This is a genomic window from Pseudomonas artemisiae, from assembly GCF_057128685.1.
In genome coordinates this window covers 1-55376 of record NZ_JBSKHS010000007.1, presented here as the reverse complement: position 1 = coordinate 55376, position 55376 = coordinate 1, and the positions used below count along the sequence as shown (strand labels likewise).

The following is a 55376-nucleotide window of genomic DNA, read 5'->3' as shown; positions in this document are numbered from 1 at the left end:
GCTTGCATAAGCGTGGTGGACACATCAGGGGGCTGTAGGTGCTCTGCGATATCCCCACGCACGGTGAGGGTCGGCACGCGATCACGGCGTCGAAGAATAGGGTCCTCCATGCGGACTTCCACTGCTCCGATCTGTGACAGCGGCACACGCTGGCCGTCGGCCCCCACCAGGGTGAAACCGCCGATCTTAGCCGGGTCCCGCCGGGTGTCACCGGCTGCCCGCGCTACCACCTGAACTGAACGAATATCCTCGCGCACCGCAGTGATCGGTACCCCTGAAAGCAAAAACTGTAACTGTTGGGCCACTGCGCTGGAGCTAAGGCCAAGGGCCTGAAGCCGGTCCTGGTCCAGCGAAAAATGCAGCGTCGGTACCCGTGGGCCCCAGTCGACATTAACGGTGCGCATCATCGGGCTGTTTTGCATAAGCGCCTCCACCTTGCCAGCGATATCACGCAGCACGTGGGGGTCTGGGCCCATCACGCGATAGGCCACGGGGTAGGGTGAGTAGGGGCCGAAGACCAGCTGGGTCACTCTTACCCTGGCTTCCGGCGCCAACCCCTGAGCAACGGCCTTGCGGATTTTGAGTTTCAAGGTGTCACGGGACGCTTCACTGTCTGCAAGCACAACGATCTTGGCGAACGAAGGATCAGGAAGCTCCGGAGCCATTGCCAGGTAGAACCGAGGCGAGCCCTGGCCGATATAGGCCGTGACGATTTTTGCGGCGGCCTCGTTATGAAGCCAGGCTTCGATCTTGGCCGTTGCCGCGCTCGTCTGCTCGATGGATGTGCCATAAGGCATCTGCACTTCGATCAACACTTCAGGGCGGTCAGAGGTTGGGAAAAACTGCTTTTTCACTACCCCCATACCTACCAGGGCCAGCGTGAACCCAAGGACTACAATGCCAGCGACGGCCCACTTCCAGCGGATGATCCGTGTCAGAAAGGCGCGAAAGCGATTGTAGTGGGGGGTGTCGTAGATGGCGGCGTGCCCGCCTTCAATGGATTTGATTTCCGGTAGCATTTTCACCCCAAGGTAGGGCGTAAATACCACTGCCACCACCCAAGAGGCTATCAGGGCAATACCGACGATCCAGAACATATTGCTGGTGTATTCGCCAGCAGTGGACTGCGCGAAGCCGTTCGGCATGAAGCCCACGGCCGTCACCAGCGTGCCGGCGAGCATCGGGGCGGCCGTATGGCTCCAGGCATAGGCCGAGGCCTTGATCCGGTCATAGCCTTCTTCCATTTTCACCACCATCATTTCGATGGCGATAATGGCGTCATCCACCAGCAACCCCAGCGCCAGGATCAGCGAGCCCAGGGTGATTCGGTCGAAGTGCTTGCCGGTGGCTTGCATCACGATAAACACAATCGCCAGTGTAAGCGGCACTGCCGCGGCGACCACCACCCCCACCCGCCAGCCCATGCTCAGGAAGCAGACCACCATTACTACCAGCAGGGCGACGAAGAACTTGATCATGAACTCGTCCACGGCAGCGCTGATGTTCACGGACTGGTCGGTGACCCGCGAAAGCGTCATGCCTAAGGGCATCCCTTGGTTGATCCTGGCAGTTTCGGTAGCCAGCGCTTGACCTAGATCGAGCCCGTTCCAGCCATCGCGCATCACTACGCCAAGGATCAACGCCGGTTCGCCCTGATTGCGCACCAGAAAGGTTGCCGGGTCCTCGTAGCCGCGCTCCACCGTTGCGATATCGGCAAGCTTGAGCGTGCGGCCATTGGAGATGATCGGGGTGTTGCGGATAGTCTCCAGCGTGTCAAAGGCCCCGTCGAGCCGCACCACTATCTGGGGGCCATTTGTTTCGATCGAGCCTGCGGGGGTCAGCAGGTTTTGGCCGTTGAGCCCCGAGAAGATCTCCTGCGGCGAAATACCAAGCGTGGCTAAGCGTTCGTGGGAAAACGATACGAAAATCCGCTCGGGTTGCTCCCCGACGATGTTGACCTTCTTTACACCAGGCACGTGCAGAAGACGTTGACGAAGCGTCTCGGCTTCGCGCACGAGCAGCCGCTGAGGCTCGCCCTTGGCTTTCAGGGCCAATAACGCAAAGGTGACATCTGAGAACTCGTCGTTGACCAGAGGGCCCGTTACGCCAGCAGGTAGGGTTTTCGCCGCATCTCCCAATTTTTTTCGGGCCTGGTAGAACGCTTCCTCTACTTGCGCCGGTGGTGTTTTGTCCTGCAACGACAGCATCGTGAAGGCCATGCCCGGTCGGGTGTAGGTTTCACTGCGGTCGTACCATTTCAACTCCTGTAGCCGCTTCTCCAGAGGCTCGGCGACCTGATCCTGCATTTCTTGCGCGGTTGCACCCGGCCAGGCCGTGATCACCGTCATTTGTTTCACCGTGAACGGTGGATCTTCCGCGCGGCCTAGCTTGAAGAACGAAAGCGTTCCAACGATAGCAATCAGAAAAACAAGAAACAGCGTGATAGACCGCTCGCGAACTGCCAGCGCCGAAAGGTTGAAACCCTTGGCACTCATGGCTGGCCTCCAGTCATGGTGTGTACCTCCTGCTGCGCGATAAGCACATGCTCGCCTTCATGCAGCAGGTGAGGGCCCAGTGCAACCAACAGCTCGCCCAGTTGGAGACCTTTCACGGTAGCCAGGTCGTCGCCCACGGCAACTACTTGGACGGCCCGCCAAGAGACGTTCGCGGGTGACCCCGAGATGATCCAAACGCCGGGGCCATTACCAGGGTCATGAATGGCCGTGATCGGCACGCTCAAGCCACTTTCATCATAAGGGCGTGACGCAATGGCCAGCGTGACCGTCGAGCCAAGCGGGGCGTTGGCAGGCTCGCCTTCCAGCACGTAGCGCGCTTCGAATGTCCGGGTGAGGGGCGCCGCTGCATCCGACAGTTGCCGCAATCGTGCTGTACCCGCCTTGCGGGTGTTGCCGAACACCGTGGCTTGAGCTGAACTACCCAATGTAGGCCGCAACGTTTCGGGTAATTGGACGGTGGCCTCACGAAGGCCTGCCTTCGCGAGTTTGACCACGGGCTGGCCTGCGCTCACGATTTGGCCGGGTTCGGCCAGGGTGTCCACGACAACACCGTCGGCATCAGCGCTTAAGAGGGTGTAGCCCGCCTCGTTCCTGGCTACGGCCGCCTGTGATTGGGCGGCAAGCACGTCTGCCTGGGCTGTAGTGGCCAGCGCCTTGATACGGTCATAAGCGGCCACGGAAATCGCACCGCTGGCAACCAGGTTGCGATTGCGAAGCTCATCATCCGCGGTCTGCGACGCACGCGCCTTGGCGGCTGCAACCGCTTGCTCTCGCGCTTTAGCCTGCAATCCCAGGTCTACAGGGTCCAGTCGCATCAGTCGCTGCCCGCGCCTTACCGTCTGGCCCGTATCTACAAAGCGTTCGATCACTTTCCCGCTTACCCGAAAGCCCAGGTCACTTTGTACCCGGGCGACAATCACGCCGGTAAATGAGCGATGAGTGCCCGGCGCTTTACCGGCTGTGGCCACCCGGACCAAGGGGGGCTGCATACGGGGGTCAGGGTTATTGGGCTGGCTGTCGCATGCCCCTAAAACCAGGGGTAGGAGGCAAACACCTAACGTAGAGGCGCGAAACAAAGGCATAGGATTCCTTACGCGGGTAAGGGGGAAGGAATCCGATTTTGCTTCTAGTGACCAAATCAGTCAATAGTCACACATCAAGGCGCTAGGCTTCTCAGGATGAGCGCAGGCAGTTGGTCCGCCGCCAGAGGGGCTGTTTCGAGGTTGTATTGCAACTGCAACGGGCTGATATAGGGCAGCATTACCAGGTAGATGGCATGGCTTGCTTCATCCAGCGGCGTTTTGCGTTCGAACTCACCGGTTTCTCGCCCTTCAAGCAAAATTTGCCTGATCAGGCTATGTAGGCGTTTGCTGTGCGCAGCCGCTGACGGCCAGTTGTCACGGCCTGCAACGGCCGCGATGTCATAGAGCTTGCGATCCTGAAAGAACAGCTCGCTGCCGGTGTCTACCAGTGCTCGGAACAAGCGCCTGAGTTTTTCGGAAGGGCTAGGTGCCTCGCTGATGGCGTGATCGACCACGGCCATGATCATTGCCAGGCGGTTTGAACAGATCATCTCGCCGATGGCCTGTTTCGAGTCAAAGAACTTGTAGATATACGCTTTGGAAAAACCAATCGCTTTAGCCAGGTCCGATACCGTGGTCTTTTCGTAGCCATAGTGCCCAAAGTGCTGCATGGCCGCTTCCACGATCTGGTCACGAACACTGTGGTCAGTGGGCCCGCGCGATGGGAATGTCTTGAGTTTACCGGTCATGAATTTAGCCTGGCTTGATGATCCTGAACTGATAGCAAGTGACCGTATCGTAATAGGGTAACCGGTGCTAGGCCCTAGAGGCCAGTTGTTCGATTTTGCACGAAGCGACGCGCAAATCGGCCTGGCTCGGGGGCAGAAGGCCGCAGCCCTTGCCCTCTATCGTCAATCAGCATTGCGGGCGGGCATGTGGTTTCCACCCCGTTCTAAAGCGTTGCCAGCGCCTAGACCTTTACTCACCCCAATTTAAACCGCGCAATCTGCTGCTGCAGCTGATCGCTCAAGCTCGCCATACCGGCGCTGGAACGGGCCGTTTCGCCGCTGGCCTGAGCGGTTTGCTCGGCGATGTCGCGCACACTGAGTACGCTGCGGTTGATCTCTTCCGCTACTGAGCTTTGTTCTTCGGCCGCGGTGGCGATTTGTAGGTTCATTTGTTGGATGCTGGATACCGCCGAGGTGATGCGCTTGAGCGCGGCACCGGCATCGTTGCCCAGTACCAAGGTGTTGGCGGTAAGGTCGCGGCTGCTGCTGGTGAGGGTAGTGACATTGTCCACGCCGTCTTTAAGCTTTTTGATCAGGCTTTCGATTTCGGTGGTCGATTGTTGAGTGCGTTTGGCCAGGCCGCGTACTTCGTCGGCTACCACGGCAAAGCCCCGGCCTGCTTCTCCGGCACGGGCGGCTTCGATGGCGGCATTGAGGGCCAACAGGTTGGTTTGTTCAGCCACGGACTTGATCACGTCCAGCACGCTGCCGATCTGGTCGCTCTCGTGCTGCAACTGTTGCACGGCTTCGGACGCCAGGGTCATTTGCAGGGCAAGGCGGTCCATTTCGGTAACGGCCTGGTTGACCTTGCGGTCGCCTTCTTGGGCTTCTTTATCCGCGGCCTCGGCGGCGGAGGAGGCCTGGGCCGCGTTGGCGGCAACGTCCTGCACAGTGGCGGCCATTTCGTTCATGGCCGTGGCCACCTGGTCGGTCTCGCTGCGCTGCTGAGCAATACCCGCCTTGCCAGCGTCAGTGATTTTCAGCAGTTGCCGGGATACGTCGTTGATCTGCACCGCGCCAGCCCCGATATGGCTGATCAGCCCACGCAGGCTCTTGACCATGGCCTGGGTGCTGCTTTGCAGTTGGCCCAGTTCGTCGGCACGGTCGGTGACCACGTCCTCGCTCAAGTCGCCTTCGGCGATCCTGTTGGAGGCCCTGACCACAGCGTTGAGGGGGGTGACGATCTGGCGGGTGATGACCCAGGCTGCCAGCACGGCAATGATCAACGCCACGCCCAGGCCAATCAGCATCTGTGCCTTGGCGCTGTGTTCGTCGTGGTTACGAATGGCCATCTGGCTTTCTTGAATACGGTGGCTGGCGTCGCGCATGGCGGTGCCTTGTTGAGACATATTCTTCGCGGCGGTTTGGCTGGCCACGATGCCTTGGGTAAAGGCGTTGAACGCGGCCCGGTATTGCCCGAGGAAGTTGTCAGCGGCAATAAGCGGGGCGCGTTGCTCCTCGGGTGTGTCGCCGATCAGGGTTTTAAGGTCGGCGGTAACGTTATCCAGGGCCTCGTTAGCGGCCGCGAGGGATTTTTCATTTTGCTCGAATATATACCCCCGGACCAAATAACGAATATGCAGCAGCTGCTGGTAGGTTTTACTCAGGCGCTGAACGAACTGAACTTGCTGGGCGCCAGGTTCGGCCGTGGCGTTTTTAAACAAGGCCTCTTGGAGTACGTCAAACGCCTTGAATGCGTTATTGCCATTGGTGACCAAGGTGGCGCGGGCGTTATCTCGGCTGGCTTGGGCGGCAATCAGTTCGTTGAGAGCGTTTTCATAAAGCTGGCCGGCGGTTTGGATCTGGGTCAGCTCTGCGCGCTGGCGTTCGGGCAGGGAGTCCAGGCCGCTGGCGATTTGCCGGTTAAGTTCGGCGATATAGGTTTGCAGCCGCTGGGCATCGGCTTTTTCGCCCTGGGCGATAAAGCGCTCGCGGGTGATCTGCGCTTCGAGCAATGAGGTTTCGATCTGGCTGACGGTTTGCAGGTTGTCGGCGCTTTTGATCATGCGGTTGGTGCTTTTTAGCCCAATGGCAGTGCTGATAACGGTAAGCACCAAAACGATACCAAAGCCTACGGCGAGCTTCTTGCTAACTGACAGATTGGCAAAAGTGCCTTGCATCACATTCATAGTGATTGTCCTTGTACTACAAAATTATTTTTGTGGTTCTAGGTTTGAATAACGGTAGCCAAACACGAGCCTCACAGATACGAGTAATTAGCGGCTGTGATAGCGGAAACTTTATACTGATGGCTCTGTGCCATATAGTTTGGCGACTGATGGAAGGGGTTTCAAGGCACTGGATAACCAGGCCGAGCCTGGCCGCGCGGTGGGCTACTGGCCCGTCAGGAAGGCAATACTAGGTAGGTGTTCTGCCACACCACGCCGGCATGGGGCGCCTCGGTCAACTGCACGTAGCGGCCACTGACTTCATCGATGGGAATGCAGTCGTCTACATCCATCAGCGCGTCCAAGTGCTTACCGGCCCATTGGACGTGCGCCAGGGCCCTGCTTTTAAGCTTGGCTTCAGCGGTGGTATGGGCGACCACCAGCCCATAGCCATGGGCTTCGCCGAAGCTGCGCGGGTCGTAACCCCCCAGGTTGATAAAATACAACCGAGGGTCGCTGGGCCGGGGGGCGAGGGGGCTTAGCGCTACCTTCCAGCCTTCAACCCCGTGGATTTCCATCCAGGCGTCGATATGCACGCCTTTGGGGCTGCCGAACCATTGTTGGCGCAATTGCGGATAGGCAGCCTCAAGGGTGTCGGCCACCACGAACGCCATATCGTGCACTTCAATCTTGGCCCGAGGGTGTTTACCGCCCAGCAATACCGCAAACAACATGGTCCCTCCCGCTACGTCATTCGTGGCGCTGGTCGATCATAGGGGAGTTTGGCATTCATGCCAGGCTTTTTGCCGCGCGGGCAGTGCTTTGCTAGCATTGCCTATTGCAACCAAAAGGAACACCTTCGAATGGTCGCCCGCCTGTTATTGCTATGTTTGCTCGCCGTGCCCTTGTCATCCGTACAGGCCGCCTCTAAAACCCACGCCAAGGCCAAGCCTGCCGAACCTCAAGGCAGCCTTAACCTTACCCCCCAAGCGCTTCAGGCGGGCGTGCAGCGGTTTATCAAGGAAGAAGCCGACTGTGGTTCGGTCACCTTCGAAAGCGTTCGAACGCAGAAAAAAGGCGCGGTGATCCGCCAGAAGCTAGAGCGTGAAGGGGCGAAGGTGGATATGACCCTGGATGTGGCAAAGTCGGGCAAGGTGTCCAACGCACGCTTTGCCGCCCCCACCAAAGACCCTGCCCACCTTACGGTCATGCTGTGTGGCACCTATGCGCTGATGCGCACGCTTCAGCCCAACCCAGGCAACCCGGCCGTCGCCAGGCAGGCGGCCCTGGATCTGTGGCAGCAGGCCCAGCAAAAGACCTACACCAAAACGTTGGGCAGCGCCAAGTTTAGGGCACAGATGGCGCCCTTCGAGGTGAATGCGTTCTGACCCACGGGCTTACAGCTGTTTGGCGAACTGCTCCACCGCGCTGACCACTTTACGCGCCCCGTTCTGGATCTCCACGATCACGGTGCCGGCCTGGGTGGCCAGTTCCAGGCCTTGCTCGGCTTGGGCACGGCTACCGCCGATATGGGTGACGGCGTCATCCACCAAGGCCTGGTTCTTTTGCACCACGGCCACGATCTCCTCCGTGGCGGCGCTGGTACGGCCGGCCAGTTGGCGCACTTCATCGGCTACCACGGCAAAGCCTCGGCCCTGCTCACCGGCACGGGCCGCCTCGATGGCCGCGTTCAAGGCCAGCAGGTTGGTTTGTTGAGCGATGCCGCCAATGGTTTGCACGATAGAGCTGATCAACAACGACTGTTCGCCCAGTGCTTCGATGCCCACGGCCGCCGAGGACATTTGCTGGGCGATGTTGTTCATGGTGGCCACGGTGTCGTGGACCACCTGTGCCCCTCGGTTGGCCGATACGTCGGTTTGTTGGGAGATCTCGTAGGCGGTACTCGCCGCCAGGCTGACTTCTTTCTCCCGCTCGATCTGATCGGTGACCACGGTGGCGAACTTGACGATTTTGTGCAATTTGCCCTGGGTATCGTGTACCGGGTTGTAGGTGGCCTCCAACCAAAGCTCACGGCCTTGGCTATCGACACGCTTGAAGCGGTCGGCCACAAAAATACCCTTGTTAAGGGTGTCCCAGAAGCCGCGATAGGCCGGCGAACTCACATAGGTGGGCTCGCAGAACATGCTGTGGTGCTTGCCAACGATCTGCGGTAGTGAATAGCCCACGGCCTTAAGGAAGTGCTCATTGGCGGTGAGGATTTTCCCGCTGGGATCGAATTCGATCACAGCGGTGGAGCGCAATAGGGCTTGTATCAGCGCTTCGTTCTCCTTGGACGTGTCCATGGCTTCGGTCACGTCCGAGCCATAGCAGGTCATCTGCAGAACCTGGCCATCCGCGCCCTTGGTGGGATTCCAGGCGCCGCGCAGCCATACCAGCCTGCCTTCGCCATTGATAAAACGGTAATCGTCCTGCGTGGTGGTGCCGGTATTCATAGCCTGCACGAAGTTTTTGAAGCAGGGCATGTCCTTGATGTACGCGGGCGTGAACTCCGTCAGCATGCGGCCAATCAGGCTGCGCTCGTCCATGTGCATAAAGCGCACGAACTTGGCATTGGCGCTGGTAATGCGCAGGTTGCAGTCCAGGGTGAGCACCAGCAGTTCGGCGGCGATGCCTGTTTCCAATGCGCGCAGCCTGTTCAATTCCTGTTGCAGGTCAAGCAGGTCCTGTTTAAGCCGTTTATTGAACATAGAGGAAGTACCGAAAGAATTGAATACGATGTGAGCGCTATCGGCGACAGAGGCCGAAACTTTGCCCGGTCGACGTTACGCTCGTCGGTAAATGGATCCTAGCCTTCATTTTGCCACTGCGCGAATGCTCAACAGCGGCATGCTGTACTGCCCGCTAAGGTGCGTGAAATGATCAATAAAATGATTGTTATGATCAAAATTCGGGCATAGGATAGAGCTTATGACCGAATCGATCACAAAGCTGCTCGTTACGCTCAGCCAACCTGTTTAGCCGCTGTATCGACCTATAAGAATAAGGAGAGCTTGCGTGGCTCAGATTCCAATCAAGCGCAGTATTGAACGCGTCCCTGGCGGCATGATGATCGTGCCCCTGCTGATCGGGTCGCTGGTGGCAACCTTCCTGCCGGACATGCCGAAGTTCTTTGGCTCCTTTACCAATGCCCTGTTCACCGGCTCGCTGCCTATCCTGGCGGTGTTCTACGTGTGCATGGGTGCCAGCATCGACATAAAGGCAACGCCCTATCTGCTGAAGAAGGGCGGGGCATTGTTCGCGACCAAGGTGGGTACCGCCATGCTGATCGGTTTGATCGCTGGGCATTTCCTTGGTGAGCAGCCCATCAGCTCGGGTATTTTCGCGGGGATTTCCACCCTGGCCCTGGTCGCCGCCATGAACGACACCAACGGCGGTTTGTACATGGCGCTGATGGGGCAATACGGGCGTTCCGAAGACGTGGGCGCCTATTCAGTGATGTCACTTGAGTCCGGGCCTTTCCTGACCATGGTCACGTTAGGGGTTGCGGGGCTTGCGGCCTTCCCTTGGCCGACCTTGGTCGGCGCGATTCTGCCGCTGTTGCTAGGTATGTTGCTGGGTAACCTGGACCGAGAGATGCGCGACTTTCTCGCCAAGGCGGTACCTGTGATGATCCCGTTCTTTGCGTTGGCCTTGGGCGCCAGCCTGGACTTACACAAAGTGTGGCAAGCCGGCCTGCTGGGTATTGGCCTAGGCATAGGCGTGGTGGTGTTTACCGGCATTCCTTTGTACCTGGCTGATCGGCTCTCCGGTGGCACTGGCGTGGCTGGGGTTGCCGCGGCGAACACTGCCGGTAACGCAGCCGCGGTGCCGGCCTTGGTCGCCGCGGCGAACCCGGTGTACACCGAGGCGGCCAATTCCGCCACGCTACTGGTGGCAGCGTGCGTGGTAGTCACTGCAGTGCTTTCGCCAATCGTGACCTCAATGGTAGCCAAGCGTTATCAGGCCCGCCATGGGGGCGACCGGCCGGTGGGTACGGCCGAACGGGAGGCAACCCGATGACCTTGTTGATCATTGCAGACGACTTGTCAGGCGCGGCGGATTGCGCCATTGCCTTCGCCAGCAACGGCTTGCATACCGTGGTGGCCCTCGACCCGGCCCACCGTACGGGCGATGCTCAGGTGGTGGCCATCGATATCGATACCCGGCGCTTGTCGCCCCATGAGGCTGGGGCCCGGGCGACGGCGGCTTGCCAGGCGCACTTGAAGGGTGGCCAGCGGCTGTACAAGAAAATCGACTCCACCCTACGCGGTAACTGGGCAGCGGAAGTAGCCGCCCTTCAGGCCCTGGCGGGCTTGGCTATCGTGGCACCGGCCTTTCCGGCCACGGGGCGTACAACCCTCAATGGTCAAGTGCTGGTCAACGGCCAGCTTCTTGAAAGTACTGACACATGGAAGCTAGAACACGCCGGCCGCAGTGCTGACCTGAGCGTAATGCTGGCTGACGCAGGCCTGCATAGCACACGGCTGTCGCTTGCCGCCTTACGGAGCGACCCCGCTGCCCTGGCTGAGCACATCGCTGAGATTGCTCGTGGCGAAACCCAGGCACTGATTGTCGATGCTCAAACCAGTGAGGACCTGCGCCGCCTGGCTCAGGTGACGGTGGGCATGAGCGATGCGTTTTTTTGGGTAGGTTCAGGTGGGTTGGCTCGCGAAATCGCCTTGCTGCCAGAACTGCTGACCACTGCAAGCCCACGCACCACCCTTGCGCGCAACCAACGGGCCCCGATCCTGGTTTTGGTAGGCAGCCTGTCAGCCGTGTCGGAGCGCCAGTGCGCCATGCTGCAAGACCGTGCCGGGCTACACGCCTTAACGGTAGCGCCGCAAGTGTTGCGCGACGGCGCACAGCATGCGGATTGGCGCCACTGGCAGCAGCGCATTGGCCATTGCCTGGAGCAAGGCGAAGACCTGCTGCTACGCATTGGCCGGGATGCAGCCTTTGACCCCGCCGAGGGTGCCTTGCTCTCTACCGCCCTGGCAGAACTGGTGCGCCCGCACTTCCAGCAGGTGGGCGGGCTGATCGCCACCGGTGGTGAAACCGCGCGTGCCATGCTGGGCGCGGTCGGGATCGGCAGCCTCAAGCTGGAATGTGAAATCGAGGCCGGGGTGGCCTTCGGTACCCCCGTGGCCAGCCGCGAGGGGCATCACCCTGGTGTTATTACCAAGGCCGGTGCCTTTGGCACCGACCACGCGCTTTATGCGTCATGGCTGTATCTAAGCGATGCCGCCGAACCTTCGGCACGCACCGAAGGTTCTGTCTCTTTTCCTGCGCAACAAGGTGAACAATCATGAGTAATTACCTTCCGGTTATCGGCATCACGATGGGCGACGCCGCCGGCGTGGGGCCGGAAGTCATCGTTAAAAGCCTGACCCACCAGGCGCTGTACCAACAGTGCCGGCCCTTGGTGATCGGCGATGCCCGGCGCCTGGAACAGGCCAACGCCATCGTCAAAGGCAGCGCCAAGGTGCGCCGCATCCAGGAAGCCAGCGAAGCCTTGTACGAACCCGGCACCATCGACTGCATCGACCTGAACCTCATCCCTGATGACTTGCCCTTCGGGCAGTTGTCGGCAGTGGCCGGTAACGCGGCCTATCGTTACATCGCACGCGCGGTGGAGCTGGCCCAGGCCAAGCAAATCGATGCGATCTGTACGGCACCGCTGAACAAAGAAGCCCTGCATGCCGGTGGCCATAAATTCCCGGGCCATACCGAGATGCTGGCGCATCTGACTAACGTCGAAGAAGTGTCGATGATGCTGGTAGCACCGCAGTTGCGGGTGATCCACGTGACCACCCATATGGGCATCATCGACGCCATTCGTAAGATCGAGCCTGGGCTGGTGCAGCGCACCATCGAACGCGGCAATGCCACCTTGATCAAGGCCGGTATCGAACGGCCGCGTATCGGCGTATGTGGGATCAACCCCCATGCGGGTGAAAACGGGCTGTTCGGCTATGGCGAGGAGGAAGAAAAAATCATCCCGGCAGTGAAGCTGTTGCAAGAGAAAGGCCTGGACGTAACCGGCCCGTTGCCCGCCGACACGCTGTTCTTCCGTGCTGGCCGTGGGGACTTCGACCTGGTCATCGCCATGTACCACGACCAGGGCCACGGCCCGGTGAAGGTGCTAGGGCTGGAATCGGGCGTCAACGTGACGGTGGGGCTGGACGTGATCCGTACCTCTGTGGACCACGGCACCGCGTTCGACATTGCCGGCAAAGGCATCGCTGATGAACGCAGCCTGCTCGAAGCGCTGCGTCAAGGCGCCGAGCTGGCTACTCGGCGTGAATAAGGCGTAAAAACAAAGGGCCGGTTAACGCCGGCCCTTGATGTTTATTGGGCGACCACAGTACCAGGGTAGGGCACTACAGCGGCGCTTACCGCTACACCCGGATCATGTGCCTGTACCTTGGCGGTGGCAGGGGCGCCATCATATTGCACCGGTTGCCAGATGCGATAGGCCTGGCCAGGTTCCAGATCCGGTACGTCCACGGTCTCACGGGCCACGACCTGATTACGTTTGGTCACTTCCATATCCAAGTAGCCTCCCTGCACGGTGTGATCACTGGTATTGACCACAGTACCAACAATGTTTGTGGTATGGCCGGTGTCTACTAATCGAACGTTGCGAACCTTCAATTCAGTGGCCAGGGCAGGGGTGGCTATCAGGCTTACCAATAACCATGCGATCACGCGTTGTTTCATGACGCTGTACTCCATTGGACGATATATGTCCCAATGATACCTACCTATAAGCACAGCAAAGTGGGGGTTTTGACGGTTTCTGAAAAAATTGTGAAAAACGTCGGAAATTCGTCAAAATCAGAATGACTGGAACCGGCGGGAAGCTGTCGACTTCTGTTCAAAGCAAGGAAGCCGCCCAGCCGTTAGGGGGGGGCAGAGGCGGCTCTGAAGCAATCAGAAATTTTTAGCAGCCCCTTCAGTACCGGGGTATTCGATGGCCTGAACGACCTTGTTCTTGGTGGCCAAGCGTTTTTTCTTCAACTGATTCACTTCGTCGTCTTCTGCGGCGCGGCTTTCAGCGTCGACCACTTGCCGGTCGATGTCTTCATACTGCTCGATTAGGCTTTGCAGGCGCTTGTCAGTCTTGAGCAGTTGGGTCACTTCGTCCTTGGTCTTGCCAAGGTCGGCATATAAATCGTGAGTTACAGGCATTGGTTCACCTCGCGGCGGGTGGATTGAACAAAGCATAGCCGTTTCCACACCTTCGACCCTTCGGCGGTCGGCTTTCGTTCCCTTGGTCGAACGTTCCCATGACCGCCGGTCGCCGACAGCGCCCTTGGCTTTGTCCCTGCCCTGGACCTATTTGCCGGATGCCGCACCTGAGCGCTGCCGGGCTGTAGTCATCCTCAAGCCTGGCGGTATACTGCCAGCATTGTTCGAGGAGAGGCCTGTGGCCATAGCGATAGAGTGGATTCGTGACGACCAGGCCTTGGCGGCCCATTGCGCCGCCTGGCAGGCATTGCCCTTCGTGGCGCTGGATACTGAATTCGTTCGGGTGGATACCTTCTATCCGAGGGTAGGGTTACTGCAGATCAGCGACGGTCATACCGCCGCATTGATCGACCCGTTGAGCATCACCGCTTGGGAGCCACTGGCAACGCTATTGGCCTCGCCTACCGTGGTGAAGGTGCTGCACGCCTGCAGCGAAGACCTGGAAGTGCTGTCCAGGCTAACCGGTCAGTTGCCAACGCCGCTGTTCGACACTCAATTGGCTGCCGCTTACCTGGGGCTGGGCTTCTCCATGGGCTATTCGCGGCTGGTTCAAGAGGTGTTGGGTATCGAATTGCCCAAAGGGGAAACCCGCTCCGACTGGCTGCAGCGCCCGCTGTCCGAGTTGCAGGTCAGCTATGCCGCCGAAGACGCCCTGCACCTGGCCGAAGTCTATCAGGCCCTGCGCCATCGCTTGAGCGACGAGCGCTTTGCCTGGGTGCTGGAGGACGGCCAGGAGCTGACCACTCAGTTCGATCGCGAAATCAACCCCCGTGAACTGTATCGAGACGCCCGCCTGGGTTGGAAGCTCAGCCCTGGGCAGTTGGCGGTGCTGCGCGAGTTGTACGCCTGGCGCGAGGAACAGGCTCGCTTGCGGGACGTACCCCGCAACCGGGTGGTCAAGGAGCAAACCCTGTGGCCGTTGGCGCGCTTCCAGCCAAGCAACCTTACCGCCTTGGCCAAGGTGGATGAAATGCACCCGCGCACCGTGCGCCAGGATGGCGAAACCTTGCTTGAGCTAATCCAACAGGCGGCGCAAACCCCCCAGGACCAATGGCCAGAGCGCTTGCCTGAACCACTGCCCATGGAGGCCGCCGGCGTGCTCAAGCAATTGCGCGCTGTGGGCCAGGCCTGGGCGCAGGAGCACGGCATCGCCCCTGAGCTGGTGTTGCGCAAGAAGGTCCTCGAAGCCTTGCTCCGCAGCGGCTACCCTAACGGGCCTTACAGCCTTCCTGACTCCCTACGTGGCTGGCGCCGCGAGCACCTGGGCCAGCGCTTGCTGGACAGCCTAGCAACCCCCGCAGGCGAACCTTCATGAAACGTATCTGTTCCATCTACCGCAGCCCCAAAAAGCCTGAAATGTACCTCTATGTGCTCAAAAGCGACGCGCTGAAGCGGGTTCCCGAAGGGTTGTTGGGCGCATTCGGCAAGCCCCAGCATGCTTTCGACCTGGTGCTTACACCGGAGCGCGAGCTTGCCCGCGAGGATATCCATAAAGTGCTGGATAACCTTGACGCCCAAGGCTACCACCTGCAAATGCCGCCGCCGGAAGCCGAGTACATCGAGCACCTGCCCGAAGAGCTGCTGCGGCGCAACGACCCGGTCTAGCGCCACCTGCCGTCTGTGCCGGCGATAGGGGAAGGTTTCACCAATCGCTGGCCATTGCCTATTAACCTGCGGCCCTTGCCTCACCGTTATTTTTAAGGTCCATTCATGCGCGTGCTTATCGCGGAGCAGGCTTTCGCTGCCTACGCCGCTTTGCTTGAAAGCAAGGCCCCTGCCTTGCAAGTGTGTACCAGCGATGACTCCGCCGAACTGTCTCGTCAGGCCGCCGACTGCGCTGTATGGTTGGGCCAGCCCGACCTGCTAGCCAGCCTGCTGCGCCAAGGGCATCGCCCACGCTGGGTGCAGTCCACCTGGGCTGGCATCACGCCGTTGCTTGGGATAGGCCTGCCGCGCGATTACCAACTCACCCGCGCTATCGGCATTTTTGGTCAAGTGATGGCCGAATACGTGCTGACGTACGTGCTTGGCCACGAGCGTAAGGTGATGACGCGCCTGGTAAGCCAGGTGGAGCGCCAGTGGGATACCCGCCCTTCAACCAGCGTGGCTGGGCGCAAGGCGCTGATCGTGGGGGTAGGGGACATTGGCGCCAGTGTCGCCCAGTGCCTGGCGGCGTTCGGCATAGAGCTATACGGCATTGCCACTGGCCCTCGTACCCAGGCGCCGTTCAAGGAAATCGCTGGCCTGGACGCGTTGCCGCGCCTGGTGACCCAGGCCGACTATGTGATTAACCTGCTACCAGACACGCACCCCACCCGCGACCTGTTCGACGCGCGACTGTTTGCGGCCTTCAATCCCGAAGCACTGTTTATCAACGTTGGCCGCGGTAGCGCCGTGGTGGACGCCCACTTGGTGCAGGCCTTGCGTGATGGTCACCTCGCCGGTGCGGTGATCGATGTGTGCCGGCAAGAGCCATTGCCTCGCCAGCATCCCTTTTGGACAGCCTGGGGCTTGCTGGTGACTGGCCACAGTGCCGCGCCCACCTCACCGCCCTTGATGGCTGAGCTGTTCCTGCGCAATCTAAAAGCGTTCGAAGCGGGGCAGCCATTGAAAGGGTTGGTGAACTTTGATCGAGGCTATTGAAGGCCTTAGCTGAAGTCGAAGTCCCCACCTTTCGCCAGCTCGCTTACCGGGCGGCGAGGGCTAGGGGTTTCCCGGGCCTGCAGGTACGCGGGCAGGGTGGCCTTGTCGCCCAGTTTGCCCACGGCCACCGCGGCGTGCAGTGCGTAGCTTTCAGGGATATTCAACGCTTGACGGGTTTTGGCTTGATCGAACCCGGCCATGCCATGGGTGTGCCAGCCACTGAGGCTCGCTTGCAGCGCGAAGTACGCCCAGGCAGCCCCGCTATCGAAGGTGTGCCATAAGGCCGGGCTTTCGGCTTCAGCGCCTGGCGCGAGGAACGTGGTTTTCGACAGAATGATCACTACCGCCGACGCGTGCTGAGCCCAAGCGCGGTTGAATTCGTTCAGCAGACTCAGGTAACGGGACCAGTCCGGGGTATCCCGGCGAGCGTAAAGGAAGCGCCAGGGCTGGGAGTTATAGGCAGAGGGCGCCCAGCGCGCTGCTTCAAAGAACCCAAGTAGGGTGTCTTCAGGAATTGGCTCAGGTGTGAATGCCCGAGGCGACCAGCGATTGAGAAAGTGTTCGGCAATGGCGTAATCGGCAACGCGAGGGGTATCGGTCATGGCTTGGCTTCCTAGTAAGAAGCCAGCACGCTACTGATCCGCCTTGGCGTTTACAAGCCCGCTGGCGCCGTCAGTCATTCAGGCTTGGAGTCCAGGGCCTGCGGTACTAGACTTGCGCCGCTTTGCGCCGATGCACTGTCGGCACGCTCTCGTCTCAGGAACGCCCATGGCCGCGAAAGTAGAACCCTTCTGGATGCGCAAGACCCTCGACCAGCTAAGCCCCCAAGAGTGGGAGTCCCTGTGCGACGGGTGTGGCCTGTGCTGCCTACAAAAGCTCGAAGATGAAGACGGCAGTGTGTATTACACCCGCATTGCCTGCCGTTTGCTGGACCGCGACAGCTGTAAATGCAGCGACTACCCCAACCGCCAGGCCAAAGTACCGGACTGTATCCAGCTCACGCCCGACCAAGCCGATGAATTCAAATGGTTGCCCCCTACCTGCGCCTATCGGCTAGTGAGCGAACGCCAAGATCTGCCGCTATGGCACCACTTGGTATGCGGCAACCCTCAGCAGGTGCACAAGCAGCGGGTGTCCCAGGCCGGGCGCATGCTCAGCGAAGACAGCGTAGCGCCTGATGACTGGGAAGAGCATTTGATTTTTCGAGCAGGGTGAGAGGCCTGGCGAAGCCGTAAAATCTCGTAGCAGCGGGCATGGGCCGCGACCGGCTTCAGCACAGTGGTAAGCCTCATCGCGGCCCAGGCCCGCTGCTACAGAGGATGTACGGCGCTAGACCTTAGGGCTATCCAACCCATCATTGCCAGTCACGGTCGCGGTAGTGGTAGCCGACTCAGCGCTGCTTTTGAGGCCTTTGAGCTGGTCACCCGCGCGCTCGATGTTGCCACGCAGGCCGTCCAACTCTTCCCGGCCCTTGGCCAACAGGCTCTTGGTTTTGCTGCGGCCGGTGAAGCCACGGGCCAGTGCCACGCCGCCCAAGGCGAGCTGGATCAAGCCGAACAGGCCGCCGCGACGAATGCCCTTGCCCACCAGCACCAACCCGCCGGCCAGCGAACCTGCGCGCTCCCAGCCGTGTACGTTGGTTTCGGTCGGAGACGAGGTGGGCAGGGCGTCGATAACTTGGCTGATTGGGTCTTTGTTCATGAACAGGGTCTCCTTGGGATGTAGTTAAATAGCTGACTCCCAAACGCGACGGCTGTTCCCCTTACTTGAAGCGTGGCCCGGAACGGGTGTTATTACCCTTGGCCAGGCGGTCGTACAACACCACGTTGACCGTGGCCGCCAGGTTCATGCAGCCCTGGGTCGGAATGTAGATGGTCTCCTCGCACCACTGGCGTAGGTCTTCATCCAGGTTGCCGTCTTCAGGGCCAAAGATATACAGCGCTCGGTCTGGGTGGGTGTAAGTGGGCAGCGGCCGGGCGTCCGGCACTAGCTCGACCGCCACCGGGACGCAGTCCAGGGGCAGGATGGCGCGCAGATCCTCTACCCCGATCAGCGGGATATCATAGTGCACGCGCTTGGTGTCGGTGACAAAGTCCCGCGCCCGCTCGTAACGGCGGCCGGTATAGAACACTGAGTTCACTCCATAGCAGCCAGCGGCGCGCATCACTGAGCCGACGTTCTCGGGGGATTTAGGGTTGTGCAGCCCAATGCAACTGTATCGTTTGTTCGCCACGGCCAGCCCCTGTTGGAAAAACGCGCGATTATCCAAGGGCACGGCGGTGGCGGCAAGCACGTAACGCTTGCCCATCGGCTCAAGCGGCGCTAGCGTGTGCGGGCCCCCCTGCACCGCGAGGCTGTGTTGTGCCGATAACCCGAGCCCTTGTGCTGTTGCTTACCGTTGTGATGGGCCATGCCCAGGCTGCCACCGAGCCCCCAGCCGCCGTCGACCCCGCGCCGCCGGTGCCTGCGGTCGCGCCCGCTACCCCGTCCGTGCAAGGCGCACCTGGCGCCGCCGCCTCCAACCCTACCGCCACGCTGCCTGAAGTAGAGCTGCCGCAACCGCCAGCGGTCAGCCCGGCGGCCGCGCAAAAAAGCAGTAGTGGTGGTGCCCCCTTGGAGGGGTAGGCGCCAGCGAAGCTGGCGAAGGGTTTTAAGACCTGTTCAAGTAACAATGGGCCGCCATGTGGGAGCCAGCGATAGCTGGCGAATGGTTTTCGAGGCCTGTTCGCGAGCTGGCGCTCGCTGCTACGAAAGGCGTTGCCCATCGGCCATGCGCAGCCGCTTGGACAGCGACACGGCCAGGGCCCGTATCACCTTGGCGGCCACCTTAGGGGCTTCAGTCATCATTTTTTCCAGCGAATCCCTGCCCAGGCTCAGCAGCTGGCAATCGGTCGCGGCCGTGCAGCTGGCCGAGCGGCGCTCGCCGTCCAGCACGGCCATTTCGCCGAACGCCCGGCCTTTGCGCAGCAAGGCGATTTCCACCGGGTTGCCGTCAGCGTCGAGCTTGGACACCGAGACGTTGCCGTAGTCGATAATGCACATAAAAGTGCCTGCATCACCTTCGTTGAAGATGCAGGTGCCTTGCGCCATGGACACGAGGCTGAAGTAGCCCGCGGCGATGGCGCAGTCGTCTGGATGCAGTTGATTGAACAAACCGCAATCCATCAACAGGCCGCGGATTTCGTTGTTCAGTGAAGCGGCATGGGCCATGGTCGGACTCTTCGCTGTGACTAATGGGCGGTTTACACCAGTTTCAATACCTTGAATACAAAGCTGTACTCAAGTGCTACATCTCGCAACCCCTGGTACCTGCCGCTCATCCCGCCGTGGCCGGCGCCCAATTCGGTCTTGAGCAGCATCAGCCCGTGGCCGGTATTCAGCTCTCGTAGCCGTGCCATCCATTTGGCCGCTTCCCAGTAGGCTACCCGGCTGTCGTTGTAACCGGCCACCGCCAGCACCGCGGGGTACGCCTGGGCGCTGACGTTCTCGTAGGGGGCGTAGGCCTTGATACGGGCGTAGACCTCAGGCTCCTCGGGGTTACCCCATTCATCGTACTCGGTCACCGTTAGCGGCAGGTCGGGGTCGAGCATGGTGTTGAGGGTGTCCACGAAGGGGACTTCAGCAATGGCGGCGGCGAACAGCTCAGGGCGCAGGTTCAGCACCGCGCCAATCAGCAACCCCCCGGCGCTGCCGCCACTAATCACCAGCCGGTCCGGCCGGGTCACGCCGGTTGTGATCAGGTGTTCGGCGCAGGCGATGAAATCGTTGAAGGTATTGGGCTTGTTGGCCTGCTTGCCGGCGTGGTACCACTGTTCCCCCAGTTCGCCGCCACCGCGCACGTGGGCGATGGCAAAGCCCACGCCACGGTCCAAGAGGCTCAGGCGCGCGTGGGAGAACCAAGGGTCCAGGCTCTCGCCATAGGCCCCGTACCCGTACAGGTACAGCGGCATGGGGGCGCCAATCGTGTCGCGGCGGCGCACCAGGCTGATCGGTACCTGAGTGCCATCGGCGGCAGTGGCCCATACACGCTCGCTCAAATAGGCGTCTGGGTCGAACACGCCTAGCACCGGCGTTTGCTTGAGCACCTGCTGCTCGCCGTCGGCAAGGCTTAACTGGCGTACTTCAGCCGGGCGGTTCAAGGCTTCGTAGCGCAACCGCATCTGCTGGCCGGTGAATTCCAGGGTGTCCTGCACGTACAGGCTGTAGGCAGCATCAGGCAGCCTTACGCGATAGGCCGCGGCGCCATTGGGGTGTACTTGCACCACCGGCAGCCCAGCTTCACGCAGGCTCAGCACATAGGCGTGCTGATTAAGGCTAAAGCCATCGAGCATCACCTGGGGGTTATGGGGCACCAACAGCTGCCAGCTTGTTTCAACGGGCGGCTGTTGGCTGGCCGGGCATTGGTACAAGGCGAAGTTAAGGCCATCGCGGTTGGTGCGGATAAACCAGGCCCAGGCGCCATCGAGTTGCCCATGGTCCACATCATAGTCATGGCCCTCGCGGCGCTCAGCGACACGATGGAAGGCACCCTCGGGTTGCTCGGCATCCAGCACCCAGGCTTCGCTGGTGGTCTTGCTGTTCACATGCAGGATCAACTGCCGCTCGGAACTGGCCCGGTAGCAGTGGAGGAAGAATCGGCCATCGGCCTCTTCGAACACCAGGGCAGCCCCCGGCGTACCCAGGCGATGGCGATACAGTCGATAGGGGCGATGGGTGTCGTCGTGGGTCGAGAAAAACAAGGTGGTGCTGTCATTGGCCCAGGTCATGGCGCCGGAGCAGTGCTCGAAGGGCAGCGCTTGCACATTACCGCTGGCCAGGCATTTGACAAACAGCTGGTAAGTCTCGTCGCCTTGGGTGTCCAGGCTGTAGGCCAGGCGCTGATGGTCAGGGCTGATGCTGAACGCCCCTAGCGAGAGAAAACCGCCATCGGCCAGGACGTTAGGGTCCAGCAGCAGTTGCTCGGTGGCAGGGTCCACGTCCAGTGAGCCATCGGTTGGGCGTGGCGCACGGTAGTGCCGAACATATTCATCGCCGGCGGTGGTGCGCGAGTAATACACCCAGGGCCCCCAAGGGGAGGGCAGGCTCAGGTCGGTTTCCAGCATGCGCCCGCGGATTTCCTCGAACAGTTGCTCGCGCAGGCCTGCTTTATCAGCCAGTTGCGCGTCCAGGTACTGGTTTTCCGCTTGTAGGTGAGCCAGCACGTCTGCGCTGTCACGGGCCTGCAGCCAGGCATAAGGGTCGCTGCCAGCGGCCTTGCGGGCGATGGGGGGCGTAGGCTGTGACATGGTCGAATCCTCATCAGGGCGCGCGGTGTGCGCCATGAGCCTGCAGCCCGGCACCCGGGCACTGCGCCGCAGGCCAAAAGCCGTTATCATAAGCCCCACTTTGCCGCCTTGCCACGAACACCATGACCGAGAACGATTATTACATTGCCTGGGGCCTCTATGCCTTGGCCGCCCTGGGCTGCTTGCTGGTGTGGTTTCGCCTCACCCGCTGGTTGTGGCGTTGGCTGCGCGAGCCGCTGCGTGTTATCGGCGCGGCATTGGTGTGTACGCCCACGGTAGTGGACCCAGCCCGTGAGCAGTTCGCCCCGGCCGTGGCCATCACCGCGCTGGACTTGCTGTTCAAGGTAGCCGACAACGCCTGGCGCGCCGTGTCGGACTTGGCCATGTACACAGTGATCGCCCTGGTGGTGTACGTGGTGTTCGCATTGATCCGCTGGCCGATCGAACGCGCCGCCCGTGCTCGCCGTGCCGAGCAGGCGGCCCACGCCAAGCGCCGTGCCGAGGTGGCCGAAACCGAGGCGCGCGAGTCGGCGGATGGGCTCGCGTCACCCCCCGCGGCGGGGCGTCACAGCGTTGAACCGCCCACGCCGGGCAACCCACGCCGGCCAGCCGATGGCGGCCCGCTGCGGGTCGAACCACGGCTTTAAGGGCAACAGTCAGGGAGCTTCCAATGTGCGAATTGCTTGGCATGAGCGCGAATGTTCCCACCGACATCGTGTTCAGTTTCACTGGTTTAATCCAACGCGGGGGGCGCACCGGCCCGCACCGTGACGGCTGGGGCATCGCGTTCTATGAAGGGCGTGGCCTGCGGTTGTTCCAGGACCCGGCCCCGAGCTGCGAATCACAGGTCGCCGAGCTGGTGCAGCGCTACCCGATCAAGAGCGAGGTGGTGATCGGCCATGTGCGCCAGGCCAACGTCGGTAAGGTATCCCTGGCCAATACCCACCCCTTCGTGCGGGAGCTGTGGGGCCGCAACTGGTGTTTTGCCCATAATGGCCAACTGGCCAGCTTCCTACCCGCGCTAGGGTTCTATCGGCCGGTGGGCGACACCGATAGCGAAGCGGCCTTCTGCGACCTGCTCAATCGAGTACGTTCGGCGTTTCCCGAACCCACGGATTACACCCACGTGCTGCCGGTGCTGGTCGAAGCCTGCGCCAGTTACCGCAAGCTCGGGGTATTCAATGGCCTGCTCAGCAACGGCGATTGGCTGTTTACCTTCTGCACCACCAAACTGGCCCATATCACCCGCCGGGCACCTTTCGGCCCGGCCCGGCTCAAAGACGTGGAGGTGATCGTGGACTTTCAGGCCGAAACCACGCCCGATGACGTGGTCACGGTGATCGCCACCGAACCCTTGACTGAAAACGAAACCTGGCACCGTTACCAGCCGGGCCAGTGGGCCCTGTGGCGTGGCGGGGAATGTGTTGCCGAAGGGCACATCGAATAAGGACGCTCCATGCTGCGAAGCTATCTTCGGTTAATCCTCTTTGCCCTTGGCTTGCTGGTGGGTGTTCAGGTGCCCGGCGTGCTCAACGACTACACCCAGCGGGTCCAGGCCCATTTGCTGGAAGCCGAGCGTGCGTTGCAGGGCTTTAATGAAACCGCGCAGAAGTTCTTCAATGGCGACCTGCAGGCGCTGGTTCAGCACTACCAGAGCAGCGATGACCCTGTGTTCCGTAGCGATGCCCAAAGCGTGGCGGGCCTAGTGACCCGTGAGCAGGCCTTGCAGCGCGAATGGCAGGCCCTTCAAGGCCCCTGGTACCAACGGGTTTGGCATGTGGTCAGCGCCGCGGACCCGCAAATCCGCCAGGAGACCCTCCAGGGCTATAGCTACCAAGTGCCGTTATCGCCAGGGGCCATCATCTGGGGCATCAGCGTGGCTTTGCTGTTGGCTGCGGCCATCGAGTGGCTGATGATCGGAATTGGCTACACCTTCGGCATTCGGCCGCGCAAGCCAATTCCGGAAAGTTGGCGTTAGCCTGGCGGCTCCCTTTGGGTGCGGCTCAGGGCCGTACCTTCCGGAAGGTCAGGTTAAGGCGCCTACCGCCTACCAGAGGATGCTCCCCGGCTTTGACCGGGGCGACCCCATGAAAGCGCAGGCGGTCCTCTCCACCCCACACCACCACGTCTCCGTGCTGCAACGGATAACGCTCCACCGGCGCGGTACGTGCTAGGCCACCCAATTGGAACACCGCTGGCAGCCCCAGCGAGACCGATACAATAGGCGCGGCCAGGTCTTGCTCGTCTTTGTCTTGATGCAGGGAAAGGCGGGCACCTGGCTGATAGGCATTGATCAGGCAGGCATCCGGCTCGAAGGCAGGGTAACCGGCTGCTTCGGCAGCGGTTTGGGCCAGGGTGAGCAATACCTCGGGCAAAGGCGGCCAGGGTTGCTGGCTAAGCGGGTCGTCAGGGGTATAGCGATAGCCACTGGCGTCGCTGGTCCAGCCTAGCCGACCACAGTTGGTCATCGCCACGGACATAATAAAGCCACCAGGGGTAACCCAGTGGCGAAAGGGGCTACGTACCTCCACAGCGCTTACCGCCGCGAGCACCTCATTTACCTGGGGCAGGGCAAAGCCTTCCAGCAACCAAGCCCCAGGCCCCAGCTGCCGACGTTCACCCGCGGAGCGGGGCAGGGCGTCAAACAGGTCAAGGGTAAACATGGGTCAGTCTACACCCACAAAGCCGCCGGTCTGGTGCCGCCACAAGCGAGAATATAAGCCCTTGTGAGCAAGCAGTTCACTGTGGGTACCCACTTCGACAACCACGCCTTTGTTCATCACCACCAAGCGGTCCATCTTGGCGATGGTGGATAGCCGGTGGGCAATGGCGATCACTGTTTTGCCTTCCATCAAGGTTTCCAGGCTTTCCTGGATGGCCGCTTCCACTTCTGAATCCAGGGCTGAAGTGGCTTCGTCCATGATCAGGATAGGGGCGTTTTTGAGCAATACACGGGCAATGGCGATGCGCTGCCGCTGGCCACCGGAGAGCTTGACACCACGCTCACCCACTTGAGCATCCAGGCCCACTCGGCCCTCGGAATCGGTGAGTTGTGGCAGAAATTCATCCGCCTTGGCCTTGCGCACCGCTTCCCACAGTTCTTCATCGGTGGCATCGGGCTTGCCGTAGAGCAGGTTCTCCCGGATGGACCGGTGCAGCAGGGCAGTATCCTGGGTAATCAGGCCAATCTGCTCGCGCAGGCTTTCCTGGCGTACGTGGGCGATGTCCTGGCCGTCGATCAGGATGCGGCCACTTTCCAGGTCGTACAGCCTCAGCAGCAGGTTCACGACCGTGGACTTACCCGCGCCGGAAGGCCCAATCAAGCCAATGTTCTCGCCAGGTGCGATTTCCAGGTCCAGCCCGCTGATCACACGGCCCACTTTGCCGTAGTGGAACTCGGCAGCCTCGAAACGAACGCCGCCGCGCTCAACCTTCAAGGCCGGTGCGCCGGGTTGGTCAGTGACGCTAAGGGGTTGGGCGATGGTCTGCAATCCATCCTGCACCATGCCGATGTTTTCGAAGATGCCGTTGACCACCCACATGATCCAGCCAGACATATTCACGATGCGGATCACTAGCCCGGTGGCCAGGGCGATGGCGCCCACCGTAAGCAAACCTTGGGTCCATAACCACAGGGCAAGACCGGTCGTGCCAACGATCAGTAGGCCGTTCAAGGTGGTGATGGCTACGTCCATGCTGGTGATCACCCGGCTGGCCAGCTGAGTTTTCTCGGTCTGCTCGGTGATCGCTTCGCGGGCGTATTGCTGCTCCAGGTTGGTGTGGGCGAACAGCTTGAGCGTGGCAATGTTGGTATAGCCGTCGACGATGCGCCCCATCAGCTTGGAACGGGCATCGGAGGACACCACCGAGCGCTCCTTTACCCTTGGCACGAAGTACCAGAGCGCGACAATGTAAGCCAGTATCCATGCCACCAGTGGCAGCATCAGGCGCCAGTCGCTCTGGGCGAACAACACCAACGAGCTGATGGCGTAGATGGCCACATGCCAAAGGGCGTCTACCGCCTGCACCGCGGAGTCACGCAGCGAGTTGCCGGTTTGCATGATGCGCGTGGCAATGCGGCCGGCGAAGTCGTTCTGGAAGAAATTCAGGCTCTGCTTGAGTACATGGTTATGGTTTTGCCAGCGGATCATGCTGGTCATCCCGGGGGAGATGGTTTGGTGGACTAGCAGGTCATGCAGGCCTACGAACACCGGGCGGATGATCATCGCCACCACCAGCATCCATACTAGGCTCGACCAGTGTTCGCCGAAGAAACGGTCCGGCGGCGTGCTGTTGACCATGTCGATAATGTCGCTGAGGTAACTGAACAGCGCCACCTCGATCAGGGCACTGATCAGCCCCACCACCAACAAAGCGACAAAGCTGGGCCATACCTGGCGCAGGTAATAGAGGTAGAAGGGTATGACCTTCCCAGGCGGTGCATCCGTGGGGGCATCACGGAACACATCGATCCATTGCTCGAAACGGCGGTACAGCATGAGGCCTCCCCTCTTAATCTGAGAACCGCCCGGTAGCACCGGGCGGTATAACGCGGATCAGTCCAAGCGCTTGGCGGACTTAATCAGGATCGGGTCAACCGGGACGTTCTGCATGCCAGCACGGTTGCCCGTTGGGCTTTGCACGATTTGCGTGACCACATCCATGCCCTTGACCACCTTGCCAAAGACCGCATAGCCAAAATCACGGCCACCGTGGTCGAGGAAAGCGTTGTCATTAACGTTGATAAAGAACTGGGCGGTGGCGGAGTTCACGTCCGAGGTGCGGGCCATGGCCAAGGTGCCAGTCAGGTTTTTCAAGCCGTTGTCGGCCTCGTTCTTGATGGGGGCCTGGGTAGGTTTTTCGCGCAGAGTGGCGTCATAGCCACCGCCTTGCACCATAAAGCCTGGAATTACGCGGTGGAACTGGGTGCCGCTGTAGAAGCCGCTGTCCACATAGCTCAAGAAGTTCTGGGTACTGATGGGCGCCTTCTCGGCATCCAGCTCCACTTCGATCTGCCCCTTGCTGGTGTCGAGCAGCACATGGGGCTTGGCGGTAGGGGCGGCCTGGAGGCTGGCGGCGAACATCAGCGAACAGGCGCAGAGCGCAATGCGTTTGAACATAAGGCAGGATCCTTCGGTTACGGGTTGGCGACAACTGCCGCTAAGCGGCCGCCTCGACGTGAGGCAACGCAACAGAGTATCGCAAATGCCTGTGAGCGCCAGCGCCTAGGGGCAAGCCTGGCGCTGGTGGTCCTGTTATGGACCTTCGCAAACCTAAGGGTGTTCCGCCACCCCTGTAGAGCCAGCAAAGCTGCCAATGTCACTGGTTGTTCACATGCCTTCGCGAGCTATCGCTCGCCCCTACACAGGCGGTAGGTGCTGCTGTGCAGGGGGCAGGGGCGCGCTGTCGAAACTGCGCAGTAACTCCACCAGTATCTGCGTGGCGGGGCCTAATGGTTTTTCCTTGCTGGCGTACAGGTAGAACATCGGGTGGCGTTGGCCTCCCTGCTCCAGCGGCAGGGGCTTGAGAACATGTTCGCGCAGTTGACGTTCGATGGCCTGGCGCGGCAGCCAGGCAAAGCCCAGCCCGCTGCCTACGAAGCTTGCGGCGGTGCCCAGGCTGCCCACGGTCCAGCGCTGCTCGGCACCTAGCCAGCCCACGTCCTTAGGCTTGCGCCCGGAGTCGCGAATCACGATTTGCAGCTGGCTTTCCAGGTCTTGAAACGTGAGCGGGCGGTTGAGCCCGTGCAGGGCGTGATCCGGATGAGCCACGGCCACGAACTCCACGGTGCTCATCTCGGTGCCTAGGTAGCCGGGGATGTTAAGGGCTGTGATGGCCAAGTCGGCCACGCCATCGAGCAGCACATCTTCTACCCCAGACAGCACCTCCTCGCGCAAACGTACTCGGCAGCCCCGGCTTTGCGGCATAAAGGCAGTCAACGCCCCCACCAGGCGGGCGTTAGGGTAGGCGGCATCCACCACCAGGCGCACCTCGGCTTCCCAGCCTTGCTCCATATGTTGGGCCAGGTCCTCCAGTTGGCTGGCCTGTTTCACCAATTGCCGTGACCGGCGCAGCAGCACCACGCCGGCTTCGGTCAGCACAGCCTTGCGGCCGTCGATGCGCAGCAAGGGTACCCCCAATTGTTCCTGCATGCGCCCCACGGTATAGCTCACCGAAGATTGAGAACGGTGCAGTATATGAGCGGCCTGAGCGAAGCCACCGTGGTCTACCACGGCTTGCAGGGTTCGCCATTGATCGAGGGTTACCCGGGGCGCTTTCATTTGAGGCCTTTACGAGGGTTCAAACGGGTATTAAACAACCAATTTGATCCTTTGCCCTTACCCAAAGCGGTTTTTTATCAAGCCACGGTCGGCTGTGGTAAGGTCGCGCGCTTTGCCCGAGGCGCGCCATGGCCTATCTGCTGATCGTGACCCTGATCCAAGCCTTCTCCTTCAGCCTGATTGGCGAATACCTCGCCGGGCAGGTAGACAGTTACTTTGCCGTGCTGGCCCGGGTGCTGCTGGCGGGGTTGGTGTTTTTGCCCCTTACCCGCTGGCGCGCGGTGCCCGGCCCTTACCTGCGACGTATGTTGTTGATTGGCGCGCTGCAGTTCGGCGTGACCTATGTGTGCCTGTACCTAAGCTTCCGCGTGCTGACGGTGCCAGAGGTGCTGCTGTTCACGGTGCTGACCCCCCTGCATGTAACGCTGTTGCAAGACGCCTTGGCCCGTCGCTTTAACGGCTGGGCATTGCTGGCGGCACTGGTGGCCGTGGCGGGTGCGGTGGTCATTCGCTTCGACCGGGTCAGTGGTAGCTTCTTTGGTGGGTTTTTATTGCTGCAAGTGGCGAATTTCACCTATGCCGCCGGGCAGGTGTTGTACAAGCGGCTACAGTGCCAACAGCCGCTTGCCGGCCCGCAGTACCAAGGCTTCGGTTACTTCTTCGCCGGCGCCTTGCTGGTAGCGCTGCCGGCGTTCCTGGCGTTCGGCAATGGGCAGCATCTGCCAACGATGCCGTTGCAATGGGCGGTACTGGCTTTTTTGGGCCTGGTGTCCACGGCCTTTGGCATGTATGCCTGGAACAAAGGCGCCAGCCTGGTACCGGCCGCCAGCCTGGCGGTGATGAACAATCTGCATGTGCCTGTGGGATTGCTGCTTAACCTGCTGCTCTGGAACCATCAGGAGCCCTTGGGGCGCTTGGCGCTCGGCGCAGGGATCATCCTGGGCTCGGTATGGCTGAGCCGACGAGGCGCATTGGCCCGCTGAGCTGAGCCTGTGGCACCGCGGCGCTCGCTTGTACCGCGCAGCTCCGCTACCCTATGCAGTCGTTCCAGGTTCCCTTCGAGGTAGTACCCCAGTGTTTTCCCAATTCGCCCTTCACGAGCGCCTGCTCAAAGCCGTGGCCGAGCTCAATTTCGTCGAGCCTACCCCTGTGCAGGTCGCGGCCATTCCGCCCGCGCTCGAAGGGCGTGACCTGCGGGTAACCGCCCAAACCGGTAGCGGCAAAACCGCCGCTTTCGTGTTGCCCATGCTCAACCGGCTGATCGGCCCGTCGCGCCCGCGGGTAGACATTCGCGCGCTTATCCTGCTGCCCACCCGTGAGTTGGCCCAGCAAACCCTTAAAGAGGTTGAGCGATTCGCTCGCTTTACCTTTATCAAGGCCGGGTTGATCACCGGTGGCGAGGACTTCAAGGTTCAGGCCGCCATGTTGCGCAAGGTGCCGGACATCCTTATCGGTACCCCTGGCCGGCTGCTGGAACATCTGAACGCAGGCAACCTGGACCTGGCCCAGGTAGAAGTGATGGTGCTGGACGAAGCCGACCGCATGCTGGACATGGGGTTTGCCGAGGACGTGACCCGTTTGTGCGACCTGTGCCCACCTGCTCATCAAACGCTGCTGTTCTCCGCCACCACCGGGGGTGCTGGCTTGCGCGACATGATCGACAAGGTGCTCAAGGACCCTCGGCACCTGATGGTCAACAACGTCAGCGATCTCAGTGAACACACGCGCCAGCAGATCGTAATGGCGGACCACAACGCTCACAAAGAGGCCATCGTGCAATGGCTGCTGGCCAACGAGACTTACCGTAAGGCCATTGTCTTTACTAATACCCGCAGCATGGCCGACCGCGTCTACGGCCACTTGGTCGCCAAAGACTTCAAGGTCTTCGTGCTGCACGGTGAGAAAGACCAGAAAGACCGCAAGCTGGCCATCGAGCGCTTGAAACAGGGCGCGGCGAAGATCCTGGTCGCCACCGACGTGGCCGCCCGCGGGTTGGACGTGGAAGGCATGGACCTGGTCATCAACTTCGACCTGCCTCGCAGCGGCGATGAATACGTGCACCGTGTAGGCCGTACAGGCCGGGCAGGGGCCGAAGGCCTGGCGATCTCGCTGATCTGCCATGGCGACTGGAACCTGATGAGCAGCATCGAGCGCTACCTCAAGCAGAACTTCGAGCGCCGGGTCATCAAAGAGGTAAAGGGCAACTATACCGGGCCTAAAAAGCTAAAGGCCTCTGGCAAGGCCGCCGGCACCAAAAAGAAGAAGACCGACAAAGACAAAAAAACCACCGCCAAGGCCACCCCCAAGCGCTCGCCCAACGCGCGCAAGCCAGCCTCTCCCATCCTGGCCAGCCAGGACGGCTTGGCTCCGCTGAAAAAGCGCAAACCCGACGCCTAACCGCAGGCAGGGTGGCCCTGACCGAACGGTCACCCTGGCCTCAGGTCACAGCTAGGCATGTTATTCGCGCCCTCACTGGAGTGACCGCTTTATGACGACCTATAACTGGGACTTGATCGAACGCCTGCTGCACAAAGTACAAACCACCAAGGCTGGCGAAGCCTTTGACACCGATGCTAACGCCGAAGAATTGGCCCGCACCCAACAGGCTGAAGGGGCCACCCCCGAGGCCTTGGGCACGCTCCAGGCCGATGCCGCGCGCTATATGCCACTGCTGGTGGAGCGTGGCTTTTTGCACGCTGCCGAGGGCACCGGTTATGCCCTTACTGAAAATGGCGCTCGACTGCTGGCCCTGCTCGATAGCAGCATCCCCGACAGCGAACACCCTCGTGACGTGCTGAACGAGCAGGGCGATGCCTTGGACCTTGAAACCTTCATGGCCCTGTCGAGCAAAGCCCAGGTCGCCCCCTAGCACGGCCATGCCGTTGGGATTTTGAAAGGAACCCCCAAGGCCTTGCGCCAGTCATCCGTGAACGAGGCACAGGCTACACTAATGCTTTGTGCTTCAGTATTGCCACGCCTGGCCGATAACACGGTAAGGCAAAAGGTTATAGCGATAGGATGGCGTGGTAGCCCGAACAGTGCGCAACTGCATCGCTTGGGTTTATGATCCTCACAGTAACGGCACCTGTAGTCGCCGTATGGGCAAGTCCCAAGGGGGCGTGTAATGCAAGGCAAATTGTTCAACTGGCTGCACGACCTGGCCGTGGCGCTGGGTTTGATTCCACCGATGCAACCTGTACCCATTCCGACCGAAGACCAACGCAAGCGTCGCCAGCCTCGGCGCTAAGGTTTTATGGCGCGGCCCAGTTGTTTTTACTGCCATCGGCCAGAGGGCCATTGCCTCTGTGCATTGATTCCTCGGCTGTCTAGTCGCAACCGGGTGCTGATCCTTCAGCACCCCAGCGAAACTGGCCATGCGCTCAATACCGCGCGCTTGGCTCACTTAGGCTTGTGTAATAGCGCGTTGCTCATAGGTGAGCGTTTCGAGGCTGCGCCTTGGGAAAGCACTTCGCTGCCTAGTTACGTGTTATTTCCAGGAGAAAGGGCCACCGTGCTTCGAGCCAGTGACACGCCCAGGCAACTGATCGTGCTCGACGGTACTTGGCGTAAAGCCCGTAAGCTACTGCACCTGAACCCCGAATTGGCAGCCTTGCCGCAGGTATGCCTGCCCGCGACGCTACCCTCGCGCTACCGCTTGCGTAAGGCACCAGGGAAAGGGGCGTTGTCTACTATCGAGGCTATCGTTCACGCCCTCGAATGCCTGGAGGCGCCTGCCTTGTTCCAGCCTCTGTTGACACCTTTCGAAGCACTGATCGATGGGCAGATCAAAGCCATGGGCAATGAGGTGTTCACAAGAAATCACCAGCGCTGCTTAACATCGTTGTAGGAGCCGTCCCGCCGCCAAGGCGCCGCGCTGTCGCGCAGCAAACAAGGGTGCATGACGTTGGCTCTGCGGCGCTTGATCTGAAAAGCATTGGCTCCGTGTAGGAGCAAGCGAAGCTGGCGGATGATCGACATCCAAAGGCTGGAAACCCGAGCCAACCGTCTTGGCGCAAAGCAAATAATTGGCCTAGCCATGGCGTGCATATCCTGCTGCGCGGTGGCGCTACCGTCTGGTTTCGCCTTTACGGCGACCCCCCCCCGGAAGGCCGGCCCCGTTTGTTTCGGCAAAAGGGGGAAAACCATTAGCGCTTTACGGTCGGCCCCCGCCTGTGGCGGGGGTTCCCTCCTTCCGGCCCGGCTCCCGCTGGGGCGCGTCGACAGGGCATCCCTGCCCTGGCGCCGCTCGCCCGCCATCCCTGGCGGACGCCCAACTACGCCGCACCTGCACTCGGCCGATCCGAGGCGCAGGCCGCGGCGTCTGTGAGTCCTGTGCACGGGGACGGCTTCGCCGTCCAACGCGCATAGCGCTAGTTAAAGCAGTGTGATCTTAGTTTTTTAAATCAAAGCGTTATGTTTTGTTTGATGAGAGCCAGCAAAGCTGGCGAACGCGGTGTTACAGGCCACTTCGGCGATTGACAAGCCACCGTGTTCGCGAGCTGCGCTCGCTCCTGGCAAAGCATCTACCTTTTACTTAACCCTGTAACTGCTCATGACTAGCATCGGCAACCCCAATCAGGGTCACTTCCGCGGCCGCCGGGGCGAAGATCATGTTGCTTTCATCCAGTTCGTCTTCCCAGTCGCCAGTCAGGGCGATTTCGAACCTGTGACCCTGAGCGTCTGCGTCCAAGTCCTTGATGTAGGTACGGTCTGCGGGATAGGCGTAGACCACCTTAAGGGTAGTTCCAGTGCCATCTCCAAACCCGGTGTACCCCAACGCCGAGACGTCGATTTTGTCGCTGCGGTCGGCGAAGTCGACGATCAAGTCAACGAAGCTCTGGCTGGCGGTGCGGTAACTGTCATTGATCGAGGTATACAGGAAGGTGTCTGAGTTCTGATAGGTAGGGGTGTAAAGGTTAGCCTGGGCCGGGTCGCCACCGTTTAACCGGTCGGCGCCTTCGCCACCCCAAATGACGTCAGCGCCGATGCCACCGTTGATATCATCATTGCCTGCCCCGCCACGAATGATTTCCGACAGCGCAGCGCCGGTGAGGATATCCCTGCCTGAGGTGCCCTCTACCGTGGGCGGGGTAAACACCAAATTGGTGCTGTTCAGTTGACTGACCAAATCGCCATCGAAGGCCAGCTCGAACCGGTGCCCGGTGGCATCAGCGTCCAGGCTCTTGAGGTAGGTACGGGTGCCTTCGGCGTTGGCCTGTATCGCCAGGGTGCCTTTATGGCCGTCACCAATGCCGGTGAAACCCAACGCGATCAGGTCGATACGGTCTTGGGAGGGATTGAAGTCCAGAATACGGTCGCTGCTGGTTTCCGTCTTAGTGCGGTAGCTGTCGCTAATCTGCGTAAAACGGATGATGTCCGCACCTTCGCCACCGATCAGTACATCACGACCGCCATTACCTTGTAGCAAGTCATCACCAGCATGGCCCCGAATGATCTCGGCGAAATCACCGCCTCGAAGGAAATCCGGGTCACTGAAACCGTCTACATGCTGCTGGCCATCTCGGCTACCAAAGCTGCTATCCAGGCTGCCGTCCGGGTTCAGGCGGATAATGCCGAAATCCGAATTGCTGGTGTACAGCGAACTGGAGCCTACGACCAGAATCTTGCCATCAGGCTGCACGAGAACGGAGCTGGCCGTGTTGGAACCATTCGGGGTAACGTCGAAGGAGACTACGCCGCCTGTGCCAAAGCGGGTGTCCATGGACCCATCGGCGTTCAACCGCAGGATGTTGGCGGTGTGGTTTCTATCACTGTCGCCTACCAGGAGGATCTTGCCATCGGGCTGCACGGTGAGCTGCGAGTAGTAAGTGTCGACCAGAGCCTTGTCGATATACACCACACCCTTGTCACCAAAGCGCGTATCAGGAGTGCCGTCCGCGCGCAGGCGCTCGATGGCGTACGACGGGTCTACCAACCCACTGATAGGCTTGCCATTGGCGTCTACAAGTTTTTCGTAGAGCCAGCTGCCGATGAACACGCTGCCGTCGGGCTGTACGTTAGTGGAAATGTTGCCGTTGACATAGTCTTCACCCTTAGGGCTGAGGGTCAACTGGCCGTCCTCGCCAAAAGCCTTGACCAGGTTGCCGCTGCTGTCGAACTTGGTCACGGTGGCTGCGGTATCTCCCCGAAGGCTCAGGTACAGGGTGCCGTCTGGATTGGTCGTGAGGGACACGCCGCCGTCGAACTTGGTAGGGGTATCGACAATGATGGCGCCGGCGTTTCCAAAGGTGGTATCCAGGCTGCCATCTGTATTGAACCGCTGCACCGTGAAGCCTCCACGGCCAGACTGGGCAGACACCACTTTGCCGTCGGCTTGCACGGCCTTCACCAAGTCAGTGTCGGCCTCGCTGTCGATCCTCGCCGGCACCAGATCGACCCCACGATGGCCAAAGCTGGTGTCCAGGCTGCCATCGGCGTTAAGGCGCACCAGTGAGTAATCAGCGCGGCTGGCGCGGCTTTCATCGCCCGGTGAGCCTGAGTAACCCGCGATAGGGTAGTAGCTGTAACCCCCTACCAGGATTTTGCCGTCAGGCAGCAGGGTAATGGCCGCGGCACCGTCATCGTCGCCGGTGAGGTCCAATAGCACGCTGCCTGGGCCGGTTCTGATGGTGTGTATCGTTGCTACTTTATCGTTGGGCGTTGTCATGGGTCAGTCCTTGAAACACAGGTGTAGGAGGCAACGAAGCTGGCGAAGGGGCGAAAAACAAAAGCGCTTAGCGCCAGCTCAAGACAGGCCAGCCGGCCTGTTCGGCATGGGCACGCAGCACAGGGTCTGGGTTTACGGTGTGGGGGCGGGCCACGCGCTGCAATAGCGGCAGGTCGTTGCGCGAATCCGAGTAAAAGGCCGCGCCCTCCAGGGTTTCGCCTTCGGCTTCCAGCCATTCCAGTAGGCGGGTCACTTTACCTTCCTGGTAAGTGAGCACGCCGCGGGTTTGGCCATTATAGGCGCCATGGGATACGTCCAACTCGACCGCCAGCACTTCGTCAATGCCGATACGCGCGGCGATGGGCTGTACCAGGTGCATGCCCGAGGCTGAAATGACCAGCACGCGATCGCCAGAGGCGCGGTGAGCGGCGATGCAGCGGGTGGCATTACTGAAGATCAACGGCTCGATGACCTCTTCTACCCAAGGCTCTACCAAGTGCGCCACTTCCTCTTCGGTGCGGCCCAGCAACGGCTCCAGGGTGAAAGCCATGTACTGAGCCATGTCCAGCTCGCCCTGGTTGTAGGCCTGGAGGAATTGCTCGTCGCGCCGCATAAAACTGTCACGGTCCACCCAGCTCAGCCGAGCCATCTGCGCGTTCCACAGCGATGCGCAATCGCCGTCGATCAGGGTGTCATCCAGGTCAAATATGGCCAGGGGCATTACAGGGTTCTCCTTGGTTCAGGCGACTTCGCGCACCGCGCCCGCGGCAATGTGCAGGCGCACCCGCGTGCCCTTGGGGTGCAGGTCATCGGCGCTGCGGTTAAGTACGTCCACCCACAGCTCCACGCCTTGGGCGCGAACGCGGTAACGAATCACGTTGCCTAGCAGGCTATGGCTAAGAATCTCCCCCGGGCCTTGCGGTTCCACTTCAAGTTCGATGGCCTCGGGGCGAATGGCCTGGCTTGCGCTGAAGGGGCGTTGCAGTAACCGGCTGGCACTGTCGGCATCCAGCAGGTTGTAATTGCCTATAAACCCTGCCGCGAAGGCACTTTCGGGGGTGGTATACAGGCTCTGGGCATCGCCGCTCTGGACAATCTGCCCCTTGTTCATCAGGAAGATGCGGTCACTCAGGGTCAGGGCCTCTTCCTGATCGTGGGTGACGAACACCGTGGTCAAACCAAGGGCCTGCTGAATGCCGCGGATTTGCTCGCGTAGATGCTTGCGGATGCGTGCATCCAGGGCCGACAACGGCTCGTCCAGTAACAACAACCGTGGCCGAGTGACCAGGGAACGCGCCAGGGCGACTCGCTGGCATTGCCCGCCGGACAACTGATGAGGGTAGCGCTCGGCCATTGCCTGCAGCTCGACCATCTCCATGGCCTCGCGCACTCGCTCGCGGCAGGCGTGGGTACTGACCTTCTGCATGCGCAAACCAAAGGCTACGTTTTGCTCCACGGTCATGTTCGGGAACAGCGCATAGCTTTGGAACACCATGCCGATATCGCGCTTTTGCGGGGGCAGGGGGATCAGGTTCTGGCCATCGAGCTGTATGCTGCCAGTGTCCACCGCGGTCAGCCCGGCGATGCAGCGCAGCAGCGTGGACTTGCCGCAACCCGAGGGCCCCAGCAGGGTCACGAATTCGCCTTGGGCGATGTTGAAGTTGATGTTGGCGAACACCTGAGTGGCGCCGAAGTCCTTGCGCAGGCCGCGCACGCTGAGAAAACTCATGTCACGGGGTGTCCTTGTTCAGGCGCATGGCGACCCAGGTCATCACCAGCACGAAGAAGAAATACGAGATCACCAAGGCGCTGTTGAAATGGCCACTGCTGTTGCGCATGTTGTTCAGGTACACCTGAAGGGTTTCGTAACGGGTACCGACCAGCAGGTTGGCGAACACGAACTCGCCGAACAGGAACGAGAACGACAGCAGCAGCGCCACCAACAGGCCTTTGCGCAGGTTGGGCAGTACCACGCGCCAGGCCGCCTGCCAGGGGCTGGCGCCTAGCAGCTGTGCCGCGTCCATCAGGTCCCTCAGGTTCAGGGCGTGCAGGTTGTTGGTGATGGCGCGGTACATAAAAGGCAGGGCCACCGTGAAGTAGCAGCCCATCAGTATCCAAGGCGTGCCCACCATGGTCAGCGGGCCATCCCCGTACAGCTGCAACAGGCCGACCGACGACACTACCGGCGGCACCGCAAAGGGTAGCAGGATCAAAATGTTCATCAGCCCATCCAGGCGCGGAAAGTAGTAATGCACCACGAACAGCAGTGGCAGGATCAACACCACTGCCAAGGCCAGCGCGCCGACGCAGATCAGCAGCGAATGCCCGAATGCCTGCAGAAAACGCGGGTCGCCCCACAGCGCGATATACCATTTGAGGGTCAGCCCACTGGGCAGCAGGGTGGACCACTGCGTAGCCAACGAATAGAGCAGGGTGCCGGCCAAGGGCAGTAACAGGATCATAAACAACAACCACACCACGGCCTGGTGATACAGGGCTACCGCGCGCTTAGTGACGGCCATGGTAGCTCCTGCGCAGTATCCACTGATGCACCGCTGTCACCAGGGCCATCATGATCACCAGAATGATCGCCAGCGCACTGGCAAGGTTCGGGTCCAGGGAAATATCCCCGGCCACCATGGCGGCGATGCGGATCGGCAGTACGTTGAAGTTGCCGGTGGTCAACGCATAAACCGTAGCGTAGGCGCCCAAGGCGTTGGCTAGCAAAATCACGAAAGTGCCCAGCAGCGCCGGCAATAGCACCGGCAGAGCCACTAGCCGCCAGTAATGCCAAGTGCTGGCGCCCAACAGGGCGGCTGCTTCGCGCCAGTCGTCTCGCAAGGCGTCGAAGGCGGGGTAAAGCAACAGCACCCCTAGGGGGATTTGAAAATAGGTGTACACCAAGATCAACCCTGTTTTCGAATACAGGTTGAATTCGGCCATCAGCCCGCTTTGTTTAAGCAGCAGGGTGACGGTACCGCTGGCCCCAAGCAGGATGATAAACGCAAAGGCCAAGGGCACGCCGGCGAAGTTGCTGGTCATATTGGCAAAGGCGGTCACGAAGGTGCGCAAGGGCGAGTTCACCTGGCGCAGTGAATAGCTCCCTATGGCGGCGATCAACAGCCCCAGCACGCTCGACCACAGGCTGATTTCCATGCTGAACTGCATGGCCTGGCGATAGAAGCGCGAGCTGAAGGCCTTAGTGAAGTTGCCCAGGCCCCAGCCCTCTGGCCCTTGCAGGCTGCTTAACGCTACCCAGGTTAACGGGGCCAGTTCAAAGGCAATAAAGAACAAAGCAAAGGGCAGCGCCGCCATTGCTGCCAACCACTTGCCCCGAGGCGCGACCCTCATGGCATCTCAGTGATGACTTGCTCGTTCCACTGCTGGGGCAGCGCTTTGGCGGTGGCTTCCCATGCACTGGCGTTATTGATGGGTTTGACGTTCTTGTATTGCTCGGCCGGCAGCAGCTTGGCGGCTACCTCCGGTGGCAGCTTAAGGTGGTCGGCGCGAATCGGCCGGGCATAGCCGTTGGCAAGGTTGATCTGCCCGGCATCGCTGAGAATGTATTCCCGCGCCAGCTTGGCCGCGTTGGGGTGCTGGGCGTATTTGTTGATCAGGGTGGTGTAGCCAGAGATGACCGAGCCATCAGAGGGAATCAACACATCGAAACGCTTAGGGTCGATCTGGTCGCGGTAGCTCAGGCCGTTGAAGTCCCACACCACGCCCACGTCGATCTCACCTTTTTCCAAGGTTTGGATGGTGGGGTTGGCCATGGACAGCCGCCCCGCCTGGGCGAGCTTGGTAAACAGCTCAAGGCCTGGGGCCAGGTTACTTTCATCGCCCTTGTAGGCGATGGCTGCGGCCAGCACGCCGTTGGCCGCTTGGGCCGCGGTGCTCACATCGCCGATGGCTACCTTGTAGGTGCCTTTTTCCAGGTCATGCCAGCTCTTGGGCGCGTCGCTGTCCTTCACCCGCTGCTTGTCGATGATAAAGGCGATGGTGCCGGTGTACGCCAGCATCCAATGGCCGTCTTTGTCCTTGGCCCAGTCAGGTATTTGCGTCCAGGTGCTGGGCTTATAGGGCTGGGTCACGCCCTGGCTGGTGGCGATAGGGCCAAAGGCCGCCCCTACGTCGCCAATATCGGCGCTGGCGTTGCTCTTCTCGGCCGCGAACTTGGCCACTTCCTGGGCGGAACTCATGTCGGTATCGGTGTGCCTGAGGCCGTACTGGCTGCCGAGGGCTTCCCAGGTACCCTTCCAGTTTGCCCAGGCATCGGGCATGCCCACGCTATTGATTTGCCCCTCTTGTTTGGCGGCAGCTTCCAGCGCCTTAAGGTCATCGGCGGCCACGGCAGGCGCGCATACGGCATAGGCAGCGGCTAACAGTGAAGCCAGAAACAGGGTTTTTAACGGGGGCTGCTGGGTCATCTGTGGCTCCGGGGGCGGTTGCGGGGGCAGTTAGCGGCATGCGAGGCCAATCTAAGGCGGGGGCATGACAGTTTTATGTCTGCCCCGGCGCAAGCCGCTTCGCTCTGAGCGTAGACCATCCCAGCGGGCCCGTGGGCCGGCTAGCGGTTTACCCTATACCGCGTTGGGTGCCGGGCCGCCATGTACCACCTGCACGCTCAGGCGCGGCGTGGCCAGGTCCAGGCCGGCTTCATCCAGGGTGCGTTTGAGCAACAGATTGAACGCCCGGGACACCTCCCATTGTTTCAGCGGCGCGGTTTTAAAGCGCGCGCGCAGCACCGCCGAGCCACTCTCGAAGCTTTCTACGCCCTGGAATTCCAGGGGCGACCAGATTTCCCGGCGCAATAGAGGGTCACTGTGCATCCGTTGGCCCACGTCGCGGATCAGCTTGATGGCGTCGTCGATACTGACCGAGTGTGGGATCGCCACGCGGAAAATGGCATAGCCGAATTCCCTGGAGTAGTTCTTGATGCTTTTGATTTCACTGAACGGGATGGTATGTACGATGCCGTCGATGTCTCGCAGGCGCACGGTGCGGATGGTCAGGCCTTCTACCGTACCCAGGTGACCGCCCACATCCACGTAGTCGTCGATGGCCAGGGAATCCTCAACGATGATGAACAACCCGGTGATCAGGTCCGCCACCAGCGATTGCGCGCCAAAGCCGATAGCCAGGCCGATGACACCGGCACCGGCGAGCAGAGGGGTTACGTTCACACCCATGTTGGCCAGGGCCACGATGCCGGCGATAACGAATATCGTCACGAACAGCACATTGCGAATCAGCGGCATCATGGTTTGCGCGCGGGCGTTGGCCACGCCTTTGCGTGAGCGCGCCAGGCCGTGGTGAATGGCCGTGTCGGCGAGAATCCATACCAGCCAGGCGAACATCAGGGTGCCGGTAAGGCCGAACAGGCGCAGGGTGAACTCATGGCCGCTGCCTTCGGTGAAGCGAATCACCGACAGCCCCCACACCCGCAGGCCGAGCTCTACGAACACCACCCAGGTGGCAATATGCGCCAGGGTGTAGGCAAAACTCTTGAGCCGTTCGGTATAGGCCTCCTGGCGCCGGGGGTGCTTGCTTGGCGTGTGGGCCTGACGGCGAATCAGCCCGTTGATCACCATGCACAGCACCAGCAGCACGGTGCAGATCAGCGATTGGCGCAAGGCGGTGCTGGCATCGCCGGCAGACACGAAGGTCGCCACCAGTGAGACCGCCACCAGTACCAGAGCCGGGATGTACCAGTAGGTACCCAGCACTTCCAAGGTATCGGTCATGGCCTTGCGGTGCAGCCGCCGTTTCAGGGGCTGGTTGCAGATCAGATGCGCGACCGGGCGCCTGAAGCGCAGGATGAACAGCCCGCTGAACAGCGCCGCCAGCACGTTGGCCAGGGCCGCGCCGGTATGGGCCAGGTGAATCCCCAGCCCTTCCACCAGGCGAGGGTCGCTCAGGGCCTCGCCAAAGGCGGCGAAGCTGCCGATCAACCACATGGGGCGAAAGGCCCGCCTGCGCAGGATATATAGCGCTTTATGGCGGTGCGGGCCATCGAGCAACGAGAAGGCAATCACGCAAATAGCCGCGAAACAGGTTCCCACCACCAAGGCATAGGCCACTACCAGCGCGAGGTCTTTGCCCAGGGAAGAGGGCGCCGCATAACCCACCCCAAGGGTCAGCCCCAGCGCAACCAGCCAGGGGCCGAGCTTGCGCAAGGCAAAGCGTAGCAAGTCTCGCGTGCTCGGGTGTTGGGGCAGGTCTTCGGTCAAGCCGAACCGCTCACGCATGCGCTGGCTCAGCCAGATCAGCCCGTACGCCAACAGTGCCCACGCCAGGATGGTCAATACGAACACACCCAGCACAGCACCTTGATCGCCTAGGCTGCTGGCCCGGGCCAGTAGTTCGTCCCGTGCCAGGGCCAGCTCTTCGAGCCATTGGTTGAGGGGGCTGTCTTCGCCCGTGAACTGCCGCTCAAGGGTGCGCACGGTGCCGCCCAGCAGCCCCACCACGCCTTCTTCCGGCGTGGGCTTGGCCGTGTGGGTAGCTTTGCGCAGCTGTTTGAGTTCGCTCAACAGGCGTGCCCGCTGCTCGTCGCTCTCCAGGGTACTGATCACCTGGTCTAAGGACGTGTTCAGGTCCTCGGCCGGTGCCTCGGTTTTGGCAGGCGTGCCTAGCAGGCCCGGCAAGCCCGCGGCCTGAGCGTTACCGCACAGGGCTAGCAGGGCGTAGAGCAGCCAGCATAGGGGCAGCCAGCGCCATGCCCGAGCGCGCCAGGCGGTCGGGCTCGACACCAGCGCGGTCACGGTAGGGCTCGGGCAGCGTAGAAGGCGCCCAGCACCTTGACCAGGTGCGCCAGGTCGTGGCTACCGGCCAACTCCCGGATCGAGTGCATGGCGAAGGTCGGCAAGCCGATATCCACCGTGCGTACGCCCAGGCGGCTGGCGGTGATAGGGCCGATGGTCGAGCCGCAGCCCATGTCGCTGCGTACCACAAAGCTTTGCACTGGCACTTCTTCGGCCATGCACAGGTGGCGGAAGAACCCACCGGTTTCGCTGTTGGTGGCGTAACGCTGGTTGCTGTTGACCTTGATCACCGGCCCGGCATTGAGCTTGGGCCCGTGGTTGCCGTCGTGCTTGTCGGCGTAGTTGGGGTGCACGCCGTGGGCGTTGTCGGCCGATACCAGCAAGGAGCGCTGAATCGCCCGCATATAGTCGTCGCCTTCTGGCATCAGCCGCTGCAGGGTGTGTTCCAACAGCGGGCCGTCGGCGCCGCAGGTAGAACTGGAGCCCACTTCTTCGTGGTCGGTGCACACCAGCACGCAGGTTTCGTCGGTTTCAGCCCGCAGCAAGGCTTGCAGCCCGGCGAAGCACGACAACAGGTTGTCCAGGCGCGCGCCGGCGATAAAGTCTTCGTTCAAGCCAATGACCGCCGCCGGTTGTGTGTCGTAGAAGCTCAGCTCGTAGTCCAGCACCACGTCGGCGTTCACACCGTGTTCCTTGGCCAGTTGCTCGGTGAGCAGGGCGCGGAAGTCAAAGCGCTCGCTGCCTGCGACCTGGGCCAGGATGGGTGGCAATTCGTTCTGGGCGTTAATTGCCCAACCCTCGTTGGCCCCACGGTTAAGGTGGATGGCCAGGTTAGGGATGATCGCGATCGGCAAGCGGAAATCCACCAACTGGCTGGCGACCTGGCCGTCTTGGCGGAAGGTCACGCGCCCGGCCAAGGACAGGTCTCGGTCGAACCAGGGGGCGAGCAGGGCGCCACCGTACACTTCAACGCCCAGTTGCAAAAAACCTTGGCGTTGTAGCTCTGGTTGGGGCTTGACCCGCAGGCACGGGCTGTCGGTGTGCGCGCCCACCAGGCGCAGCCCGGCGTTGACCGGCGGCTCCTTGCCTAAGCGAATGGCAATCAGGGAAGAGTCGTTACGGGTCAGGTAATAACGCCCGCCTGGCACGGTGTGCCAATGGTCGCGTTCGTTCAGGCGTTGATAACCGGCGGCTTCCAGACGTTTGGCAAGGCTGGCGGTAGCGTGAAAGGGTGTTGGCGAGGCCTTGAGAAAATCAATCAGGCCCTGGTTGAGGGTGTCGCGCATCGAGGTACTCCAGGCAGCAATGCCGGAAGTCTACTCCACATCCCGCTCGGTAGCAGCCCAGCTTGCTGGCGACTGGCCGCGCCACTGTATTGGACCTGGTCGCGGCCAAGGCCGGCTGCTACGGGTGCGACGCGTTACCGTGCTGGACTTGGTCGCGGCCAAGGCCGGCTGTACGGGTGCCACGGTCCGTAGCAGCCCAGCTTGCTGGCGCCTACACCAATTTCCCCTTGCAAACGCTCGTAGCAGGGCTTAAAACGGCGCGGGGCATTCGAAACGCAGGCGCTCGCCACTGGCGGGGTGGCTGAACGCGAGCATGCTGGCATGCAGGCACAACCGAGGGGCGGCCCGCAGGGCTTCATCCTCTGCGTACAGCCCGTCCCCCAGCAGCGGATGGCCAATACTGAGCATGTGCACGCGTAATTGATGGGACCGCCCCGTCACGGGCGTAAGCTCCACTCTGCACCATTTGGGATGGCGTTCCAGCACACGCCAAAAGGTCAGCGCGTGTTTGCCCTGGGCGTGGTCCACCACATGGCGGGGCTTGGTGGGCGGGTCGTAACGCAAGGGCAAGTCGATGCTGCCGCTATCCAAGGCCGGCTGCCCCCAGCACAAGGCTGTATAGGCCTTTTCGGTTTCCCGATCATGGAACTGCCGGGACAGCTCGCGGTGGCTGTCGGCATCCCTGGCCAGCAGGATGATCCCGGAGGTTTCCCAATCCAGCCGGTGAACAATTCGCGCTTCCGGGTAGCCGTTTTCCTGCAGGCGGGTGATCAGGCAGTCCTTGTTGTCTTCCGCTCGGCCAGGCACGGACAGCAGCAAGGTTGGCTTGTCGATGACCAGGAAGGTTGGGTCTTGGTGGAGGATGCGGATAGTGGACAAGGGCATTGCCGTGGGTCTCGTGCAGGTGCTGTAAACGCAAGCGGCGACCGCGAGGCCTGAGCCCCGGGTCGCCGCGTGTAGTGCCATCTTGCCTAGGTATGAAGCTTAACGATCAGGCAGCGTGATGTTCAATTCCAGGATCGAACAGCTGCCTTGGTTTTCCAAGGCCACCTGCACGTCGTCGTTGTCGATGCTCACGTACTTACGAATCACTTCAACCAGCTCTTTTTGCAGGGCCGGGAGGTAATCAGGCTCGCTGCGTTGGCCCCGCTCGTGTGCCACGATAATCTGCAAACGCTCTTTCGCGACCGAAGCGGTGCTGCCTTTTTTGCGGTCCCGAAAGAAGTCGAAAATATTCATCAACGGCCTCCAAACAGGCGCTCAATCCAGCCTTTTTTCTTCACGTCAAGGAAGCGATGGGCCACTTCCTTGCCCAACAGGCGGTCAACCGCGTCGCTATAGGCCTGGCCCGCGTCGCTTTGCTCGTCGAGGATCACCGGCACGCCTTGGTTGGAGGCCTTAAGCACTGCCTGAGATTCGGGAATCACCCCCAGCAGGCGAATGGCGAGGATTTCCTCGACGTCTTCGACGCCCAGCATTTCGCCCTTGCTAACGCGTTCAGGGTTGTAGCGGGTCAGCAGCAAGTGTTCTTTGATTGGGTCTTCACCTGACTCAGCGCGGCGCGATTTGCTCGCCAGAATGCCCAGCATGCGGTCAGAGTCACGCACCGAAGACACTTCCGGGTTGGTGACCACGATGGCTTCGTCGGCGAAGTACATCGCCAGGCTGGCGCCCTTTTCGATACCGGCGGGCGAGTCGCAGATCACGTACTCGAATTCTTCCTTGAGTTCGTTCAGCACTTTCTCGACGCCATCTTGGGTGAGGGCGTCTTTGTCACGGGTTTGGCTGGCGGCAAGCACGTAGAGGTTTTCAAGGCGCTTGTCTTTGATCAGGGCCTGCTTGAGGGTCGCTTCGTTGTTGACCACGTTGACGAAATCGTACACCACGCGGCGTTCGCAGCCCATGATCAGGTCCAGGTTACGCAAGCCAACATCGAAGTCGACGATAACGGTTTTGTGGCCGCGCAGTGCCAGGCCGGTGCCGATGGCTGCGCTGGTGGTGGTTTTACCCACACCACCCTTGCCGGAAGTAACCACGAGAATCTTGGCCAAGGTGTATCACCCCTAAAGAAAAAGGACGTAGCGTCCTCAAAAACGTGAAGATGAAGATCGAGTGCTTATTTTGAATTTCACGACACTGGTGAATGCGCGTCTACCAGCGAAGTTACGCATAAAATGGCGGCAGTATCCGTTAAAGACGGGTGATGTTCAACACATCGGTACTCAGGCTGACCTGTACCGCCGCGCCCCAGAGCGGGTCCCGGCGAAGGTCTTCGGCCACTTTGTACTGGCCGGCGATGGACAACAGCTCAGCGCCTAATTGCTGGCAGAAGATGCGCGCCCGGGTATCACCCTTGATGCCTGCCAGGGCACGCCCGCGCATTGGGCCGTACACATGGATATTACCGTCGGCCAGAAGTTCCGCGCCGGAGCTGACCGAAGAAATGATGACCAAGTCGCCACCTTGGGCGTAAATCTGCTGCCCTCCGCGCACTGGCGAGGTGATCACGCGCGTGGGTTGAATGGGAGGCGGAGGCGGCGGTTCTTGCGCCACCGGCGGCGCTTCCACCACCGGTTTGCGCTCTTCCACCGGCTCAACCGGGCGCTCTCGGGCATTGGACGGCGGCAGCACGGGCAGGTCGATGGCGATGGCCGCGGCGATGTCTTCGATACGCGAGGCGCGAATGGCCAGGGTGCGTAGACCATGGTGGCGGCACACGCGCATCAGGCCGGGCAGGTCGATGGCGCCTTCGTTGATGGGTAGCTTGTCCAGCGCCAGCACCAACGGGGTATTGCTGAAGAAGTTCGGTGCTTGAGCGACCTTGGCGGCCAGTTGGTGGTCGAGGCCCTCGAGGTCGTAGCGAGCAAGCTCCAGCACGGTAATGGCCAGCATGCTGCCCTTGAGTTGGAATACCGCTTCCTGCTGCTGAGGTTCTAGTTGGCTCATGGTCGGCAAATGTCGCCTTGTACGAAAAGTGCCGTGACTTATAGCGAGAACGCTTGCGAGCCGCAACCCGTGCGCAACCCATGTAGAATGCGCGGCTTTGCCTTTTCCGGAATTCTTCATGCAACGACCGCAGTTTCGCCGCGCCTTCCTTCACCCCCGTTATTGGCCGCTTTGGCTGGGGTTGGGGCTGTTGTGGCTGACGGTTCAGCTGCCCTATCCCTTGCTGCTGCGCCTGGGTGGCCTGTTAGGCGCGGTGATGGGCGCGTTCGCCACCGATCGGCGCTTGATCGCTGCGCGTAACCTGGAGTTGTGCTTTCCGCAGGCTAGTTCGGAAGCGCGCGCGCGCTTGCTCAGAGAAAATTTCCGCTCTACCGGCATCGCCTTCTTCGAAATGGCCATGAGCTGGTGGTGGCCCAGGGCTCGCTTGGCGCGATTGGCGCATATCGAAGGGCTAGAACATCTGCAAGCGGCGCAGGCGGCGGGCGAGGGCGCCATCCTAATGGCCGCCCATTTCACCACCCTGGAAATCGGCGCCGCGCTCCTGGGCCAGCGGCACACCATCGATGGCATGTATCGCGAGCATGGCAACGCTGTGTTCGATTACATCCAGCGGCGCGGGCGCGAGCGGCATAACCTCGACGCCCTGGCCGTGGAGCGTGAAGACGTGCGCGGTATGCTCAAGCTGCTGCGCAAAGGGCGGGCTATCTGGTACGCCCCGGACCAAGACTACGGCGCCAAGCAAAGCTTGTTTGTGCCGCTGTTCGGCATTCCTGCCGCCACCGTGACCGCCACTAGCAAATTTGCCCGCTTGGGCAAAGCGCGGGTAATCCCCTTTACCCAGGTGCGCCTTGATAACGCCCGCGGCTACAAACTGGTGGTGCACCCAGCGCTGGAGGATTTCCCGGCTGAAACCGAAGCCCAGGACTGCCTGCGTATCAACCAATGGGTTGAAGGTGCCATACGGGAGTGCCCCGAGCAGTACCTCTGGGCACACCGGCGGTTCAAGTCCCGCCCCGAAGGCGAACCGAGGCTATACCCGCGCAAGGCCCGGTAGGTCAGGACGTAAGGCGGTTGGCGTGAAAGTCGCGCATGGCCTGTTCGATTTCCTCACGGGTGTTCATCACAAAGGGGCCGTACTGCACGATGGGCTCCTTTAGCGGTTTGCCAGCGATCAACAGCACCCGGCAACTGGTGTCACTGCTCAGGGTTAATTCCCCGGTGTCACCCAAACGTGCCAACTGCCCAGCCTTCACTGGCTGGGGCTGGCCTGGGAGGGCCAGGCTACCTTCGTACACGTACAGCAGTACCAAGTGGCCTTCAGGTACGTGAGGGCTAACAACGGCGTTGGCCGGTAGGTGCAGGTCCAGGTACAGCGGCTCGGTATCAGGCCGTTGTACCGCGCCGGCCTGGGTTACCTGGCCGTCACTGAACGTACCGGCGATGACCACTACCTCCACGCCGCCTTCGGTTATCAGGCGGGGAATCTGCGCAGCAGGAATGTCCTGGTAGGCCGGGTCACTGAGTTTGGTTTTACCGGGCAGGTTCAGCCACAGCTGGAACCCGCGCATCAGACCCGCTTCCTGCTCTGGCATCTCGCTGTGGATCACCCCACGGGCGGCGGTCATCCACTGCACCGCGCCACGGTCCAGCAAACCGACGTTGCCCATATGGTCTTCATGGCGCATGCGCCCGTCGAGCATATAGGTCACCGTTTCAAAACCTCGGTGTGGGTGGGGCGGGAAACCGGCGATGTACTCGTCTGGGTTATCGGAGCCGAATTCGTCCAGCATCAGAAAGGGGTCGAAACGCTCTACGCCAGGGCCGCCGAACACGCGGGTCAGGCGCACGCCGGCGCCATCGGAGCTGGCTTGGCCGTGGTGAAGGCTCAGAACTTGACGTAGCTTGGCCATAGGGTACTCCAGCGAAAGAATAAGCCTATGGTAGATCGTTTGTGGCGATAAATGGATGGGTAATTCGGGAGAGAATGATCGAAAGATTCGATGGGCTATGGCGCCTATTCTCGGGCGTTGGCCCGGCCCCACAAGGTTGATTCAATGCCCCGCGGAGCCGGGCCAAGCCCGGGAAATGCTAGGAAGCCTTAACGTTATTCGCCGATCTGCAGCTTACGTGCTTCAGTGTACACGTAGCGCACCTTCTCGTACTCGAACGGCGAGTTCAACTGGCCATAACGGAAGCTGGTGGTGTAGCGCCGGTCCACCGCGCGCAGCAGAAGAATTTCCGGGTGGCGGCTGCTTTCCTCGGACACGTTGAGGAAGTTGATCTGGGACTCGGCGGCAAAATCCGTCAACAGGCCAGTGGTGTCGCGCAGGTTAGACGGGCCGAAGATCGGCAGTACTACATAGGGGCCTTCCGGTACGCCGTAGTGACCCAGGGTTTGGCCGAAGTCCTCGTTCTGCCGTGGCAGGCCGAAGTGCGTGGCCGGGTCCCACAGCCCGGCGATACCCAGGGTAGTGTTGACCAGCAACCTGCCACTGATGTCCAGCGAGCGCTTGCCCTTAAGCTGCAGCAAGGAGTTGAGCAGGTTGCTCACGTCCCCCAGGTTGTTGAAGAAGTTGCTGACCCCGGTACGCACAAAGCTTGGGGTGACGTAACGATAGCCACGCACTACAGGCAGGAATACCCATTCGTCAAAGCGGTAGTTGAAGTGGTACACCCGGCGGTTCCAGGATTCCAGCGGGTCGTATACGTTCAGCGCGCTCAGCGTGGAGCGCTCGAATTCCCGTTGGTCCAGGCCAGGGTTGAACTTCAACTGCTTGAGCGGTTCCTTGAAGCCATCCGGGTCTGTGGCGGCACGGCCGTCATCGGCCTGGGCTACGCCTGCGCACAGCAGCGCGGCAATGAGCAGGACTTGTTTAACCACGGAAGAACTCCAGAATAGCGTCGCTGTTGACGCGGTAGTTGAGGTTGCCGCAATGACCGCCATAGGGGTACAGGGTCAGCCGGTCGCCGAACGTCTTGCGTAGGAAGCCAATGTCCCCAGGGCCCAGGATCACGTCGTCGGCGTTATGCATCACACCGATCTTGCTGCTGTCGTGCAGGTAGTCCTTCAGGCCATACAAGCTAACCTGGTCAATCAGCTGAAGCACGCTGCCACCATCGGTACGGGCGCGCCACATGGGGATCACTTGCTCGGTCATGTAGCAGTCGAAGTCGCACTGCATTGCCCGGCGCATGAAGTCCGTCAGGCTAGTGCCCTCGCGAATGGGGTATTTGGGCGGAATGATCAAGCCACGGCGATTGATCAGGTCGGAGGTAAAGGCGATGTCCGCGGCCGAGAAGCGGAACGATACGCCGATCAGCATGGCCATCTGTTCGTTGGACAAATGCTGCTTGGACTGCTGGAAGTCGTAAAGCAACGCCTCATTGAGGTCGATGTAGCCTTTTTGCTGGAAGTAGCGGGTGAGCTTCTTAAGCACCAGTTCATAGAAAGTGGTGCTGTTGTTGATGCCCTTTACTTCCGTCTGGGTCAGTTTGTCCAGGTTGTTGATGGACGTGTACAGGTTCACCGGTGGATTGAGCAGCAGTACTTTTTTGAAGTTGAAGCTGCGGCGGGTTTCGTCCAGCTTGCTGACGAATGCCGCGTCCAGGCCGCCCAGGCTGTAGCCGGTCAGGTAGTAGTCGGTTACTGGCAACTTGGGGTGCTGGGCACGTACGCCCTGCATCACCCGATACAAGTCCTCTGCGTCTTCACTGCTGATGCCAGGGGTGGCAAAGCGCGAGGCGGCGCTGATGAAGTCATAGCTGGTGGGCGAGGACAGCTGCACCACATGGTAGCCTTCCTGGTAGAACAGCTTTTTCAGGTATTCATTCAGGGTGCTGTTATAGGCGGCGCCGGTACCTGCGATCAAGAAGATCAACGGGGCAGCGTGGTCTTGTTCGGCCAGGCGATAGCGAAGCTTTTTCACCGGCCAGAAGTTATCCGGCAGGATGAGGTCACGCTCCGGGCGGATATTGAGCGTGTAATCGGCCTGGTCGATGTCGTCGTCCAGCGGAAGTTTGGGTCGCAAATCCGGTGGGGTAGAGGCGATTGTTGCCTCGAACGGGTTGGTCAGCGGGAAACCATAGCCGGCAGGGTCGATATCCTTGGCCAGCGAGAACGCACTCATGACGAGGCCGCCCAACAAGGCAGCGAGGCGCAAAGAACGGAGCATGTGATGTTTCCTGACGGCGAGATGCTGACTAGACAACCGCCGTAGTGGCAAGTTGCCAACCCCTTTAAATGTTTTTTCACGCGGCCAAGCCGGCCAAGCGTAGTGAATGGGGCAAGACGATACACCGTTTTAGGCGCCTGCATGTAGAGGCGCGATGCCCTTTTGTACAAGGCCCTGTTCGCTAGCTTTGCTGGCATCTACAAATGTGGGAGTGAGCGTCAGCTCGCGAACCTTCGCCTCCATGATTTACAGTGGCAGCCTGCGCATAACGGACCACAGTGATGAAATACGGGTATGGGTTACTGGCACTGGCGGCCTGGGTGGCGTGCGCCTATGCCGTGCGTTACGGTTTGATGGAGCACACCGCGTGGGTAGGGGCATGTGCCGCCGCCCCAGAACGCTTGCCTTGCCAAATCAAGGCAGGCTTGGGCCTGGGGATTCACTGGGGCGTGTTGCCTTGGGCCGGCTTGGCATTGGCCGCCCTGAGCTGGGCACCAAGGGGCAAACGGGGGCGCGGGCTTGCGGTGGCTGGGCTGGCGTTGGCTGTGCCAGGGTTGGTGCTCTATACCGCCTCGCTGGCAGGCGTAGCGGCGATGATAGCCGGGCTGCGCATGGTCAGGCAGGATGCCGTGGCCGCCAGGCCGCCCAGCCAAACACCCACCCCAGTACCGCGGTAAGGATGATCCACCCCCAGGCATAGGGGTTTTGCCAGCCTTCGCGCAGCAGTTGCAGAGGAACGCCCATGGCGTATACCACGGCCAGCAAGCGCAAGGTCGGCAAGGGCAGAGGTACCGGGCGCCATAGCAAGCACAGCACTGGCACCAGCAGCCCTGCCGTGGCAAAGCCTCGGTAGCGCGGGTCGAAGACCATCCACAGGGTTTCTACGGCCATGGCAACGCCTGCGGCCACAGCAAGCAGTGGCGCCCAACGCTCGAGCGGATTCCTGCGCCGCGTGCACAGGCGCATGGCCGTATCCGCCAGCAGCGCCAGGCTTAGCAAGCCTAGGCCGATCATCCAGGCCCATTCACCCAGGTAGCGGGCTTCAACCAGGGTTTGCTCAGCCCAGCATGCCAGGCTGGCCCCTGCCACCGCGCCAAGGCAGGGCAGGGCAAGGGCCCCGCGTGCCGAGCGAGGCCGGCCAGCCAGCATCAGCACCGCCAACAGTACCAGCACGGAGGCCAGCAGTGCCTCGCGCCAGTAGGGGGCATCGCTTACCGCCCCGGCCAGTACCCCTTTGGTATGCCGGTCGGCGTCGAACAACCCCCAGTAGCCGCCCACGGCGCCTTCGTTGTTACGCTTCCAGGGTTGGTCGATGGCTTCGATCAGGTTGTATCGCCAGCCCAGCCGGTCGGCCATCTGAACGAAGCCACGCACGAAGCGCGCCTGGCTCACAGGCCCGGGTTCTGCGGTTTCTCGGCGCCTGCCCTGGCTGGGCCAGCCGGTTTCGCCCACCATCACCGGCTTGGGCGCAAAGCGCTGAGCGAAATCGTCATGGATCGCCCGTACATGCGCCAGCGCGGTATCCACGCCGTGAGGGACGTCCTCCCAATAGGGCAACAGGTGCAGGGTGATAAAGTCCACCTCTGGCGCCACCTGGGGATAGAGGGCCCAGTACTCCCACACGTCCGCGTAGGTCACCGGTTGCTGAACCCGCGCCTTGACCTGGCGGATCAATGCCGCCATGCGTTCGCCGGTGGCTTCCTTGCGCAGCAACACTTCGTTGCCGACGATCACTGCCGTCACGACGTCAGGGTTGGCGTTGGCGGCGCGCACTAGGGCGTCGATTTCTTTCTGGGTGTCGGCCGGGTTGCTATTGACCCAGGCGCCGAGCATCAACTTCACGCCGTGGGCACGGGCGATGGCGGGCAATTGCTCCAAGCCGGTCATGGAGTAGGTGCGCAGGCAGCTAAAGTGCTGGCCAAGCACCGCTACGTCTTGCTCCAACTGGCCTTGGCGAATGGTCAAGGGCTGGTCGAAGGGGGATTGGTCCTTGCCGAAGGGCGAATAGGAGGCGCACTGCAAGCGCTGCCCTGGGGCCACGGCGTCGGCCATCGGCACCGGCCGGCCCATGGCGTACCAGAACGCTACCAAGGCGGCGAGCATTAGCGCACAGCACAGGGCGTATACGAGAGAGACACGAAAGGCGGACGAATGCATGAACAGCCCGGGCGATAAAAAAGAGCGGGGATCTTAACCTGTTCACGCCGCTTCGGCGGTGGCTATCGGCATGCAAGGAACGGGCGAGCGGGCAGGGCCTACCGAGTTGATGGCCTAGTAGTGTCGTGGATCGCCTGCTACAGGTCGCAGGCAGAACCGGCAAGCGGCGTGTAGAAGCCGATGATTGGGTCGTCGGCAGGGTGCCGACCCCTGTGCGCGGTACCACGCAGCGCCTGAAAAGCGCAGGCGTAGGTCGCTGTGCACCACACCACAACATGTCGCCTGGGCAGCCGGGCATAGCCTTGATGGGGGAGCGAACATGAACGTGCGAAGACTATGGGGGGCGGGGGCCGCATTGGTGCTGGCCATGGGCTCTGGCTTGACCTGGGCCAAGAGCGAGCTGACCGTTGGCTATGTGGATGGCTGGTCTGACAGCGTGGCCACCACCTTCGTGGCGGCGGAGGTGATCAAGCAGAAACTGGGTTATGACGTAAAACTGATGCCTGTCGCCACCGGGATTATGTGGCAGGGTATCGCGACCGGTAAGCTGGACCTGATGCTGTCGGCGTGGTTGCCGGTGACCCACGGCGAATACTGGGAAAAGAACAAAGACAAAGTGGTGGACTACGGCGCCAACTTCAACGACGCCAAGATCGGCTTGATCGTGCCGGAATACGTGAAGGCCAAGAGCGTGGCAGACCTGGCCACGGACGAGGGTTTTGGCAAGAAGATCGTTGGCATCGATGCAGGCTCTGGTGTGATGCTCAAGACCGACCAGGCCATCAAGGACTATGGCCTCAAGGGCTACAAGTTACAGGCCAGCTCTGGCGCTGCCATGACCTCTGAGCTCGGCCGGGCCTACGACAAGCAGCAACCCATCGCGGTCACCGGCTGGGTGCCCCACTGGATGTTCGCCAAATGGAAACTGCGCTTTCTGGACGACCCTAAAGGCGTATACGGCGCCGCCGAGCATGTGGACAGCGTTGGCAGTAAAGGCCTGGAGGGCAAGGCCCCGGACGTGGTGGCCTTCCTGAAAAAATTCAGCTGGAAAGATGCCAATGAAATTGGCGAAGTGATGTTGGCCATCCAGAACGGCCAGAAACCTGACGCTGCCGCCAAGGCCTGGATCACCGCCCACCCGGATCGGGTAAGCGAGTGGACGGGGCAGTGAGCCTCAAGCCTTAAAGTTCAGGCTGTACGTGAAAGAGCTTCCCAGGCGTACGCCTGGTCCTACAGATACGGTATGCCTGTAGGACCGGGCGCGGCCCGGGAATGATCGTGCGTACTCGCCTTTAGACTAAGGTCGTCTATTGTTCCCCCCAGCGAACCCTAAAGTGGGCATGTTCCACTCACTCCATGCTGCGGAGACAAAAACAATGAACGACAGCATTTACCTCACGATACAGAACAACCCTCGATTCAAAGAACTGGTAGCCAAACGAGAGCGCTTCGCCTGGGTGCTTTCGGCCATCATGTTGGGGCTTTATTCGGCGTTTATCCTGTTAATCGCCTACGGGCCGCAGGTGTTGGGCGCCAAGCTCAGCCCAAGCTCGTCCATCACCTGGGGCATTCCCATCGGCGTAGGGCTGATCCTTTCGGCCTTTGTGCTGACGGCCATTTACGTGCGCCGGGCCAATGGCGAGTTCGATGCCATGAACCATGCCTTGCTCAAGGAGGTGCAGCAATGAGCCGCGGCCTTCTCGCAATAATGGCCGGCCTGGCCCTGGCCCCTACGGCCATGGCCGCCGACGCCCTCTCCGGCGCGGTGCAAAAGCAACCGCTGAACGTGGCGGCCATCGCTATGTTCGTAGTGTTCGTGGCCGCTACGCTGTGCATCACCTACTGGGCGTCCAAGCGCAACCGTTCGGCCTCCGACTATTACGCCGCTGGCGGACGTATTACCGGCTTCCAGAATGGCCTGGCGATCGCTGGGGACTATATGTCCGCGGCGTCCTTCCTGGGGATTTCTGCCCTGGTGTTCACCTCCGGTTATGATGGCTTGATCTACTCCATCGGCTTCTTGGTGGGCTGGCCGATCATTCTGTTTTTGATCGCCGAGCGCCTGCGCAACCTGGGCAAGTACACCTTTGCCGACGTGGCCTCCTACCGCCTCAAGCAAAAGGAAATCCGCACCCTGTCGGCCTGTGGCTCGCTGGTGGTGGTGGCTTTCTACCTGATCGCGCAGATGGTAGGCGCGGGCAAGCTGATCCAGCTGTTGTTCGGCCTGGACTACGCCGTCGCCGTGGTACTGGTGGGCATTTTGATGTGCCTGTACGTGCTGTTCGGCGGCATGCTGGCCACTACTTGGGTGCAGATCATTAAAGCCGTGTTGTTGCTGTCGGGTGCCAGTTTTATGGCTCTGATGGTAATGAAACACGTGAATTTCGACTTCAACACGCTCTTTTCTGAAGCGATCAAAGTGCACCCCAAGGGCGAGGCCATCATGAGCCCCGGCGGCTTGGTGAAAGACCCAATCTCTGCCTTCTCCCTGGGCTTGGCGCTGATGTTCGGCACCGCGGGTCTGCCTCATATCCTGATGCGCTTCTTTACCGTAAGCGATGCCAAGGAAGCCCGTAAAAGCGTGCTCTACGCCACTGGGTTCATCGGTTACTTCTATATCTTGACGTTTATCATCGGCTTCGGTGCCATCTTGCTGGTCAGCACCAACCCGGCTTTCAAGGATGCCGCTGGCGCCTTGCTCGGTGGTAACAACATGGCCGCGGTACACTTGGCCAACGCGGTGGGTGGTAGTGTGTTCCTAGGCTTTATCTCAGCGGTCGCTTTTGCCACCATTCTGGCGGTAGTGGCAGGGCTTACCCTGGCGGGTGCCTCGGCGGTCTCCCACGACCTCTATGCCTCGGTATTGAAAAAGGGCAACGCCAACGAGAAAGACGAGATCCGCGTGTCGAAAATCACCACCATCGCACTGGCGGTGCTAGCGATCGGCCTGGGCATCCTGTTCGAGAAACAGAACATCGCCTTTATGGTAGGCCTTGCGTTTTCTATCGCCGCCAGCTGTAACTTCCCCGTGTTGCTGCTTTCGATGTACTGGAAAAAGCTCACCACCCGTGGTGCCATGATCGGCGGCTGGCTGGGGCTGCTCACGGCGGTAGGGTTGATGATTCTGGGGCCAACCATCTGGGTGCAGATTCTCGGCCATGCCACCCCTATCTACCCCTATGAGTACCCGGCACTGTTCTCTATTACAGTGGCCTTTGTAGGGATCTGGTTCTTCTCTATCACCGACAAGTCCCAAGCGGGCATCGACGAGCGTGCACGGTTCTTCCCGCAGTTTGTTCGCTCACAAACTGGCCTGGGTGCCAGCGGGGCGGTTGCTCACTGATACCTTCCAACCCTGACTGACCCCGCACAGCCATGCGTGCGTTGTAATACCGAAAGCCCCGCACCCGCGGGCAATGCTGTTCACTTAAGCGGAGCAGCCTTGCGGTTAACCGGATACCGGGTTTTTGACATCTTCACCACCCTGGGC

54 protein-coding genes and 3 pseudogenes (1 of these 57 running past the window's edge) are annotated in these 55376 nt (G+C 60.8%); 22 read left to right on the top strand and 35 right to left on the bottom strand.

Going from position 1 to position 55376, the window contains the following annotated elements; genetic code table 11:
- The 6 genes and pseudogenes from ACWKV4_RS10325 to ACWKV4_RS10300 form a co-directional block, all read right to left on the bottom strand.
- Positions 1 to 2495, bottom strand: partial view of an efflux RND transporter permease subunit gene (locus tag ACWKV4_RS10325; protein WP_483831981.1) — the 5' portion only. Its footprint begins 616 nt before the window's first position; 2495 of the gene's 3111 nt are visible here — the first part of the coding sequence; its start codon is at positions 2493 to 2495; its stop codon lies beyond the left edge, outside the window.
- A complete protein-coding gene (locus ACWKV4_RS10320; protein ID WP_483831980.1) occupies positions 2492 to 3598 on the bottom strand; it encodes an efflux RND transporter periplasmic adaptor subunit in 1107 nt (368 codons plus the stop codon). The genes ACWKV4_RS10325 and ACWKV4_RS10320 overlap by 4 nt, the downstream gene beginning before the upstream one ends.
- A gap of 74 nt (positions 3599 to 3672) precedes the next feature.
- The gene (locus tag ACWKV4_RS10315) at positions 3673 to 4287 is read right to left on the bottom strand and encodes a TetR/AcrR family transcriptional regulator (RefSeq protein ID WP_483831979.1); all 615 of its coding nucleotides are present in this window, start codon (positions 4285 to 4287) and stop codon (positions 3673 to 3675) included.
- 233 nt (positions 4288 to 4520) lie between these two features.
- Complete coding sequence (locus tag ACWKV4_RS10310; RefSeq protein ID WP_483832120.1) at positions 4521 to 5387, bottom strand: methyl-accepting chemotaxis protein; 867 nt, start codon at positions 5385 to 5387, stop codon at positions 4521 to 4523.
- Positions 5382 to 6332, bottom strand: a pseudogene (locus tag ACWKV4_RS10305) (methyl-accepting chemotaxis protein); the annotation flags it as partial. The pseudogene ACWKV4_RS10305 and the gene ACWKV4_RS10310, both read right to left, overlap by 6 nt.
- Before the next feature lie 338 nt (positions 6333 to 6670).
- Positions 6671 to 7168: a DUF1543 domain-containing protein gene (locus tag ACWKV4_RS10300; protein WP_483831978.1), complete on the bottom strand. Its 498-nt coding sequence runs from the start codon at positions 7166 to 7168 to the stop codon at positions 6671 to 6673.
- 129 nt (positions 7169 to 7297) lie between these two features.
- Here ACWKV4_RS10300 and ACWKV4_RS10295 point away from each other — a divergent pair, with 129 nt between their 5' ends.
- A complete protein-coding gene (locus ACWKV4_RS10295) occupies positions 7298 to 7822 on the top strand; it encodes a hypothetical protein (protein WP_483831977.1) in 525 nt (174 codons plus the stop codon).
- Positions 7823 to 7831: 9 nt separating this feature from the next.
- Here the strand turns inward: ACWKV4_RS10295 and ACWKV4_RS10290 are convergent.
- Together ACWKV4_RS10290 and ACWKV4_RS10285 are read right to left on the bottom strand one after the other, a co-directional pair.
- Positions 7832 to 8266, bottom strand: a pseudogene (locus ACWKV4_RS10290) (methyl-accepting chemotaxis protein); the annotation flags it as partial.
- Between the two features lie 99 nt (positions 8267 to 8365).
- A pseudogene (locus tag ACWKV4_RS10285) lies at positions 8366 to 9142 on the bottom strand (PAS domain-containing protein); the annotation flags it as partial.
- Between the two features lie 307 nt (positions 9143 to 9449).
- On the opposite strand from ACWKV4_RS10285, the gene ACWKV4_RS10280 reads away from it, so the two are divergent.
- From ACWKV4_RS10280 to pdxA, 3 genes are read left to right on the top strand one after another with little or no spacing between them, the layout of a single operon-like run.
- On the top strand, positions 9450 to 10454 hold the full coding sequence (locus tag ACWKV4_RS10280; RefSeq protein WP_483831976.1) for a 2-keto-3-deoxygluconate permease: 1005 nt from the start codon (positions 9450 to 9452) through the stop codon (positions 10452 to 10454).
- Positions 10451 to 11743, top strand: a complete 1293-nt coding sequence (locus ACWKV4_RS10275; protein WP_483831975.1) for a four-carbon acid sugar kinase family protein — start codon at positions 10451 to 10453, stop codon at positions 11741 to 11743. The genes ACWKV4_RS10280 and ACWKV4_RS10275 overlap by 4 nt, the downstream gene beginning before the upstream one ends.
- The gene (gene pdxA, locus ACWKV4_RS10270; RefSeq protein WP_483831974.1) at positions 11740 to 12741 is read left to right on the top strand and encodes a 4-hydroxythreonine-4-phosphate dehydrogenase PdxA; all 1002 of its coding nucleotides are present in this window, start codon (positions 11740 to 11742) and stop codon (positions 12739 to 12741) included. The genes ACWKV4_RS10275 and pdxA overlap by 4 nt, the downstream gene beginning before the upstream one ends.
- A gap of 41 nt (positions 12742 to 12782) precedes the next feature.
- Here the strand turns inward: pdxA and ACWKV4_RS10265 are convergent, their stop codons facing one another.
- Positions 12783 to 13154: an FxLYD domain-containing protein gene (locus ACWKV4_RS10265; protein WP_483831973.1), complete on the bottom strand. Its 372-nt coding sequence runs from the start codon at positions 13152 to 13154 to the stop codon at positions 12783 to 12785.
- 213 nt (positions 13155 to 13367) lie between these two features.
- On the bottom strand, positions 13368 to 13625 hold the full coding sequence (locus tag ACWKV4_RS10260) for an HP1242/YdcH family protein (RefSeq protein WP_483831972.1): 258 nt from the start codon (positions 13623 to 13625) through the stop codon (positions 13368 to 13370).
- 238 nt (positions 13626 to 13863) lie between these two features.
- On the opposite strand from ACWKV4_RS10260, the gene rnd reads away from it, so the two are divergent.
- The 3 genes from rnd (at position 13864) to ACWKV4_RS10245 (ending at position 16328) form a co-directional block, all read left to right on the top strand.
- Positions 13864 to 15000, top strand: a complete 1137-nt coding sequence (rnd, locus tag ACWKV4_RS10255) for a ribonuclease D (RefSeq protein WP_483831971.1) — start codon at positions 13864 to 13866, stop codon at positions 14998 to 15000.
- A complete protein-coding gene (locus tag ACWKV4_RS10250) occupies positions 14997 to 15290 on the top strand; it encodes a YcgL domain-containing protein (RefSeq protein ID WP_483831970.1) in 294 nt (97 codons plus the stop codon). The genes rnd and ACWKV4_RS10250 overlap by 4 nt, the downstream gene beginning before the upstream one ends.
- 105 nt (positions 15291 to 15395) lie before the next feature.
- Positions 15396 to 16328, top strand: a complete 933-nt coding sequence (locus tag ACWKV4_RS10245) for a D-2-hydroxyacid dehydrogenase (protein ID WP_483831969.1) — start codon at positions 15396 to 15398, stop codon at positions 16326 to 16328.
- A 5-nt stretch (positions 16329 to 16333) separates the two neighbouring features.
- Here ACWKV4_RS10245 and ACWKV4_RS10240 read toward each other — a convergent pair whose 3' ends face one another.
- The gene (locus tag ACWKV4_RS10240) at positions 16334 to 16930 is read right to left on the bottom strand and encodes a nitroreductase family protein (protein WP_483831968.1); all 597 of its coding nucleotides are present in this window, start codon (positions 16928 to 16930) and stop codon (positions 16334 to 16336) included.
- 166 nt (positions 16931 to 17096) lie between these two features.
- Here ACWKV4_RS10240 and ACWKV4_RS10235 point away from each other — a divergent pair, with 166 nt between their 5' ends.
- Positions 17097 to 17543: a YcgN family cysteine cluster protein gene (locus ACWKV4_RS10235; RefSeq protein ID WP_483831967.1), complete on the top strand. Its 447-nt coding sequence runs from the start codon at positions 17097 to 17099 to the stop codon at positions 17541 to 17543.
- 114 nt (positions 17544 to 17657) lie between these two features.
- Here ACWKV4_RS10235 and ACWKV4_RS10230 read toward each other — a convergent pair whose 3' ends face one another.
- Positions 17658 to 18029 carry a YgaP family membrane protein gene (locus ACWKV4_RS10230; RefSeq protein ID WP_483831966.1) on the bottom strand — a complete coding sequence of 124 codons (372 nt, stop codon included), beginning with the start codon at positions 18027 to 18029 and terminating at the stop codon, positions 17658 to 17660.
- Between the two features lie 61 nt (positions 18030 to 18090).
- Entirely contained in the window at positions 18091 to 18561 is a 471-nt protein-coding gene (locus ACWKV4_RS10225) for an RNA methyltransferase (protein ID WP_483832119.1), read from the bottom strand.
- 149 nt (positions 18562 to 18710) lie between these two features.
- Between ACWKV4_RS10225 and ACWKV4_RS10220 the strand changes: the two genes are divergently transcribed.
- Positions 18711 to 18953 carry a hypothetical protein gene (locus ACWKV4_RS10220; RefSeq protein WP_483831965.1) on the top strand — a complete coding sequence of 81 codons (243 nt, stop codon included), beginning with the start codon at positions 18711 to 18713 and terminating at the stop codon, positions 18951 to 18953.
- 120 nt (positions 18954 to 19073) lie between these two features.
- Here ACWKV4_RS10220 and ACWKV4_RS10215 read toward each other — a convergent pair whose 3' ends face one another.
- Positions 19074 to 19538, bottom strand: a complete 465-nt coding sequence (locus ACWKV4_RS10215; RefSeq protein WP_483831964.1) for a Crp/Fnr family transcriptional regulator — start codon at positions 19536 to 19538, stop codon at positions 19074 to 19076.
- Between the two features lie 32 nt (positions 19539 to 19570).
- Positions 19571 to 21613 (bottom strand): S9 family peptidase, encoded by a 2043-nt coding sequence (locus tag ACWKV4_RS10210; protein ID WP_483831963.1) that lies wholly within the window; start codon positions 21611 to 21613, stop codon positions 19571 to 19573.
- 122 nt (positions 21614 to 21735) lie between these two features.
- Here ACWKV4_RS10210 and ACWKV4_RS10205 point away from each other — a divergent pair, with 122 nt between their 5' ends.
- From ACWKV4_RS10205 to ACWKV4_RS10195, 3 genes are read left to right on the top strand one after another with little or no spacing between them, the layout of a single operon-like run.
- Positions 21736 to 22260, top strand: a complete 525-nt coding sequence (locus tag ACWKV4_RS10205; RefSeq protein WP_483831962.1) for an MFS transporter — start codon at positions 21736 to 21738, stop codon at positions 22258 to 22260.
- 23 nt (positions 22261 to 22283) lie between these two features.
- Positions 22284 to 23060, top strand: a complete 777-nt coding sequence (locus ACWKV4_RS10200) for a class II glutamine amidotransferase (protein WP_483831961.1) — start codon at positions 22284 to 22286, stop codon at positions 23058 to 23060.
- Between the two features lie 9 nt (positions 23061 to 23069).
- Entirely contained in the window at positions 23070 to 23591 is a 522-nt protein-coding gene (locus tag ACWKV4_RS10195; RefSeq protein WP_483831960.1) for a DUF2937 family protein, read from the top strand.
- A 25-nt stretch (positions 23592 to 23616) separates the two neighbouring features.
- Here ACWKV4_RS10195 and alkB read toward each other — a convergent pair whose 3' ends face one another.
- The 4 genes from alkB to ACWKV4_RS10175 form a co-directional block, all read right to left on the bottom strand.
- Positions 23617 to 24276: a DNA oxidative demethylase AlkB gene (gene alkB / locus ACWKV4_RS10190; protein WP_483831959.1), complete on the bottom strand. Its 660-nt coding sequence runs from the start codon at positions 24274 to 24276 to the stop codon at positions 23617 to 23619.
- Positions 24277 to 24279: 3 nt separating this feature from the next.
- Entirely contained in the window at positions 24280 to 26112 is a 1833-nt protein-coding gene (locus ACWKV4_RS10185; RefSeq protein WP_483831958.1) for an ABC transporter ATP-binding protein, read from the bottom strand.
- A gap of 57 nt (positions 26113 to 26169) precedes the next feature.
- A complete protein-coding gene (locus ACWKV4_RS10180; protein WP_483831957.1) occupies positions 26170 to 26733 on the bottom strand; it encodes a peptidylprolyl isomerase in 564 nt (187 codons plus the stop codon).
- Positions 26734 to 26973: 240 nt separating this feature from the next.
- Positions 26974 to 27894 carry a LysR family transcriptional regulator gene (locus ACWKV4_RS10175; protein WP_483831956.1) on the bottom strand — a complete coding sequence of 307 codons (921 nt, stop codon included), beginning with the start codon at positions 27892 to 27894 and terminating at the stop codon, positions 26974 to 26976.
- Positions 27895 to 28022: 128 nt separating this feature from the next.
- On the opposite strand from ACWKV4_RS10175, the gene ACWKV4_RS10170 reads away from it, so the two are divergent.
- From ACWKV4_RS10170 to ACWKV4_RS10150, 5 genes are all read left to right on the top strand, one after another.
- Positions 28023 to 28877, top strand: coding sequence for an EamA family transporter (locus ACWKV4_RS10170; RefSeq protein WP_483831955.1), 855 nt, complete (start codon positions 28023 to 28025; stop codon positions 28875 to 28877).
- Between the two features lie 91 nt (positions 28878 to 28968).
- Positions 28969 to 30291 (top strand): DEAD/DEAH box helicase, encoded by a 1323-nt coding sequence (locus ACWKV4_RS10165; RefSeq protein WP_483831954.1) that lies wholly within the window; start codon positions 28969 to 28971, stop codon positions 30289 to 30291.
- Positions 30292 to 30382: 91 nt separating this feature from the next.
- Positions 30383 to 30763, top strand: a complete 381-nt coding sequence (locus ACWKV4_RS10160) for a transcriptional regulator (RefSeq protein WP_483831953.1) — start codon at positions 30383 to 30385, stop codon at positions 30761 to 30763.
- A gap of 255 nt (positions 30764 to 31018) precedes the next feature.
- Positions 31019 to 31141: a PA1414 family protein gene (locus ACWKV4_RS10155; RefSeq protein ID WP_483831952.1), complete on the top strand. Its 123-nt coding sequence runs from the start codon at positions 31019 to 31021 to the stop codon at positions 31139 to 31141.
- Between the two features lie 6 nt (positions 31142 to 31147).
- Positions 31148 to 31741, top strand: a complete 594-nt coding sequence (locus tag ACWKV4_RS10150; protein WP_483831951.1) for a tRNA-uridine aminocarboxypropyltransferase — start codon at positions 31148 to 31150, stop codon at positions 31739 to 31741.
- Positions 31742 to 32428: 687 nt separating this feature from the next.
- On the opposite strand, the gene ACWKV4_RS10145 is transcribed toward ACWKV4_RS10150, so the two are convergent.
- The 12 genes from ACWKV4_RS10145 to minC form a co-directional block, all read right to left on the bottom strand.
- Complete coding sequence (locus ACWKV4_RS10145) at positions 32429 to 34561, bottom strand: M10 family metallopeptidase C-terminal domain-containing protein (protein ID WP_483831950.1); 2133 nt, start codon at positions 34559 to 34561, stop codon at positions 32429 to 32431.
- A 67-nt stretch (positions 34562 to 34628) separates the two neighbouring features.
- A complete protein-coding gene (locus tag ACWKV4_RS10140; RefSeq protein ID WP_483831949.1) occupies positions 34629 to 35282 on the bottom strand; it encodes an HAD family hydrolase in 654 nt (217 codons plus the stop codon).
- An 18-nt stretch (positions 35283 to 35300) separates the two neighbouring features.
- On the bottom strand, positions 35301 to 36290 hold the full coding sequence (locus ACWKV4_RS10135) for an ABC transporter ATP-binding protein (protein ID WP_483831948.1): 990 nt from the start codon (positions 36288 to 36290) through the stop codon (positions 35301 to 35303).
- A 1-nt stretch (position 36291) separates the two neighbouring features.
- Positions 36292 to 37083, bottom strand: a complete 792-nt coding sequence (locus ACWKV4_RS10130) for an ABC transporter permease (protein ID WP_483831947.1) — start codon at positions 37081 to 37083, stop codon at positions 36292 to 36294.
- Complete coding sequence (locus tag ACWKV4_RS10125) at positions 37070 to 37912, bottom strand: ABC transporter permease (protein ID WP_483831946.1); 843 nt, start codon at positions 37910 to 37912, stop codon at positions 37070 to 37072. Before ACWKV4_RS10125 ends, ACWKV4_RS10130 begins: the two co-directional genes overlap by 14 nt.
- Positions 37909 to 38988, bottom strand: coding sequence for an ABC transporter substrate-binding protein (locus ACWKV4_RS10120; RefSeq protein WP_483831945.1), 1080 nt, complete (start codon positions 38986 to 38988; stop codon positions 37909 to 37911). The genes ACWKV4_RS10125 and ACWKV4_RS10120 overlap by 4 nt, the downstream gene beginning before the upstream one ends.
- A 153-nt stretch (positions 38989 to 39141) precedes the next feature.
- A complete protein-coding gene (locus ACWKV4_RS10115) occupies positions 39142 to 41316 on the bottom strand; it encodes a mechanosensitive ion channel family protein (protein ID WP_483832118.1) in 2175 nt (724 codons plus the stop codon).
- A 5-nt stretch (positions 41317 to 41321) separates the two neighbouring features.
- Positions 41322 to 42611 (bottom strand): M18 family aminopeptidase, encoded by a 1290-nt coding sequence (locus ACWKV4_RS10110; protein ID WP_483831944.1) that lies wholly within the window; start codon positions 42609 to 42611, stop codon positions 41322 to 41324.
- A 249-nt stretch (positions 42612 to 42860) separates the two neighbouring features.
- The gene (locus ACWKV4_RS10105; protein WP_483831943.1) at positions 42861 to 43496 is read right to left on the bottom strand and encodes an RluA family pseudouridine synthase; all 636 of its coding nucleotides are present in this window, start codon (positions 43494 to 43496) and stop codon (positions 42861 to 42863) included.
- 99 nt (positions 43497 to 43595) lie between these two features.
- Positions 43596 to 43850: a cell division topological specificity factor MinE gene (gene minE / locus ACWKV4_RS10100; RefSeq protein WP_483831942.1), complete on the bottom strand. Its 255-nt coding sequence runs from the start codon at positions 43848 to 43850 to the stop codon at positions 43596 to 43598.
- Positions 43850 to 44662: a septum site-determining protein MinD gene (gene minD / locus ACWKV4_RS10095; RefSeq protein ID WP_483831941.1), complete on the bottom strand. Its 813-nt coding sequence runs from the start codon at positions 44660 to 44662 to the stop codon at positions 43850 to 43852. Before minD ends, minE begins: the two co-directional genes overlap by 1 nt.
- Positions 44663 to 44801: 139 nt before the next feature.
- Positions 44802 to 45557 carry a septum site-determining protein MinC gene (gene minC / locus ACWKV4_RS10090; protein ID WP_483831940.1) on the bottom strand — a complete coding sequence of 252 codons (756 nt, stop codon included), beginning with the start codon at positions 45555 to 45557 and terminating at the stop codon, positions 44802 to 44804.
- Between the two features lie 118 nt (positions 45558 to 45675).
- Here minC and ACWKV4_RS10085 point away from each other — a divergent pair, with 118 nt between their 5' ends.
- Positions 45676 to 46611 (top strand): lipid A biosynthesis lauroyl acyltransferase, encoded by a 936-nt coding sequence (locus ACWKV4_RS10085; RefSeq protein ID WP_483831939.1) that lies wholly within the window; start codon positions 45676 to 45678, stop codon positions 46609 to 46611.
- Position 46612: 1 nt separating this feature from the next.
- On the opposite strand, the gene ACWKV4_RS10080 is transcribed toward ACWKV4_RS10085, so the two are convergent.
- The 3 genes from ACWKV4_RS10080 to ACWKV4_RS10070 form a co-directional block, all read right to left on the bottom strand.
- A complete protein-coding gene (locus ACWKV4_RS10080) occupies positions 46613 to 47467 on the bottom strand; it encodes a pirin family protein (RefSeq protein WP_483831938.1) in 855 nt (284 codons plus the stop codon).
- A gap of 194 nt (positions 47468 to 47661) precedes the next feature.
- Positions 47662 to 48438, bottom strand: coding sequence for an MlaA family lipoprotein (locus tag ACWKV4_RS10075; RefSeq protein WP_483831937.1), 777 nt, complete (start codon positions 48436 to 48438; stop codon positions 47662 to 47664).
- On the bottom strand, positions 48431 to 49729 hold the full coding sequence (locus ACWKV4_RS10070) for an alpha/beta fold hydrolase family protein (protein WP_483831936.1): 1299 nt from the start codon (positions 49727 to 49729) through the stop codon (positions 48431 to 48433). Before ACWKV4_RS10070 ends, ACWKV4_RS10075 begins: the two co-directional genes overlap by 8 nt.
- A 281-nt stretch (positions 49730 to 50010) precedes the next feature.
- Here ACWKV4_RS10070 and ACWKV4_RS10065 point away from each other — a divergent pair, with 281 nt between their 5' ends.
- Positions 50011 to 50406, top strand: coding sequence for a hypothetical protein (locus ACWKV4_RS10065; protein ID WP_483831935.1), 396 nt, complete (start codon positions 50011 to 50013; stop codon positions 50404 to 50406).
- On the opposite strand, the gene ACWKV4_RS10060 is transcribed toward ACWKV4_RS10065, so the two are convergent.
- Complete coding sequence (locus ACWKV4_RS10060; protein ID WP_483831934.1) at positions 50345 to 51886, bottom strand: glycoside hydrolase family 17 protein; 1542 nt, start codon at positions 51884 to 51886, stop codon at positions 50345 to 50347. The genes ACWKV4_RS10065 and ACWKV4_RS10060 overlap by 62 nt on opposite strands.
- A gap of 319 nt (positions 51887 to 52205) precedes the next feature.
- On the opposite strand from ACWKV4_RS10060, the gene ACWKV4_RS10055 reads away from it, so the two are divergent.
- From ACWKV4_RS10055 to ACWKV4_RS10045, 3 genes are all read left to right on the top strand, one after another.
- Positions 52206 to 53057 carry a glycine betaine ABC transporter substrate-binding protein gene (locus ACWKV4_RS10055; RefSeq protein WP_483831933.1) on the top strand — a complete coding sequence of 284 codons (852 nt, stop codon included), beginning with the start codon at positions 52206 to 52208 and terminating at the stop codon, positions 53055 to 53057.
- 205 nt (positions 53058 to 53262) lie between these two features.
- Complete coding sequence (locus ACWKV4_RS10050; protein ID WP_483831932.1) at positions 53263 to 53574, top strand: DUF485 domain-containing protein; 312 nt, start codon at positions 53263 to 53265, stop codon at positions 53572 to 53574.
- On the top strand, positions 53571 to 55229 hold the full coding sequence (locus ACWKV4_RS10045) for a cation acetate symporter (RefSeq protein ID WP_483831931.1): 1659 nt from the start codon (positions 53571 to 53573) through the stop codon (positions 55227 to 55229). Before ACWKV4_RS10050 ends, ACWKV4_RS10045 begins: the two co-directional genes overlap by 4 nt.
- Positions 55230 to 55376 lie beyond the last annotated feature (147 nt).

What these genes read in the sequence shown, in the direction of transcription:
- ACWKV4_RS10320 (WP_483831980.1), bottom strand. Translation starts at nt 3,598, where the DNA reads ATGCCTTTGTTTCGCGCCTCTACGTTAGGTGTTTGCCTCCTACCCCTG.
- ACWKV4_RS10315 (WP_483831979.1), bottom strand. Translation starts at nt 4,287, where the DNA reads ATGACCGGTAAACTCAAGACATTCCCATCGCGCGGGCCCACTGACCAC.
- ACWKV4_RS10310 (WP_483832120.1), bottom strand. Translation starts at nt 5,387, where the DNA reads ATGGTCAAGAGCCTGCGTGGGCTGATCAGCCATATCGGGGCTGGCGCG.
- ACWKV4_RS10300 (WP_483831978.1), bottom strand. Translation starts at nt 7,168, where the DNA reads ATGTTGTTTGCGGTATTGCTGGGCGGTAAACACCCTCGGGCCAAGATT.
- ACWKV4_RS10295 (WP_483831977.1), top strand. Translation starts at nt 7,298, where the DNA reads ATGGTCGCCCGCCTGTTATTGCTATGTTTGCTCGCCGTGCCCTTGTCA.
- ACWKV4_RS10275 (WP_483831975.1), top strand. Translation starts at nt 10,451, where the DNA reads ATGACCTTGTTGATCATTGCAGACGACTTGTCAGGCGCGGCGGATTGC.
- pdxA (WP_483831974.1), top strand. Translation starts at nt 11,740, where the DNA reads ATGAGTAATTACCTTCCGGTTATCGGCATCACGATGGGCGACGCCGCC.
- ACWKV4_RS10265 (WP_483831973.1), bottom strand. Translation starts at nt 13,154, where the DNA reads ATGAAACAACGCGTGATCGCATGGTTATTGGTAAGCCTGATAGCCACC.
- ACWKV4_RS10260 (WP_483831972.1), bottom strand. Translation starts at nt 13,625, where the DNA reads ATGCCTGTAACTCACGATTTATATGCCGACCTTGGCAAGACCAAGGAC.
- ACWKV4_RS10250 (WP_483831970.1), top strand. Translation starts at nt 14,997, where the DNA reads ATGAAACGTATCTGTTCCATCTACCGCAGCCCCAAAAAGCCTGAAATG.
- ACWKV4_RS10245 (WP_483831969.1), top strand. Translation starts at nt 15,396, where the DNA reads ATGCGCGTGCTTATCGCGGAGCAGGCTTTCGCTGCCTACGCCGCTTTG.
- ACWKV4_RS10240 (WP_483831968.1), bottom strand. Translation starts at nt 16,930, where the DNA reads ATGACCGATACCCCTCGCGTTGCCGATTACGCCATTGCCGAACACTTT.
- ACWKV4_RS10235 (WP_483831967.1), top strand. Translation starts at nt 17,097, where the DNA reads ATGGCCGCGAAAGTAGAACCCTTCTGGATGCGCAAGACCCTCGACCAG.
- ACWKV4_RS10230 (WP_483831966.1), bottom strand. Translation starts at nt 18,029, where the DNA reads ATGAACAAAGACCCAATCAGCCAAGTTATCGACGCCCTGCCCACCTCG.
- ACWKV4_RS10215 (WP_483831964.1), bottom strand. Translation starts at nt 19,538, where the DNA reads ATGGCCCATGCCGCTTCACTGAACAACGAAATCCGCGGCCTGTTGATG.
- ACWKV4_RS10210 (WP_483831963.1), bottom strand. Translation starts at nt 21,613, where the DNA reads ATGTCACAGCCTACGCCCCCCATCGCCCGCAAGGCCGCTGGCAGCGAC.
- ACWKV4_RS10205 (WP_483831962.1), top strand. Translation starts at nt 21,736, where the DNA reads ATGACCGAGAACGATTATTACATTGCCTGGGGCCTCTATGCCTTGGCC.
- ACWKV4_RS10200 (WP_483831961.1), top strand. Translation starts at nt 22,284, where the DNA reads ATGTGCGAATTGCTTGGCATGAGCGCGAATGTTCCCACCGACATCGTG.
- ACWKV4_RS10195 (WP_483831960.1), top strand. Translation starts at nt 23,070, where the DNA reads ATGCTGCGAAGCTATCTTCGGTTAATCCTCTTTGCCCTTGGCTTGCTG.
- alkB (WP_483831959.1), bottom strand. Translation starts at nt 24,276, where the DNA reads ATGTTTACCCTTGACCTGTTTGACGCCCTGCCCCGCTCCGCGGGTGAA.
- ACWKV4_RS10185 (WP_483831958.1), bottom strand. Translation starts at nt 26,112, where the DNA reads ATGCTGTACCGCCGTTTCGAGCAATGGATCGATGTGTTCCGTGATGCC.
- ACWKV4_RS10180 (WP_483831957.1), bottom strand. Translation starts at nt 26,733, where the DNA reads ATGTTCAAACGCATTGCGCTCTGCGCCTGTTCGCTGATGTTCGCCGCC.
- ACWKV4_RS10175 (WP_483831956.1), bottom strand. Translation starts at nt 27,894, where the DNA reads ATGAAAGCGCCCCGGGTAACCCTCGATCAATGGCGAACCCTGCAAGCC.
- ACWKV4_RS10170 (WP_483831955.1), top strand. Translation starts at nt 28,023, where the DNA reads ATGGCCTATCTGCTGATCGTGACCCTGATCCAAGCCTTCTCCTTCAGC.
- ACWKV4_RS10160 (WP_483831953.1), top strand. Translation starts at nt 30,383, where the DNA reads ATGACGACCTATAACTGGGACTTGATCGAACGCCTGCTGCACAAAGTA.
- ACWKV4_RS10155 (WP_483831952.1), top strand. Translation starts at nt 31,019, where the DNA reads ATGCAAGGCAAATTGTTCAACTGGCTGCACGACCTGGCCGTGGCGCTG.
- ACWKV4_RS10150 (WP_483831951.1), top strand. Translation starts at nt 31,148, where the DNA reads ATGGCGCGGCCCAGTTGTTTTTACTGCCATCGGCCAGAGGGCCATTGC.
- ACWKV4_RS10145 (WP_483831950.1), bottom strand. Translation starts at nt 34,561, where the DNA reads ATGACAACGCCCAACGATAAAGTAGCAACGATACACACCATCAGAACC.
- ACWKV4_RS10140 (WP_483831949.1), bottom strand. Translation starts at nt 35,282, where the DNA reads ATGCCCCTGGCCATATTTGACCTGGATGACACCCTGATCGACGGCGAT.
- ACWKV4_RS10135 (WP_483831948.1), bottom strand. Translation starts at nt 36,290, where the DNA reads ATGAGTTTTCTCAGCGTGCGCGGCCTGCGCAAGGACTTCGGCGCCACT.
- ACWKV4_RS10130 (WP_483831947.1), bottom strand. Translation starts at nt 37,083, where the DNA reads ATGGCCGTCACTAAGCGCGCGGTAGCCCTGTATCACCAGGCCGTGGTG.
- ACWKV4_RS10125 (WP_483831946.1), bottom strand. Translation starts at nt 37,912, where the DNA reads ATGAGGGTCGCGCCTCGGGGCAAGTGGTTGGCAGCAATGGCGGCGCTG.
- ACWKV4_RS10120 (WP_483831945.1), bottom strand. Translation starts at nt 38,988, where the DNA reads ATGACCCAGCAGCCCCCGTTAAAAACCCTGTTTCTGGCTTCACTGTTA.
- ACWKV4_RS10110 (WP_483831944.1), bottom strand. Translation starts at nt 42,611, where the DNA reads ATGCGCGACACCCTCAACCAGGGCCTGATTGATTTTCTCAAGGCCTCG.
- ACWKV4_RS10105 (WP_483831943.1), bottom strand. Translation starts at nt 43,496, where the DNA reads ATGCCCTTGTCCACTATCCGCATCCTCCACCAAGACCCAACCTTCCTG.
- minE (WP_483831942.1), bottom strand. Translation starts at nt 43,850, where the DNA reads ATGAATATTTTCGACTTCTTTCGGGACCGCAAAAAAGGCAGCACCGCT.
- minC (WP_483831940.1), bottom strand. Translation starts at nt 45,557, where the DNA reads ATGAGCCAACTAGAACCTCAGCAGCAGGAAGCGGTATTCCAACTCAAG.
- ACWKV4_RS10085 (WP_483831939.1), top strand. Translation starts at nt 45,676, where the DNA reads ATGCAACGACCGCAGTTTCGCCGCGCCTTCCTTCACCCCCGTTATTGG.
- ACWKV4_RS10080 (WP_483831938.1), bottom strand. Translation starts at nt 47,467, where the DNA reads ATGGCCAAGCTACGTCAAGTTCTGAGCCTTCACCACGGCCAAGCCAGC.
- ACWKV4_RS10070 (WP_483831936.1), bottom strand. Translation starts at nt 49,729, where the DNA reads ATGCTCCGTTCTTTGCGCCTCGCTGCCTTGTTGGGCGGCCTCGTCATG.
- ACWKV4_RS10065 (WP_483831935.1), top strand. Translation starts at nt 50,011, where the DNA reads ATGAAATACGGGTATGGGTTACTGGCACTGGCGGCCTGGGTGGCGTGC.
- ACWKV4_RS10060 (WP_483831934.1), bottom strand. Translation starts at nt 51,886, where the DNA reads ATGCATTCGTCCGCCTTTCGTGTCTCTCTCGTATACGCCCTGTGCTGT.
- ACWKV4_RS10055 (WP_483831933.1), top strand. Translation starts at nt 52,206, where the DNA reads ATGAACGTGCGAAGACTATGGGGGGCGGGGGCCGCATTGGTGCTGGCC.
- ACWKV4_RS10050 (WP_483831932.1), top strand. Translation starts at nt 53,263, where the DNA reads ATGAACGACAGCATTTACCTCACGATACAGAACAACCCTCGATTCAAA.
- ACWKV4_RS10045 (WP_483831931.1), top strand. Translation starts at nt 53,571, where the DNA reads ATGAGCCGCGGCCTTCTCGCAATAATGGCCGGCCTGGCCCTGGCCCCT.